Genomic DNA, 56,839 nt, shown 5'->3' with positions numbered 1-56,839 from the left:
GGTTGGCGACGTAGAGGATGGTGAACTGGGGGACAAGCATGATGACACTCCTTCTCACTGGGGAATGGCGCATCGGCGCCGACCCCGTCAGCATGAGGGTCCCGACTGTCAGTTTCTGTCAGCAATGAATCTTGGCTGCGGGATCTGCTGGGTTGCTCGCCACTCCTTGAGCAGCAACACCCGACTCTTGGGGTAGCCGCACTCCTCCATGTGCATCTGGCTGATGCGATCCACCCGGAAGTGGCGAAAGCCCTGCCGCAGTTCGCACCAGGCCACCAGGACCCGCACCCGATCGAAGTAGCCAAGAGCGAATGGCCAGACGGTGCGCTCGGAGCTCGCCTCTTTCAGATCGTGATAATGCAGGGTGACCTTGCGCTGCTGGCGAATGGCACCGCGCAGGGGGGCCTCGTCCGTGCGTGCATGGCTGCGGGATGACCCTACCAGCAGGGCGTTGGCATGGAGTTGTTGGCGGTACTCGGCAGGCAGTATGGCCTCTATCTTGGCCAGCGCACTGCTGGCTCCGATGCTCAGAGCGCTGTCGGCATGGGCCACTACCCAGCGGGAGCCCAGAACCAGGGCTTCCAGCTCCTCTTCGCTGAACATCAGCGGAGGCAGCATAAAGCCGGGACGCAGCACATAGCCGATCCCCGGTTCTCCCTCGATATGCGCACCCTGGGCTTGCAGGGTCGCGATATCTCTATAGAGGGTGCGCAGGCTGATACCAAGCTGGCTGGCCAGTTCGGTGCCTGTGATGGCGTAACGGTGGCCGCGCAGCAACTGGAGCAGGGCCAGCAGGCGTTCGGAACGGGACATTGGGTGGCTCCTCGGGATCTATGGTCAGGGTGCCATGTTTGGGCGAGCCGGGACAGGGAGAGGAGGGCTATTCACTCCCTGCCGCCACGAAAGGCGCGTCGCCATTCGCTCGGCACTACCTTGAAGCGGGCACGAAAGTGCTGCCTCAGGGAGATCGCGGTCTTCAATCCCACCAGTTCGGCGATGCGCTCCACCGAGTGGTTGCTGGTCTCCAGCAGCTCCTGGCTGCGTCTGAGCCGCTCTGCCAGCAGCCATTCCCCGACGGAGAGGCCGGTCGCCTGATGAAAGCGGCGGGTGAAGGTGCGGCGGCTCATCAAGACCCGATCGGCCAGACTATCCAGGGTATGGGGCTGCGCCAGCTGAGCGCGCAGATGATCGAGCAGCTGGTTTATCCTGGTATCCTGGGTGGAGGCGGGCACAGGTTGCTCGATGAACTGGGCCTGGCCCCCTTCCCGGTAGGGAGGGATCACCAGCCGTCGTGCCAGCTTGTTGGCGATCGCACTGCCATGACGCTGGCGTACCAGATAGAGGCAGCAGTCCAGCCCGGCGGCCGTGCCGGCCGAGGTGACCAGCCCATCGTCATCCACATAGAGGGCGTTGGTATCGAGCAATACACGGGGGAAGCGGCGGATGAAATCCTGCTCATACTCCCAGTGGGTCGATGCCCTGCGCCCCTCGAGCAGCCCCGCATAGGCGAGCACATAGGTACCGAGACAGAGCCCCACCACCTGTGCGCCTCGGGCGTGGGCCACCACCAGCGCATCGAGCAGCGGCTGGGCGGGTCGCTCGGCCGGATCGCGCCAGAAGGGAAGTATGATGATGTCCGCCTCGGCCAGCCCTGCCAGGCCGTGAGTGACCTCGATACGAAAGCCCTGGGATGAGCCGGGTTGGCTGGTGGCGTCGCCGGCGCAGAGCCTGAGCTCGAACAGTGAGTGGCCCGGCATCATGCTATCCCCGAAGATGAGGCAGGGCACCGAGCAGTGGAAGGGGCTGAAATCATCGAAGGTCACGACGGCGACTATCGGGGTGGACATGACGGCGGACTCCTCTGCTCGTGGAATGGCGATGATAATCCCTGGATGTGCAAAGTCGAAGGGCCATATCGGCCCTTCGACTCATCACAGCGAGAGGGTCTCGCCGTCGGCTGGCACCAGCACCCGCGCCGTCATGCCGTGTTCGTCGAGGAAGTCGCGCAGCTCATCCCGTGACAACACCGCATGATTGACGGCTTCCATGTGGCTGGCGATCAGGGTGGCTTGCGGCGCGGCCAGATAGACGGCTCTTACATCCTCCTTGCCCATGATGATGGAGCCGAGCCCCGGCACCCGGGCATCGCCGCAGTTCAGGATGACCACCTCGGGTCTGTGCTGTCGCAGGCTATGTTCGACCATCTCGTTCCAGACGGTATCACCCGCCAGATAGAGGCGCTTCTCGTCGGGATGGGAGAAGATCACGCCGCACACCTCTCCCAGCCGTTCACCCAGCACGGCCATGACATCGTCGCTGCCGTGCTGGCCTTCGGTCCGTTGTAGCCGGATACCGGCAAACTCTGCCGACTCGTCCAGCAGACGCACATCATGGAAGCCGCAGGCCAGGATGCTGTCGGCATCCTTCTGGTGCTGCACGAACAGCGGGAGATGTTTGGGGATCTGCTGCTGTGCGGCCAGGTCCCAGTGGTCAGGATGATCGTGGGTGACGATCACCGCATCCACATCGATGAGTTCCGCCAGGGGCAGTGGCAGCTCGACCAGGGGGTTGCGAAGGTGGCTGTTGGCCGTCCCCTCAAAGCCCGGGAGGCTGTCCTTGGCAGACAACATGGGATCGATCAGAAAGCGGATACCGGCATAGTCGATCAGCAGGGTGGCGTTACGAACCTGGGTAATGTGCATAGCATTGCATCCTTGGTGGCGGCTGAGTGTGCCACCAGTATGACGAGGGATGCGGGGAGCGATGAGTGGCCCACGGGTCGATTATCGATACTATCGGGCCAAGGGTGGGTCGAAATGGTTAGACGCAATTTTTTCAACTTTTTCCCTTGAAAGCCAAAACGCCGGCCCTATATAGGTAACGAGGCCGGAACGCTCGACAGAGGTTTCGACCTGGGGCCCGTCCATCAGGAGGGCAAACAATCCGTTATCGCTCACAAGAGGATAATACTATGCGTTCTATCGATTTCTCTCCGCTCTATCGTTCTGCCATTGGTTTCGACCGTCTGGCCAATCTCATCGAATCTGCGGCCAGCAATGGCAATGCCGGTTATCCCCCCTACAACATCGAGCAGCTGGGTGACAACGACTACCGCATCAGCATGGCGGTGGCGGGCTTTACCCAGGAAGAGCTGGAGCTGAGCTTCCAGGAAAATCTGCTGACGGTGAAGGGCAGCAAGCAGGCCGATACCGAACGCAACTATCTCTATCAGGGCATCGCCGAGCGGGGTTTCGAGCGTCGCTTCCAGTTGGCCGACTATGTGCGGGTGAAAGGGGCCGATCTGAAGAATGGCTTGCTGCACATCGAGTTGGCGCGTGAGGTGCCTGAGGCCATGAAGCCGCGCAAGATAGAGATCAATGGCTAATGCCCTTATTTGACCAAGCTTCCTGGCGCCGATGACGGGCCTGTGAAGATCCAACCTGTTGCTTATTAAAAGGATAGGATTATGCGTAACCTCGATTTTTCTCATCTCTATTCCAATGCCGTCGGCTTCGAGCGGATGGCCCGTGAGCTGGAAGGCCTGTTTGACCAGAAGACGGCGGCCTATCCCCCTTACAACATCGAGAAGCGGGAGCACGACAGCTACCGCATCACCCTGGCGGTGGCGGGCTTCGAGCGTGAAGAGCTGGAGCTGGAGACCGAGAATGGCACCCTCAAGGTGAAGGGTCGCAAGACGACTCCCGCCGGGGAGCGTCAGTTCCTCCACCAGGGTATCGCCGAGCGTGACTTCGAGCTCGCCTTCAAGCTGAGCCAGCATGTCGAGGTGCGGGATGCCCGGCTGGAGCATGGTCTGCTGACCATAGATCTGGCCCGCGAGCTGCCCGAGGCGCTCAAGCCCCGTGCCATCCCCATCGGACAAAGCGAGCAGTTGGCCCTGTCCAACTGATCCCGGAACGAAAAAAAGGCCTGCGATTGCAGGCCTTTTTTGTTGGCTGAAGGTCAGTCTGCGTAGAGGCCGTTGATCTCCTCGGCCAGGATGGCGATGCCACGGCGCACCAGATCCTCGCTCTGGGAGTAGTTGAGGCGGATGCACTCCTGGCTGTGGCGCCACTCGGGATCATCGATGCCGGGGAAGAAGTAGTGACCCGGCACGATCAACAGGTTCTTCTCCTTCAGGCGCTCATAGAGTGTCTGACTGTGGATTGGCAAATCCTCAAACCAGAGCCAGAGGAAGAGGGCGCCTTCCGGCTTGTGGATGTGGAAGCGGGGATCCGGGATGGCCTCGCGCAACAGCTGCACCGCCAGCTCGGCCTTCTGCCGGTAGAAAGGCTTCACCACCTGCTCGCTCAGGGTGATGATCTCGCCGCTCTCGATCATCGGAATGGTGAGGGCTGGCCCCAGGCTGCCCGGTGCCAGGTTGATGATGCCGCTCAGGTTGGTGATGGCCTGGATGATCTTCTCGTCGGCGATGACGATGCCGCAGCGGGTACCCGGCAGACCCAGCTTGGAGAGGCTCATGCAGAGGATGGTATTGGCATTCCAGAACGGCTTGGCCTCGCTGAAGATGATGCCGGGGAAAGGCACCCCGTAGGCGTTGTCGAGCAGCAGCGGAATACCCTTGTCGCGGGCGATCTGATCGAGATGCTCGATCTCCTCGTCGGTCAGCACGTTGCCGGTGGGGTTGGTCGGGCGGGAGACGCAGATCACCCCGATGTCGTCGCCGACCTGCAGGCTCTCGAAATCCACGTGGTACTTGAACTGGCCGTCTGGCAACTTCTCGATGGTGGGCTTGTAGGCCACGAAATGGTCATCGGCCAGCGCCGAGTCGGCATAGCCGATGTATTCGGGGGCCAGGGGGAACAGCACCTTCTTCTTGCGGCCATCGGCGAACTCACCGGCCAGCAGGTTGAACAGATAGAAGAAGGCATTCTGGCTGCCGTTGGTCAGGGCGATGTTGCGAGCCGAGATGTCCCAGCCTAGCTCTCTCTTGAGCAGGGCGGCCAGCGCCTTGGTGAACCTGTCCTTGCCTTGCGGGCCATCATAGTTGGCCATGGCTTTCACCAGCTCGCCATTGTCGAGCAGGGTCTTGGCTTCGGCTTGAAAGCGTTCCAGCATGGCAGGGATCGGGGCTGGATTGCCGCCACCCAGCATGATGGCGTCCGGATTGGTCAGCCCCTGATTGAGGTCATCCATGAGTTGAGTAATGCCGGCGTGGCGAGTGAACTTCTCGCCGAACAAGGAAAATTCCATTCGGTGACGGATCCAGATTGGGTTACGGGGATGTAGCACCATAGCTCAGTTTAAAAGCGGGTGTCGATCAAAATAACCGGACGTTCCACGTGGAACATGGACCAAAAATTAAGCGTGGTAAAAAACACCACTTATAGGTTTAAAAATGACCAGCCAGATCGGTGTATATGCTTGATTAGGTACTCAAAATATCATTAATTTAAACAAAATCATGATGTTATAAATTTGGCATGACTATTGGAATAGCTATCTGGTCATCTCAACCATACCGGAGAACACCAGATGAAAACCCTGATCGCCGTCCTGATGCTGAGCACCCTGAGCCTGAACGTCATGGCCAACGAGATCCCCAGACCCGAGCTGGATACCGTCAAACTGGGGCAGGAGATGCTGGCCCAGCAGCAGGCGGCATCTTATGCCGTGGTGCAAGAGGCCCTCGGCAATCTCAAGCCGCTGGCACTGGATACCCTGGTGGTGGGGGCGAGCTCGGCCGATGAGACTCACCCAGAGAGTTGAGATGGCGCAGCGGAGTCTGCCCCGTGTGCTGCTTGAAGAAGCCGATGAAGGCGCTGTCGCTGGAGAACTCCAGCTGCGCCGCGACCCGGCTGATGGGCACGGCCTCGGCCAGCAGCTCCATGGCGCGCAACAGGCGCCACTGCTGGCGCCAGGCCTGATAGCTCATGCCGGTATCCCGCATGAAGATACGACCAATGGTCTTGTCACTGGCACCCACCCGCTCGGCCAGCCGGTTGAGCCGAGCGGGCAGGGTGTCACCCCCTGTTATCTCCCCTAACCAGGCTGCCAGGCGCGGATCGGACGGCAGCGGCAGTTGCCAGGATTCCTGCGGTGCGTGCGCCAATTCCTCCATGAAGAGTGCCAGCGTTCGGCTCTGCTCCCGCTCGGGTTTGTCCCATGGCCAGAATGCCATCCGCTCGATGATCTCCCGCAGCAGCGGGTTGACCGCCATCACCTGCACACTGGTGGGCAGCTCTGGCAGTGGCGTGAAATAGAGGGAGCGGTAGGCCACCACCCCGCGCATCAGCACCCTGTGAGGGGTGCCCGCCGGTAGCCAGGCAGCCCGACTGGGCGGCAGCAGGCAGAGCCGATTATCCAGCTCGATGCTCATGCAGCCGGCCTGGGCAAACAGCAGCTGATGGCGTTGATGCCGGTGCAGACCCGAGTCATGCCAGCCCAGCGCGGAGGCGATGCCGATCACGCCGCCAGCCAGCCGATCCGGGTCAAAAGGGTGATCGGGAAGAATAAAGGCCATGTGTCCGATTATTGATGTTTATAGTCCTGGATATTGTAATCAGACATCTCGCATCTCTCTAGACTGGCAGCCTCTCGTTGAGGAGGTTTGTCATGAACAACAAGTTGCCGCCGCGCTGGCTGATGGTCGGACTGATGATGTTTCCCCAGATGGTGGAGACCATCTACAGCCCGGCGCTGACCCATATCGCCAGCCAGTTCCGGGTGAGTGACGGCCAGGCGTCCCAGACCCTGTCGGTCTATTTTCTGGCATTTGCGCTGGGCGTCGTCTGCTGGGGGCGGCTATGCGATCTGATCGGGCGGCGTCCGGCCATGCTGGCCGGTCTGCTGACCTATGGACTCGGCACCCTGCTGGCGCTGCTGGCAGGGCAATTTGAAACCTTGCTGCTGGCCAGGGTCATCTCGGCCTTTGGCGCCGCCGTGGGATCCGTGGTGACCCAAACCATGCTGCGCGACAGCTATCAGGGCGGTGAGCTGGCCCACGTCTTCTCGGTGATGGGGGTGGCGCTCTCCCTCAGTCCCGTGCTGGGGCTGGTGAGCGGTGGCCTGCTGGCCGAGTGGTTTGGCTATCTCGGCGTCTTCGGCGGCTTGCTGTTGCTGGCCCTGGTGCTGGGGCTGGCTGCCAGCTGGCGACTGCCGGAGACCCGCCCATCGACCATGACCCGAGTCGCGCTGTGGCCACTGGCCTGCCGAATGGTGCGGGATGCCGGACTCTGGCGCAGCGCCCTGCTGGTCGCCCTGTTCAACTGCATGCTGTTCGGCTACTACAGCCTGGCGCCATTTCTGTTTGCCGAGCAGGGCAGGCAGAGCAGCGAGTTTGGTTACTCCGGCCTGGTGTTGGCGCTGGCGACCCTGCTCGGCAGCCTGCTGAACCGCTACCTGCTGGGCAAGGGATGGTCGCCGGCGTTGCTCATCCGGCTGGCCTCTGTGCTGGCGCTGGGAGCCGGGCTCGCGGTGTGGGCGAGTCAGGTGACCCTCTGGTTCCTGCTGCCCATGATGGGAGTGGTGGTGGCCTTCGGGGTCGCGATCCCAAACGTGCTGAGTCAGGCCTTGCTGGCCTATCGGGAAGTGGCGGGCAGCGCCGGTGCCCTGTTCGGGCTGAGCTATTATCTGCTGCTCAGCCTGGGGCTGGCGGTGGCGGCGGCCGTGCAGGATCTCGGTCTCTTGCTCAGCGGCTGTGGTTTGCTGGCGCTGCTGTGCGCTTGGCGGCGTTCCACGTGAAACATCAGCTGCCGATGAAACGGTAGCCGATGCCGGATTCGGTTTCGATCAGGTTGGGTTGCTGGGGCTGTTGCCGCCCAGCTACTTACTGAAACATCAGCTGCCGATAAAACGGTAGCCGATGCCGGATTCGGTCTCGATAAGCGTCGGTTGCTGGGGGTTATCCCCCAGCTTCTTGCGCAGGCTGGCGATGACGATACGCAGGTAGTGGGTATCCTCCTTGTGGCTCGGTCCCCAGATGTCGTTGAGCAGCTGGGTCTGCATCACCAGCTTGCCGGGGTGGCACACCAGCGCCTGCAGCAGGGCGAACTCCTTGCGCGACAGGGGGATCTCCTCGTCGTGCAGGCTCACCTTGTGGCTGCTGGCGTCCAGGCTCAGGCCACAGTGCGGGAAGTGGCGGCACTCGCCACTGCTGACCCCGGCCCGTTGCCGCAACAGGACCCGGATCCGCGCCATCATCTCCTGGATGCCGAACGGCTTGCTCATGTAGTCGTTGGCCCCCGCGTCCAGCAGCCGCACCTTCTCCTGCTCCGAATCCCGCGCCGACAACACCAGCACGGGGTGCTGGTGGTGCTCGCGGATCGCCTGCAAGATCTGGATGCCATCCCCATCGGGCAGACCGAGATCCAGGATCACCAGGTCCGGGTTGAGGTGGCGATACTGCTCCAGCCCGTCGTTGACGCCGACCGCCTCGCTGACCTGATGGCCTTCGGCGATCAGGCTGATGCGCAGGAAGCGGCGGATCGCCATCTCATCATCAATGACCAGAATATGAGCCATCTGGCCTCCGGGCGAACAGGGGGGGATGGCACTGGCAAGGGAAGAGGACCGCCTCCATGGCGCCAGTACAACGAATGCAATCCATCACACCTCCGGTGAGTTGAGAGCGAGCGGCAGGGAGAGGCGCATGCAGGTGCCGTTGCCGTTGGGGCCGGAAAATGCCCAGATACGGCCGCCATGAGCCTCTATCATAGCGCGGGAAATGGCGAGGCCAAGCCCGGTGCCACGGCTGCCGCAATCGCCGACCGGCTGGGTGTAGAACAGATTGAAGATCTTGTCCCGATCCGACTCGGCGATGCCGACCCCGATGTCGATGATGTCGATGATGAGATCCGGCGTGGCCAGCATCACCTTGAACTCGATGGGGGTGCCGGCCGGTGAGTAGCGGGAGGCGTTGTCTAGGATGTTGACCAGCACCTGCTCGATCAGGGCACCGTGCACATAGAGCTGGGGGATCTGCTGATCGAAGTGGATCAGCAGCTTGTGCTGGCGCCAGGAGGATTCGAGCCGCTTGCGGGCACTCTCCACCAGATCGGCCAGATCGACCCAGTCCCGCTTCAGCTGGAAGTCCGGCGAGCCGATGCGGGTCATGTCCAGCAGGTTCTGCACATAGCCGTGCAGGCGACGGGCCTCGTCCTGCACCGAATGCAGCAGTTCGCTGCGATCCTCCGGGCTTATCCGGTCACCATATTCCAGCAGTGTGCTGCCGGCCCCCATGATGGTCGCGAGCGGCGTCTTCAGATCGTGGGAGACGGAGGAGAGCAGGGCGGCACGCATCCTGTCGGTCTCCGCCTGCAGCTGGCTGTCGGCCAGCCGTTCGTTCAGGTCGATCCGGGCCAGGGCGGCGCGGATATCGGTGAGCAGCGCCTGCAGCTGGTGCTCGGCCGAGGAGGCGAGGGGGTTGCTCAGCCGGATGCCCAGCACCAGCTCGTCGGTGAGGTGGTGATACTGGGCCTCGGCCGCGTTGAGGGTCGCGGTGTGGGCCCCGGCGCTCAGCTTCTGGGCCAGACACCAGTCGATGGCCGCCTTGTCGGTCTGGCCCGGCGGCTTCTGCTCGTCTCCCGCCCGGTACTGGTAATCCTCATCGAGGGCGAAGACGGGCTGGCCCAGGGCCCGCGAGATGGCCTGGGCGCCTTGCCGCAGCACCTCTTCCGGGCTGCTGGCGGTGGCCAGCCCCTGGCTGAGGGAGAGCAGGGCGTTGCCGAGCTGCTGGGTCTCGCGCAGGCCCACCAGCTGCTGGCGCTGGCGGGAGGCGAGCCGCCCGGCCGCCATGCCGACGATGAGCAGCACGAACAGGTTGAGCAGATCGCTGTGACTGGCCACGCTCAGGGAGAAGTGGGGGGCGGTGAACAACAGGTTGTGGGCGACGAAGCCCAGCACCGCCGCCAGGATAGCCGGCACCAGGCTGGTGGAGAGCGCCGTGGCCAGCACCCCCAGCACGAACAGCAGTGGCAGGGAGGCGGGCGGCAGCCAGTGGGAGAGACCCCAGGCGGTGGCCGAGGTGATGCCCATGATCAGCAGGGCCAGCAGGCTCTGGCGAATATCCTTGGGATCCGAGGGATGCAGTCCCAGGCTCGGTTTGCGTTTCTCGGTGTCGACCAGGGTGATCTCGAGTCCCCGCGCCTGTTTCAGCAGATGCTGCACCAGGGAGCGGCGCCAGGGCGCCTTGTGGGGTTTGCCGAGCAGCAGTTGCGACACCTGCTGCTGTTCGGCTGTCTCCAGCAGGGTATCGGCGACCGCTGGGCTGGAGAGGGTCAACACCTTGGCCCCCAGCTGGGAGGCCAGTGCCAGCGCCTGCTCCAGCTCGGCCGTGCGGCGTCCCTTGCTGTCCACGTGGACCACCAGCCAGGGCAGCTGACGGCGCTGGGCGAAGCGGTGACCGTAGCGCACCAGGGATGAGCCGTGCTGATCGCCTAGGCAGACCATCAGCTTGCCCCGCAGCGGCTGGGTGGTCTTGCCTGCCGCCTGCCACTGCAGTTGCAGATCCCCCTCCACGTGGCTGGCGGCCGTCTGCATCGCCAGCTCGCGCAGGGCGGTCAGGTTGTTGAGGGAGAAGAAGGATTGCAGGGCGGCCTTGGCCTGATGGGGCACATAGACCTTGCCCTCCTTGAGCCGGCCGAGCAGCTCCTTGGGGGGCAGGTCTATCAGTATGATGCTGTCCGCTTCCAGCAGCACCTGATCCGGCAGTGTCTCCTTGACCCTGACCCCGGTCAGTTGCCACACCAGATCGTTGAGGCTCTCCAGGTGCTGCACGTTGAGGGTGGAGTAGACGTCGATGCCGGCACCGAGCAGTTCCTCCACATCCTGCCAGCGCTTCTCGTGACGGCTGCCCGGGGCGTTGCTGTGGGCCAGCTCATCCACCACTACTATGGCGGGTTTGCGTTCGAGCAGTGCATCCAGATCCATCTCCTCCAGCCGTTGCTGGCGGTGGAGATGGATCTTGCGCGGCTGGATGGCGAGCTTGTCGAGCAGGGCCAGGGTCTCCTGGCGGCCGTGGGTTTCCACCACCCCGATCAGGATATCGACCCCTTCCCTTGCCTGTTCCCGCACCGCCTGCAGCATGGCGTAGGTCTTGCCGACGCCGGGCGCGGCGCCGAGAAAGACCTTCAGCTTGCCCTTGTGTTCCTGCTCCAGGCTCGCCAGCAAGGCGTCGGCCCGTACCTCATCACGCATCATTGTCCTTATCTAGCCAGAGATTCAGCTGGAGAATGTTGACCACCCGGGGGCCAAGGATACCAGCTTGCGCCCCGGACTGAACCCGCTCCGTCAAGGCGGCGGGATCCAGCCCACGCCGTTTGGCGATGCGCTCCACCTGGGCCTGTACGGCATCCAGCGGCAGATGAGGATCCAGGCCGGAGGCGGAGCGGGTCAGCAGGGTTGGCGAGGGGTCACCGCCCTGCACTTTGGCTTCTGCCTTGGCGAACTCGGCCCGCAGCGGTGAGCTCATGCCCAGATTGGATGCGCCACCGCCTAGGGTGGCGAAGTCGCTGGCGGAGGGGCGGGAGTGGAAGTACTCGGCTCGCTCGAATTTTTGCGCCAGCAGGGCACTGCCGATCAGCTGTTGTTTGCCGTTGGTCAGCTGGCTGCCGTTGGCCTGCCAGGGGAACATCAGCTGGGCCAGCCCGGTCACCGCCAGCGGGTAGCCGACGCCCAGCAGCAGGGTCAGGGTCAGCAGGGTTCTGATTGCTATCATGATTTTCTTGCTCCAAACAGATTGATGGGGTGCAGGCCAGGCTTGCACCCCGCTATGTCGTCGTTACACCAGCCCCAGGCCGATGATGATCAGGTCGATCAGCTTGATGCTGATTAATGGGGGGCACCAGCAGGCCATGGATGTCCTCGCTTCCACAACCTGCATCGCGTCCCCTTACACCAGACCCAGGCCCGTGATGACCAAGTCGATCAGCTTGATGCCGATGAAGGGGACCAGCAGACCACCGACGCCGTAGATCAGCAGGTTGCGGCGCAGCAGGCTGGCGGCGGATCCCTTCAGGCTGACCCCGCGCAGGGCCAGCGGCACCAGCGCCACTATGATCAGGGCGTTGAAGATGATGGCCGACAGAATGGCGCTCTGCGGGCTGCCCAGCTGCATCAGGTTCAGCGCACCCAGCTGCGGATAGGCGGCGATGAACAGGGCCGGCAGTATGGCAAAGTACTTGGCCACGTCGTTGGCGATGGAGAAGGTGGTCAACGCCCCGCGGGTCACCAGCAACTGCTTGCCCACCAGCACCACGTCCAGCAGCTTGGTGGGGTTGGAGTCCAGATCCACCAGGTTGCCCGCCTCCTTGGCGGCCTGGGTCCCTTCGTTCATGGCCAGACCCACGTCGGCCTGGGCCAGCGCCGGAGCGTCGTTGGCACCATCGCCGCACATGGCGACCAGGCGGCCATCGGCCTGCTCCTGGCGGATATAGGCCAGCTTCTTCTCGGGGGTGGCTTCGGCGATGAAGTCATCCACCCCGGCCTCGGCGGCGATGGCGGCGGCGGTCAGCGGGTTGTCTCCGGTGATCATCACTGTCCGTATCCCCATGTGGCGCAGGATCTGGAAGCGGGCCTTGATGCCGGGTTTGATGATGTCCTTGAGGAACACCACCCCCAACAACTGCTCCTGGGTGCAGACCAGCAGCGGGGTGCCGCCCTGGCGGGCGATGTGGTCGACCGCCTTCAGGACCGGCTCCGGCACCGATTTGCGCGCGAGGGAGAGGTAGTTGAGCACAGCATCCACAGCCCCCTTGCGATATTGATGACCGTTGCGATCCAGTCCGCTCAACCGGGTCTCGGCGCTGAACGGGATCAACTTGTCACTCTCCAGTTGGCTCGGCTTGGCCATGCTCTTGCCGGCCAGGGTCAGGATGGACTTGCCTTCCGGTGTATTGTCACCGAGGGAGGCCAGCATGGCCGCCTGGGCCAGCAGGGCGGGATCCACACCGGGGGCCGGGATCAGCTCGTCGGCCATGCGATTGCCGAAGGTGATGGTGCCGGTCTTGTCCAGCAGCAGGGTTCGCACGTCACCGGCGGCCTCCACTGCACGACCCGACTTGGCGATCACGTTCAGCTTCACCAGCCGGTCCATGCCGGCGATGCCGATGGCGGAGAGCAGGCCGCCTATGGTGGTCGGGATCAGGGTGATGAACAGGGCTATCAGGTAGAGCCTCGGCACCTGGGTACCGTTGTAGTCGAGGAACCAGGGCAGGGTGGCGACCACCAGCAGGAAGATCAGGGTCAGCCCCACCAGCAGGGCATCGAGTGCCATCTCGTTCGGGGTCTTCTGGCGCTTGGCCCCTTCGACCAGCGCAATCATCCGCTCCAGCGTGCTTTCCCCCGGATTGTTGCTGACCTTTACCCAGATCTCGTCGGAGACCACTGTGGTGTTGCCGGTCACGCCGCTGCGGTCGGTGCCGGACTCGCGGATGACGGGGGCGGATTCGCCGGTGATGGCGGCCTCGTTGACCGAGGCGATGCCGGCCACCACCTCACCGTCGGCCGGGATCATCTCGCCGCTGCGCACCAGCACCAGATCCCCCTTCAGCAGGCTGGTGGCCGGCACCCATTCCCCCTGTCCATCGCGAGGATCGCTGACCTTGCGGGCCCTGAGCTGGCTCATGCCCGCCTTCAGGCTGTCGGCGCGCGCCTTGCCACGGCCCTCGGCCAGGGTTTCGGCGAAGTTGGCAAACCAGAGGGTCAGCCAGAGCCAGGCGGTCAGCTGCCAGGCCAGGCTGGGGGCTACTCCCGACAGGGGTTGGCCCAGCAGGGATTCCACGGTCGCCATCACGGCGGCCAGCCAGAGGGTGAACAGTATTGGGCTGCCAAACAGTGCCTTTGGGTTGAAGCGATAGAGCGCCTCGACCATGGCTTGCACAATTTGTGAGCGCTGTTTCTTGGCCTTCACCTTGTTGGTGCGGGCTGTCATGGAGATGGACTTGCTCATTAGAAAGCTCCCTGTATCAGGCTCAGATGTTCGGCCACCGGTCCCAGTGCCAGCAGTGGCAGGAAGGAGAGGCCGCCAATCAGCAGTACTGTGATGATCAGCAAGGTAATAAACAGTGGCCCCCGGATCGGGAAGTCACCTTCACCCGTCTCCTGGCGCGGGGCGCGGGCGAGCTGGCCGGCGATGGCCAGCACAGGGATGATGTAACCGAAGCGGCCGAGCAGCATGGCCAGGCCGATGGCGATGCACTGCCAGCTATCGGCGGCGGCAAAGCCGGCGAAGGCGGAGCCGTTGTTGCCGGCAGCCGAGGCGTAGGCATAGATCAGCCGTGACAGGCCGTGGGGGCCGTCGTGACCGATGACGGTGGCGGCATCCGGCATCAGCAGGGTCACGCCACCGATCACCAATACCCCGACCGGCATCACCAGCATGCTGGCGACCACCCACTTCATCTCGGTGATGCCGAGGCGCTTGCCCAGATAGGTCGGGGTGCGACCCACCATGAGGCCACACAGGAACACGGTCAGCAGCACGAACAGCATCATGCCGTAGATACCGGCACCTACGCCGCCAAACACCACTTCACCCAGCAGCATGTTGATCATGCCGACCATGCCGCCGAGCGGGGCAAAGCTGTCGTGCATGGCGTTGACCGAGCCGTTGGAGGCGGCCGTGGTCGCCACTTCCCAGATGCTGGAGAGCACTGGGCCGAAGCGGCTCTCCTTGCCTTCCCAGTTGCCCATCTGAGTGGTGAGGTGAGCGAGGGCGGGATCCGGCTTTATCTCCTGGGAGAGGGAGAGGCAGAGCCCCAGCACCAGCATGATGGTCATGGCGATGAGGATGGCGCGACTGTGGGCCAGGTCCTTCACGTAGCGGCCCAGGGTGCAGACCATGGCGGCGGCTATGGTGAGCAGGGCGACCATCTCCAGCCAGTTGGTCAGGGCGGTCGGGTTCTCGAACGGGTGGGCCGAGTTGATGCCGAAGAAGCCGCCGCCGTTGGAGCCGAGCTGCTTGATGGCGATCTGGGACGCGGCAGGGCCGAGCGGCAGCAGCTGTTCCTGACCTTCCAGGCTGTGGAACGGCAGATAGGCCGACAGCGTCTGGGGCACGCCCTGCCACACCAGCAGCAGCGCCATGATCAGCGCCATCGGCAGCAGCACATAGAGGCAGAAGCGCACCAGATCCTGCCAGAAGTTGCCAAGGTGGGTGGTTTGCTGGCGGGCTATGCCGCGGAACAAGGCGATGGCGACGGCCGCGCCTGTCCCGGCGGAGACGAAGTTCTGGGTGGTGAGCCCCACCATCTGGCTGAAGTAGGAGAGGCTGGCCTCACCGGAATAGGCTTGCCAGTTGGTATTGGTCATGAAGCTGACCGCGGTGTTGAAGGCCATTTGCCAGCTCAGGCCGGGCAGTTGCTGCGGGTTGAGGGGCAGCAGGCCTTGCGCCATCAGGATCAGGAACAGCAGGCCGAAGCCGGCGCCGTTGAAGGCCAGCAGGCTGAGGGCGTAGGACTTCCAGTCCTGCTCCCGGCCATCGGTGCCGCAACAGGCCATAGTCGCTCGCTCGATGGGGGATAGCCAGCGACTCTGCCCCTCGAACACCTTGTACATGTAGTTGCCGAGCAGGGGTGCCGGCAGCAGCACCAGCAGCACGAAGGCCACCGGATAGATTATTTCTTGCCACATATTGGATCCCTCACTCGTGGTCACTGTGCATCAGTGCACGCATTGGATAGCCCGCGAGGCCCGGCTGCCCGCAGGCCACCGGATGGATAATTACTTGCCGCATCTTCAAGTCCCTCACTCGTGGCTGCGCGTTAACGCACGCAGCAGATAACCCAGCAGGGCGAGGACCAGCAGCAGATATAGCCAATTCATAACGACTCCGTTGAGATGATTAGCGCCGAAAACCGATGTAAAACCACATCGACCCCTTGGCTGTAATTGACGTCTCAAGGGTATGAAGAAGGGGCGTAAAGGCGCCATAAAGCGCCCGATGACGGGCGTAAAATCGGCGTAAAAAGCGGGGGTTACTGAGCGACAGGATAGAAAAAACCCGGCCTTGGCCGGGTTTTTGAGGGGCGGGATGCCGCTAGCGCATGGTCACGAACTCTTCCGCTGGTGGGATGAGAACGGCAACGCAGTGGTGGAGGCTGGCGACTGATGTGCAGCCAGCGTCCCCTTTCTTAGCGCATGGTGACAAATTCTTCCGCGCTGGTGGGATGAATGGCCACGCAGTTGTCGAAGTCCGCCTTGGTGGCACCCATCTTCATGGCCACGCCGAAGCCTTGCAGTATCTCGTCCATGGCGAAGCCGATGCCGTGCAGACCGACTACCTTCTCCTCCTGACCGACACAGACCAGCTTCATACGGGTGGGCTGGCGGTGCTGGGTCAGCGCCGAATACATGGCGGTGAACTGGCTGCGGTAGACCTTGACCTGGCCCTCGCCGTACTCGGCGATGGCCTCCGGCTCGGTCAGCCCTATGGTGCCTATGGGCGGGTGGCTGAACACCACGGTCGGCACCAGATCGTAGTTGAGGTGCTCGCTGGGCTTGTTGTTGAACAGCCGCTCCGACAGGCGACGGCCGGCGGCGACGGCGACCGGCGTGAGCTGGATGCGACCGGTGTTGTCACCCACCGCATAGAGATTGGCCACCGAGGTGTTCTGGAACTTGTCGGTCGGGATATAACCCTTGGCATCGAGCGCTATGCCGGTGGCCGCCAGGTTCAGCCTGTCGGTCGCCGGTGCCCGGCCAATGGCCCAGATCAGGCAGTCGACGGTGAGGTGGCGGCCATCTTCCAGCTGCAGGGTCAGGCTGTCATCGGCGTTCTTGATCACCGCCTTGGGGATGGCGTGGGTGTGCAGCTTGGGCCCTTCCTGCGCCATGATCTCCACCAGGGTCTCCTGGATCATGGGGTCGAAGTTGCGCAGCGGCGCCTGCTTGCGCACCACCAGGTGGGTTTCGCTGCCGAGCGCCTGCATCACGCCGGCGATCTCGACGGCGATGTAGCCGGCACCCACCACGGCCACCCGCTTGGGTTGTGCCTGCAAGGCGAAGAACCCATCGGAATCTATACCCAGTTCGGCACCGGGAATGGTGGGCACCTCGGGATGACCGCCGGTGGCGATCAGTATGTGGTCGGCGCTGTAGTGCTCGCCATCCACCTCGACCGTGTTGCTGTTGACGAAGCGCGCGAAGCCCTTGATGACGGTGATCTGGTTTTTGCCCAGCACATTCTCATAGGACTGGTGGATGCGGCTGATATAGGCCTGGCGGGATTCGACCAGCTTGGCCCAGCTGAAGTGGTTGAGGGTGGTGTCGAAGCCGTAGTCGGCGCCGTATCTCAGGGCATCGGCGATCTGGCCGGCATACCACATGGCCTTCTTGGGCACACAACCGACGTTGACGCAGGTACCCCCCAATGCCTTGGCTTCGATCAGGGCGACTCTCTTGCCATACATGGCTGCCCGGTTGGCCGAGGCGATGCCGCCGCTGCCGCCGCCGATGGCGATATAGTCAAAATGCTGTGCCATTGCGAGGTTCTCCGCTCGTTAAGAATGCAATCACAGCATGATGGGGATAAAGCGGCTGGCTCACAAGAGCCAGGTAGGGTCTATCGAGGTTTCAGCGGCGGACGCCTACACCTCGACAGCCCCTCGGCATCAGTGATGCTGGGTGGGCAGGCGGATATGGAAGTGGGCTCCCTGGCCCAGCTCGCTGGCACAGTGAATGCGACCGCGCAGCAGCTGCACCACCAGGTTGTAGATGATGTGGGTGCCGAGGCCGCTGCCCCCCTGACCCCGCTTGGAGGTGACGAAGGGATCGAAGATGCGCGGCAGTATCTCGGGCGGGATGCCGCGGCCATTGTCGCTGTAGTCTATGGTCAGCTCGTCTTCCCGCTGCTCCACCCTGATGGTGATCTTCTTCGGCCTGTCCCAGTCATCGAAACCGTGGTGGATGGAGTTGAGGATGAGATTGGAATAGATCTGGGTGAAGCTGCCGGGGAAGGAGTAGATGGTCAGCTTGGGATCGCACTGGATGTCGACCTCGCACTGGGCCTTCTTCAGCTTGTGGCCAAGGGAGACCACCACCTGATGCAGGTTGTCGGCCAGGCTGAAGTTGTAGCGCGCCTCGGACGACTGGTCGACCGCCACCTGCTTGAAGCTGGCGATGAGCTCGGAGGCGCGTCTCAGGTTGCCCTGCAGCAGCTGCATGGATTCATCCAGGTTGACCGTGAACTCGGTCAGGTAGGAGCGCGAGAGCTGCTTGGCCTCGATGTGCTGCTTGAAGTCGGCCACCCGCTCCTGTAGGTAGGAGGAGGCGGTGACGCTGATGCCGATGGGGGTGTTGATCTCGTGGGCGACCCCCGCGACCAGCGACCCCAGCGAGGCCATTTTCTCCGATTCCACCAGGGTCTGCTGGGCCCGCTTCAGTTCGTCGTAGGCCTTGCCCAGCTGATCGTTGGCATCGCTCAGGCTGCGGGTGCGCTCGACCACCTTGCCCTCCAGCTGTTCGTTGAGGGAGATGATCTCCCGCTCCACCTTCTTGAGGCGGGTGATGTCATAACCGAAGCCAATCAAATACTTGAGGTTCGGGCCTTCGTAGAAGGGGGCGAAGGTCCACTGCAGGACGAGTTCGTGGTCCTGCTGATCGTGCATGACGATCTCCCGGTCTTCGAGGGAGCCCTGGTTGGCCAGGATCTCTGCCAGTTCCGCCCGCTGCTCCTTGCTGACGAACAGATCCAGCCAGTTGTGCTGCAGTATCTCCTGATGGTGATAGCCGGTGAGCAGGATGGCCGCCGGATTGATGCTGGCGATGTTGAGATCCGGCTCCATGCAGCAGATGACCATGTTGGCCGAGTTGATCAGGGTGGCGGAGAAGTCCCGCTCCTGCTGCAGCTGCTCGACCGCCTGATGGCGGGCCGTGAACTCATCGTTCAGGCGGGTGCGCATCTGGTTGAGGGTGGCGGCGAGGGAGTCGAATTCGTCGGGGTTCTTGCGGGGCAGGCTGCGCCCTTCCAGGGTCAGCTCCACCGCCAGCCGATCCAGGCTCAGTTTCTGGGCGTAGCTGACGATGCGGTTGATATGACGGATCACCAGGTAGTAGATGATGATCAGGATGCAGAAAGAGACGACCAGGGTCTTGATGGTCTGGCTGACCATGATCAGCACGGATTTCTCGATCAGGCGCTGGTAGATCTGCTCCAGCGAGGCGGCGACGAACAGCTTGCCGACCACTTCCCCCTGATAGGTGAGGCTGAACTCGCGGGAGATGTCGTATTGGTCCTTCTCCACCCCCTGGGTCAGCAGCGGCACCTCGGAGTTGCCCAGCATCTCCTTGACCATCACGAACTGCATGTTGGGCAGGTTCATGATGCCTTCGATCTGGACCTTGACCTGCTCCTCATCCAGGTTCCACAGGCTGGCGGAGATGGGTTGCAGGAAGGAGGCTTCGATCTGGTCGATGCTGTCCTCGATGACGGTCACATCCTTGTTGTAGTCCCAGGCGAGCTGCAACACCGTGATGATGAAGGCCAGCGCTGTGCTGCAGATCAGAATGTAGGAGAGCAGGCGGTAGGAGAGCCCGTTGCGGCCGACGGCCTTGGAGAAGATCCCTGACATGGCATCCTTGCGGTCCGGAGAAAGTGCCGTTTAGTTTAACTGCTTCATAGACTTATGTCGTGCGTCATCAAACGGATAAAAATAAGGCCCCTCGCGGGGCCTTATGCATGCTGGCTGAGCCTTAATGACTCCCTTTCGCCTTGGACGGAATGGATTCATCAAATTCCGGCAGCGGTTTGTGTTCGGAGGCCAGATAGGTGTAGATCACCGGCAGCACGAACAGGGTGAACAGGGTGCCGATGGCCAGACCGGCCACTATCACTATGCCGATGCTGAAGCGCTGGGCGGCGCCGGCGCCGGCGGCGTAGAGCAGCGGGATGAGGCCCGCAATCATGGCCGCGGTGGTCATCAGGATCGGGCGCAGTCGCACCTTGGCGGCCTGCATCACGGCCTGTGTCCGGTTCATGCCGTGCAGCAGCTGTTCTTCCTTCGCCACCTCACAGATCAGGATGCCGTGCTTGGTAATCAAGCCAACGAGCGTGATGAGACCGACCTGTGAGTAGATGTTCATGGTGGCCAGTCCCCAGGCCAGCGCGATCAGGGCGCCGCTGATGGCGAGCGGGACCGAGACCATGATCACCAGGGGGTCACGCACGGATTCGAACTGGATCGCCAGCACCAGGAAGATGATGGCAAGGGCCAGGGCGAAGGTGGCGTAGAGCGCGTTGCCTTCGGTCACGAACTGGCGAGCCTCCCCCATGAAGTCGTAGCGATAGCCTTGCGGCAGCTTCTCTTCGGCGGTGGTCTTGAACCAGTTGATCGCATCACCCATGGCCACACCCGGTGCCGGTACGGCGCCTATGGTGGCCGAGTTCAGCTGGTTGAAGTGGGGCAGGGCACGGGGCTCACCCACCACTTCGATGCTGATCAGGCTGCCGAGCGGGATCGACTTGCCATCGGCGGCACGCACGTAGTAACCCTTCATGGATTCAGGGTTCAGGCGGAACTTGCGCTCAACCTGCGGGATCACCTCGTAGGAGCGGCCATCCAGATCGATGCGGTTGACGTAGCCATCCGCCATCATGGTACCCATGGTGGTGCCTATGTCCTGCATGGTGATGCCGTAGGCACCGGCCTTGTCCTTGTCGATCTTGATCTTCATGGTGGCCGAGTCGTAGTTCAGATCGAGATCCGAATAGACGAACTGGCCGTTGGCGTGGGTAGCCGCCAGCATCTCACCCGCGATCAGGAACAGGCTCTCGAAGCTGTTCGGGGTGGTGATGACGAACTGGATGGGCAGACCGCTCGAGGCACCCGGCAGCTCGGGGAACTGGAAGGTGGTGATGGCCATCCCTGGGATGTCCTTCACCAGACCGGCGACCCTATCCAGCACCTCTTTCTGGCTTGCCTCACGCTGGCTCCAGGGCACCATGGAGGCGATGCCGAAGGCCTGGTTGGCGTTGAACACCCCGGAGAAGACCTGGGAGTAGGCAATTTCCGGCTGGTCATCCAGGATCTTGTTCACGTCCTGCATGGTGTTCTCGATGTAGTCCAGGTTGGCATTGGACGGCGCCGTCCCCAGCACGGCCATAACGCCCTTATCCTCGGACGGGGCCAGCTCGCTCGGGATGAACTTGAACAGCAGCGGCAGGCTGCCGAACACGATGACGGCGAACAGTATGACCACGATGCGGTGCTGCATGACCGCATGCAGCATGCGATCGTAGCGGTCCGTCATCCGATCCAGCAGGTGATGCACAGTGCTCTCGAACTTGTTCGGTGTCTCGTTGGCCTTGAGCATCTTGGAGCACATCATGGGCGACAGGGTCAGGGCTATGATGCCGGAGACGAACACCGCCCCCGCCAGGGTGAGCGCGAACTCCTTGAACAGGGAGCCGGTGATGCCCCCCATCAGGGCGATAGGCGCGTACACCGCGGCCAGGGTCACCGTCATGGCGATGACCGGCACGGCGATCTCCCGGGTACCGATGATGGCGGCCCTGAACGGTTCTTCCCCCTCCTTGATGTGGCGGTCGACGTTCTCCAGCACCACTATGGCGTCATCCACCACCAGACCGATCGCCAGCACCATGGCCAGCAAGGTCATCAGGTTTATCGAGAAGCCGAACAGATCCATCATCATCACCACGCCGATCAGGCTCAGCGGGATGGTGATGATGGGGATGATGACGGCCCGGAACGAGCCGAGGAACAGGGTGATCACCACCAGTACGATGGCGGCCGCCTCCAGTATGGTCTTGATTACCTCGTGGATGGACTCGTTGATGGCGATGGTGGAGTCATACAGGATGTTGACCTGCATGGTGCTCGGCATGTTGCTCTTCAGGCTCGGCAGCATCTCCAGCACATCGTGGGCGATGTTGATGGGGTTGGCGGTCGGCGCTGCGTTGATGGCAAGTACCACGGCCTCGCGGCCGTTGGCGCTGGCGCGATAGATGTCGTGACTCTTCTCCAGCGACACCTTGGCGATGTCGGAGAGACGGATCACCTTGCTGTCGCGGGTCGCCACCACCAGACGCTTGAGCTCGTCGGTGCCGCTGACCTGGGTCTCGGCGTTGCCGTTGAACAGGGTGAAATAACCGGTCGCCTGACCGGTGGCCGACTGATAGTTGTTGCTGTTGAGCACCGTCATCACGTCGCTGGAGGTCAGGTCGAAGGCCGCCATCTTGGCCGGATCCAGCCATACCCGCAGGGCAAACTCGACCCCGCCATAGAGATCGATCTTGGAGACACCGCCGACGGTGAACAGCTGGGGCTTGATGACCCGTTCCAGGTAGTCGGTGATCTGGCTGGAGTTCAGCTCAGGGCTGGTGAAGCCCATGTAGAGCACCGCCGTGGTGGAGCCGGTGGAGGAGGTGACCGAGGGGTCTTCCGCCTCTTTCGGCAGCTGGGAACGTACCGAGTTGACCTTGGCCAGGATGTCGGACAAGGCGGCGTTGGGGTCGGTGTTCAGCTTCATGTAAGCCGTCACGGTGGAGCTGCCCAGCTGGCTGGAGGAGGTCATGAAGTCGATGTTGTCGGCTTGCGCGACCGCCTGCTCCAGCGGCTGGGTGATGAAGCCCTGGATCAGATCGGCACTGGCACCGTAGTAGCTGGTGCTGACCGTGATCACGGTGTTGATCACCTCAGGATATTCCCGCACCTGCATCTTGAAGATGGCCTGGAAGCCCAGCAGGGCTATCAGGAAGCTGAGCGAGATCGCCAGCACGGGCCTTTTTATAAATGTGTCAGTAAATCGCATCGCAGATCTCCGCGCTTACAGCATCGGGGTTTGTGCCGGAACGGCAAGGGCATCGTTGTCGACCACGCGCACCTTGGTATCGTTGCTCAGGCGAACCTGACCCGACAGCACGATTTCGTCGCCAGCCTTGATGCCTGACAACACATGGACGTCATTGCCGCGACGCTCACCCGCCTTGATCACCACCTGCTTGGCGCGTTTCGCACCGTCTGCTGCGTGAATGACATAGACGTTCTCGCCATACAGGGTGAAGGAGATGGCGGATTGCGGGATCACTATCTGATCTTTCACCGTGGGCAGGATGATGCTGGCACGGGCGAACATGCCGGAGCGAAGCTGACCCTCGTTGTTCGGGATGTCTGCCTGCACCTGGATCAGGCCGCTCTGGTAGTTGACCGCCGGCTCGATGGCGGTGATCTGACCGTCAAACTGGGCCTGGGGATAGGCATCCACGTTGATCTTGATGACCTGGCCAAGGGAAATCTTGGAGATGTCGGTCTGGGGCACGGTGAAGCGCAGACGCATCACGCTGGTGTCTTCCAGTCGCACTATCTCGGAACCTGGCTCCAGATACTGACCGAGGAAGACGTTGCGCAGACCCACGACACCACCGAAGGGGGCTCGGAGCTCACGACGGGTGATGGTGGCCTTCAGGCTCTCGATGTCGGCTTCCAGCGAGCGGTAGCTGGCCTCGGCATCGTCCAGTTGATCCCGGGAGATGGAGTTCTTCTGGTACAGGTTCTGGTAGCGCTCGAACTTGGCCCGGGCCGCCGGCAGCTTGGCTTGTGAAGATTGCAGATTGGCTTTCTCCACGCCGGAGTCCAGGCTCAGCAGCAGCTGATCCGCCTTGACCTGGGCGCCGGATTCGAAGCTGATCTTGTCGATGGTGCCCGCCAGCTCGCTGGAGAGGGTGACCCCCTGATAAGGCTCGATGAAACCGATCGCTTCTATGGTGGGTATCCAATCCTGCGCCTTGGTCACCGTGGCGGTCACCGGGAATTCTGGCTCGGGTCGGTTGGCCATGAACTCGGCAATCTTCTTCTGTTTGAACATATTGAAACCGATGACACTGCCAAACAGGGCGAGTGCTATCAGCAACATGATGGCCATCCACTTTTTCATGAACAGGCTCCTGTGATGGAAAAATTAGGGTTTAAAATGGCATTCCAGCTGGCCTTGACCACTGTCTCCAGCTGTTCCTGCGTCAATACAAAGGGATGGAACTGGCGTTGTAGAGCCATGTTTGCCACACAGTCCAGGCTCAGCACCTGCAGCGCCCGGACGGGTAAATCGATAAACAATCCTTGTTGGCGTCCCTGTTCGAAGAAGCGCTCAAGTGGCGCCCACGTCGCCATTATGACCGGATTCCGTTCCAGTTCAGCCCCCAATGGAGAACTTTCGTACTGTAATTTGCATTTGAGTGCATTGGGTTCATTGGCAAAAATGGCATTGATGTTGAGCCACAGGCGCCGATACTGCCGATATGACACCTCCTCAATCTGCACCCCCTCCATGATCCGGGGATGACACTTGAGGATGGTGTGCTGATATAGCTGGCGGATCAGGTCATCCTTGTCACTGAAGTAACGGTAGATAGTGCCTGCTGCCACCCTGGCTTTCTTGGCGACCACGGCGATGGACAGGCCATAGAAGCCCTGCTCGCCGAGCACCTCGTAGGCCGCATCGAAGATGCGCTCTTTCTTATTCATGACCCTGTGACTATATCGGCTGAATGAACGTTCATTCATTCTAGGTAGGGAAGAAGCCAAGTCAAGTGACTGAACCCGTTTCCCCCCCACAAAGGGTACAGAACCGTAACAGAGGGATGTCATTTCGGTCCCAGACGGCGAGAAGTGGCATAAAACTGTACGAAGTGATTGAAAAACAAGCGCTTGATTCATCGCAATAAAAAAAGAGTAGACAAGGTGGGCGCCATCATTAATAATCCGCCCCGTTCGACAGCGTAGCGCCCGTAGCTCAGCTGGATAGAGCGCTGCCCTCCGGAGGCAGAGGTCACAGGTTCGAATCCTGTCGGGCGCACCATCATAAGTGTGCCGGTTAAACGGGCGTTGTTGTGGAACGAAAACAGCTGTGGTGGCTGTAGCTCAGTTGGTAGAGTCCCGGATTGTGATTCCGGTTGTCGTGGGTTCGAGCCCCATCAGCCACCCCATTTTACAGCTTGTCAGGTATGCGAAGGTGGCGGAATTGGTAGACGCGCTAGCTTCAGGTGTTAGTGCCCCCCGGGTGTGAGGGTTCGAGTCCCTCTCTTCGCACCATACTTGCTGTATGACGAGGATGACCGTCTGGTCGTCTTTGTGTTTTAAGAAGTACCCCATCGGTGATTAGCGCAGCCCGGTAGCGCATCTGGTTTGGGACCAGAGGGTCAAAGGTTCGAATCCTTTATCACCGACCACATTATGAAAACCCCGCTTCGGCGGGGTTTTTGCTTTTCAGCCTTGCCTGCCAGCGTCCTGTCACGTCTTATTACACTTCTGTTGGCGTCTGCTCGTCTCGAGTCCGTTATGCTGGGCGCCAGAGCCACGAGACAGTGGACATCCTCGAACACATCCAGGCACAGGCGATATGCACCACCATACCTTTACCCTTCACTCCTGCGTGCTCGCCCTGGCGGCTCTGCTGCTCGGCGGTTGTGCGTTGCAACCCAAGCCGAAGGATCTCCTGATGGCTGCCGCGCCCAAGTCGTCCATGGCGGCAGCGCCGGCCACGATCGTGACCAGCGGCGGATTCTGCGTGACCCTGAGCGAGCAGGGGACGCTGCTGACCCAGCCCTGTGATCAGAGCCCAAGCCAGCAGTTCAGCTGGGATGTGGGGGCCCTGCAGCTGGCCCAGCGTTGTCTGGTTGCCAACGGCGCTGATGAGCTCGCCATGGCGGACTGCCAGGATGGCAGCCGTCAATGGCAGTGGCAGGACGATCGGCTGTTCAATCGGCAGGCCTCCCTGTGTCTGGATGTGGCCGGCAGCCGCCACAAGCCCGCGGTGCCGCTGCGGCTGGCCGAGTGTTTTGGTGGTGCCAATCAGAGCTTCGAATGGAAGCGAGCCGGCAGCATGCTGGATCTCCTGAGCCTGGAAAATCTCGCCTGGTAAGATCGGTCACCGGTTTGTGAAGGCGCCGCTCAGTATGACGGCGACGGCTTGGGGCTGACTCTGGATGTCGTGCAGAGGCACCAGACGGCAGATATCCTCATGACCCACCCTCCAGCTCGTCCAGCCGGCTTATCAGCAGGGCCTGGATGCCTTGGCGCAGTGTTTAGATCAAAGGAGTGCGACCACCGTTTCAGGCGATGAGTGCCTGCCGTTGAAACGATGGCCTTATGGTCATGGCGACCTGAGGGATCGCCAGGAGAGGGCTATCAGGCGGTGCCGACGGTACTGAGGGCGAACAGCTGCTCCAGGTAGACGGCAACGCCATCTTCATCGGCAGTCAGGGTCTGCTCGTGGTCCGGCAGGGCCAGCTTGAGGCGATCGTGGGCGTTGCCCATCACCACACCGCGCCCCACCATGCTCAGCATCTCGAAGTCATTCATGCCATCCCCGAAGGCGATCGCCTGGGACATCTCCAGCCCGTTCTGCTCCAGCACGGCGCGCACGGCGTTACCCTTGTGCACCCCGGCGTGCATCACTTCCAGGCAATCCGGCAGGGAGAAGGTGACGTTGAGTCGATCACCATAATGCTGGTTGAGCTTGGCCTCGATCTGCAGCAGCTGCTCGTGCTCGCCGATGTAGAACACCTTGTTGATCTTGTCCGTCGGGTGAGTGCTGAAGTCGACCAGGCGGTAGGCGAAGCCGGACTCTTCATGGAACTGCAGCATCTTGGGCATCTCTTCTTCCACCAGCCACTCGTCGCCGTAGTAGACGTTGAGGTGGATGTCAGGGTCCCGCTCCAGCGCGATCAACTCGGCCGCGACTGTGCTCGGCAGCGTCTGGTTGAAGATGAGTCGATCCTGCTTGTCATGGACCACGGCGCCGTTGGAGGTGATGAGGTAGATGTCCAGCCCCAGCGCGTCGCGGATGCTGCGCACATCCACATGGTGACGGCCGGTGGCCACCACGAACTTGATCCCCTGATCGACCAGACGGTGCAGGGTGTCACGGGTGCGGGGGGAGATCTGGTGCTGCTTGTTGAGCAGGGTGCCATCGAGATCGGATACAACTACCTTGAACATCATTACCTCGGCATCAATTGAACGCCGGGGCAGTGTACCCCAGCGTTTTGCGTCGCCCCATTTATTTAGGGATCCAAAAAATAACCAGACTTAGGGTCTGTTGGCGTTTCGGCGCAAACCGCGTTGCTGTGACAAATGACACCAGGCTAGGCGCGGGACGCTGGCAATGGCCATTCCCTTGGCAAGTCCTGCAACAACGCATGGCGTCATTTGCCGTGCAACCCGCAGGAACGGGTCAATTTTTTGCGCGTAACGTCGTTACTCGACGACTCATTTGGGCGACCAAACTTCGCATCTCACGCCTAGCTACGCGCAAAAACTGACGCCGTCGCGGTCGTGACGAAATGTCAACAGACCCTAGAAGCGGGCGAAGAAGTCCAGGGTCGCGGTCAGTGCGGGCAGGCGCTGGGCGTCGGCCTCGATAAACAGCTCGTGCCAGCCCCCTTCGATGCGCAGCGGCTTGCCCCCTTCACACTGGAGTCGGGCACAGAAACTGTCCTGGGCCAGGTTGTCGACTATGCCGTCTTCCCCCGCCTGGATCAGCAGCAGCGGCGTCTTGATCCTGTCTGCCTCCGCGATGGCGGCATCCCCGGCCTTGATGCCCTCGCGGATCCAGTGCGCCGTCACCCCGCCCAGCTTGATCTGCGGACGCTGCTCATAGAGCTGGCGGAACGCCTGGTAGCGGGGCTCGCTGTGGCTCAGGCCGTTGTCGGTAAATTCATGAGAGACATAGCCGGCCTGGCCCGGGCCATAGGGGGGCTCGCCCCACCAGCTGCCGACGGTATCCATGGTGGCCGCCAGCCCCTGGGCCAGCCACTTGGGCAGGCCGCCGAGGTTGATGCCCAGCATGGGGGAGGAGAGCACGGCCGCCTTGATGTCATCCGGCCAGCGTTCCAGATAGCGCGCCGAGATGGCGCCCCCCATGGAGTGGGCCAGCAGGAACAGCTTGGCGGGCTGGTCCGCGACTATGACCTCGTCGTGGAACTGCTTCAGATCCAGCACATAGTCGTCGAAGTCGGCGACATAGCCCTTCTCCGGATCGGCCAGCATGCGGCCGGACAGCCCCTGGCCGCGGTGATCGATGAGGTAGAGGCTGTAGCCCTGACGCCACAGATCCCAGGCCAGCTCCTGATACTTGAGGTAGCTCTCGACCCGGCCGTTGACGATGAGGATGGCTCTGTCCACCTTGGCCTGGCGCAGGGCGGCGTAGCGGATGGGGATCCCGTCCTTGCCCTTGAACTCCCCTTCGACCGCATGGTCGCGCCAGAAGTCGGGCAGGGTCTGCTGATACAGGGCCGGGACCTCGGCTTCCGTGGTGAGGTGATAGGGGTTGTTCACGGCGAGGGCTCCGGCAGAAAACAGGGTCAGGGCCAGCAGCGGCAGGCAGTTAACTTTCATCGGATGGATACTCCATGTCCATAGGGTCTTCCTGTTGTGCGGCCCAGCCCTTGCGGGTCAGCTGCATCCGTTGCCACCAGGCCTCGTCCGCCAGGATCTCGCCCGCCGGGCCGAGCTGGGGGTAGGGCATCTCTTTTTCTTTGCAGAGCTGGGCATAGATGGGATAGCCCCCCTCGAACAAGATGCTGTTCTGCTCCTCCAGGCTGAGCGGGCAACCGCGCTGGTAGCAGCCGGCCAGCTCGCGCTGGCGCTGGGCCTCGTACAGGATGGCGGCGGCGGCCACCGAGACGTTGAGGGACTGCACCATGCCCACCATGGGGATGACGATATGGTGATCGGCCAGCGCCAGCGCCTCCTCCCCTATGCCGTGCTTCTCCTGGCCGACCAGGATAGCGGTGGGTCTGGTGTAGTCGATGGCACGAAAGTCCACCGAGCTGTCCGAGAGGTGGGTCGCCAGGATCTGCATGCCGGCGGCCTTCAGCTCGCCGACGGCGGTGCCTATGTCCGGGTGCAACTGCACATCCACCCAGTTTTGGCTGCCACGGGCGGTGCCCTTGCGGGGATGAATGGAGGTCTTGGGCCAGACCGCATGTACCCTGTGGATGCCGATGGCATCGGCGGTGCGCACTATGGCGGCCAGGTTGTGAGGCTTGTGGACCTCTTCCATGCAGACGGTCAGATCGAGCTGGCGCATGGCCAACATGTCGGAGATCCGTTTAAAGCGTTCGGGAGTCATGGGTTGTCTCTATAAAAGCAGCAGGCGGCTTGCGCCGCCTGTGTTCAGTTCTTCTGTCGGCTCACCCTGAGCACGTTGGGCATCACGCGGATCTTGCGCATGATGTTGGCCAGATGAATGCGGCTCTTGGTGGTGATGAGCAGGGTGACCAGATAGACCCGGCCATCCTTCTCTTCGGTGCTGATGGCGTGGATGTTGGCACCGGTGGCGGCAATCACGTTGGCCAGCTCCGCCAGCGCACCCTGATGGTTGATGATCTCGATGCTGATACCGGTGCGGAATTCCTGCTCCTGCTCCTGGTCCACTTCCCACTGTACCGGCAGGTACTTGTCCGGTTCGCGGCTGTAGCCCTTGATGTTGCGGCAGGACTCCTGGTGGATCACCAGCCCCTTGCCCGGACTGAGGTGAGCGATGATGGCATCCCCCGGGATCGGGCGGCAGCAGTTGGCGAAGGTGACCAGCATGCCGTCGGCCCCCTTGATCGGCATCTTCTTGCTGCTGGACTTCGGCTGTTCTTCCGGCGGCAGCTCATCCCCCAGCATGCGGCGCGCCACCATGACGCTCATGGCGTTGCCGAGACCGACGTCGGCCAGCAGGCCCTGCAGGTTCTCGTGCTTGGTGTCGGCCAGCACCTGCTTGATGCGCGGCTCCGGGATGTCTTCGATGTTCTTGACGCCGAGCGCATGGTTGAGCAGGCGGCGACCCAGCACCACCGACTCTTCGGTGCGCAGGTTCTTGAGGAACTGGCGGATCTTGGAGCGCGCCTTGGTGGTCACCACGAAGTTGAGCCAGGCCGCATTGGGACGAGCGCCCGGCGCCGTGATGATCTCCACCGTCTGACCCGAGTGCAGCGGGCTGCTCAGCGGATAGGGGTGTCTGTCGACCCGGGCGCCGACGCAGGCATGGCCGATGTCGGTGTGCACCGTGTAGGCGAAGTCCACCGGGGTGGCGCCGGCGGGCAGCTCCATGATGCGGCCCTCCGGGGTGAAGACATAGATCTCGTCCGGGAACAGGTCGGTCTTGACCCCTTCGATGAACTCGAACGAGCTGCCGGCGCTCTGCTGCAACTCCAGCAGGCTCTGCATCCAGCGCTGGGCGCGGATCTGGGCCGTGGTGCCCGAGCTGTCGCCATCCTGCTTGTAGGCCCAGTGGGCGGCGACGCCCTTATCGGCCATCTGATCCATGAACTCGGTGCGGATCTGCACCTCGACCGGCACCCCGTGCGGCCCCACCAGGGAGGTGTGCAGCGACTGGTAGCCGTTGGTCTTGGGGATGGAGATGTAATCCTTGAAGCGGCCGGGGCGCGGCTTGTAGAGGCTGTGCATCTGCCCCAGCACCCGGTAACAGGTATCTATGTCCTTCACCCTGACGCGAAAGGCGTAGATATCCATTACCTCATGAAATTGCAGCTCTTTTTTCTCCATCTTGTTGTAGATGGAGAACAGATTCTTCTCGCGGCCGCTGACCTGGGCGTCGATGCCGGCCTCGCGCAGGCGACCCTCAATCTCGCTCTGGATGGAGTCGATGATCTCGCGGCGATTGCCACGGGCGCGGCGCACCGATTCCCGCAGCACCCGGGAGCGCATGGGGTAGAGCGCCTCGAAGCCGAGCTCTTCCAGCTCGTTCTTCATGGTGTGGATGCCGAGCCGGTTGGCGATGGGGGCGAAGATCTCCAGCGTCTCGCGGGCGATGCGGCGGCGCTTGTCCGGGCGCAGTGAGCCCAGCGTGCGCATGTTGTGGGTGCGGTCGGCCAGTTTGATCAGGATGACCCGGATATCCTGGGTCATGGCCATCATCATCTTGCGGAAGTTCTCGGCCTGGGCTTCCTTGCGATCGCGGAACTTCAGCTTGTCGAGCTTGGAGACGCCCGAGACCAGCTCGGCGACGGCCTTGCCGAACAGCTCGGCCAGGTCGTCCTTGGTGACAGGGGTATCTTCGATGACGTCGTGCAGCACGGCCGCCATCAGGGTTTCATGATCGAGACGCATGTCGCCCAGGATACGGGCCACGGCAACCGGGTGGGTGATGTAGGGCTCGCCGCTGGAACGCATCTGTCCCTGGTGGGCATCACGGGCCACCACATAGGCTTGCCTGAGCTTCTCAACCTGCTCGGATGGCAGGTAGGAACTGGCTATTTCTTTAAGGTTTTCAAATAAATACAAGACAGTCCCCGCAGCGGTGAAACGGCAATCCGTGGAATTGAGGGTATGCCTCTGAGTTTGCGAGGTTTTCGAGCGGTTGTAAATGGGAAGAAGTCGGCACCCGGGCGGGTGCCAACCGGAAGAATTACTTAACCGCGGCCTTCGGCGATGGCAGCAACGGCAGCCAGCTCGGCGGCTTCCTGCTCTTGCTGCTCGTAGCGGTCCTGGGTGTCCATCACTTGATTGTTCACCAGACCCAGCTCGATCTCGCGCAGGGCGATCACGGTCGGCTTGTCGTTCTCTTCGTCGACCAGGGGATCTTTACCTTGTACCGCGATTTGACGGGCGCGGCGCGCGGCGACCAGCACCAGGTCAAAACGGTTACCTACCTGTTTTACAGCATCTTCTACAGTAACGCGTGCCATGCAGGACTCCAGTGTTTAGGCTTTCTATGGTTAGAAAAGCGGTGTTTAAAAATGACGCAAAAGTTTACTTGTTTTCGGCCTATTCTGCCAGTAACTGTTGCAGCAAGTTTTGTTGGGCCCGCTGTTGCTGGTGCATTTCCAGCCGCTGGCACTCGATGATGGCCCTGAGCTGGAACAGTGCCTGCTCAAAGTCGTCGTTGATAATGACATAGTCATATTCGTCATAGTGCACCATTTCGGCAATGGCTTTCGCCATCCGGCCGGCAATCACCTCGGCGCTGTCCTGGCCGCGCCCGATCAGACGCTGCTCCAGCTCCTGGCGGCTGGGGGGCAGGATGAAGATGGATTTGGTCGGCATCAGCTCGCGGATCTGGCGGGCACCCTGCCAGTCGATGTCGAGGAAGACGTCTATGCCCCGGGCCAGACAGGCTTCGATGGCGGCGCGGGAGGTGCCGTAGTAGTTGCCGAACACCTCGGCCCACTCCAGGAAGTCGCCGCGGGCGATCAGCTCCTTGAAGGTTTCCACCTGCACGAAGTGGTAGTGCACCCCGTTCTCTTCGCCGGGACGCATGGCGCGGGTGGTGTGGGAGACCGACAGCTGCATCTTGCCAGCATCGTTATGTTTGGTCAGCAAGGCATTGATCAGGCTGGATTTACCGGCCCCGCTCGGGGAAGAGATGATGTAGAGAGTGCCTTGTTGCGCCATGTCTGTACCTTTAAGCGATGACAGTGTTTTGGTTGTAGCAGAGACCGCCGTCTTGTGCCCAGAAGGGAGACAGTCGCTCGCAAAACACGGAAAAATCAGAATCAGGGGGATGTAAAGGCGGCAAATGTTAGCAGATGGCGGCGGATAAAAAAACGGCCGGAATCATATTCCAGCCGATCAAAGTATTCGTAGCTTGCTGCGGGAGCGTTACCCACAGCCCGCATTCTGCCTCGCCCGGGAGGGGAGGGCCATCAGATTATCCCAGCCTCATGGCTCGGAATTTCCGAGTTCCCCTCAGCCGGGCAGCTGGCGATCCGCGCAGAGTCGATCGAAGGTGGCGATGACCCGCTCGCTCGTTATCTTGCTCATGGCGTCCGGATCCTTGAGGCGGGTGCGCCAGCTCAGCTCGGCCAGGGGCTTGCCGGTCTCCTGCTCGATCAGCTCCTGGTAGACGCTGACCGCATAGTCGCGGCACAGATAGGGGCCGGTGCGCGCCGGATTGTGATGGGCATAGAGGCCGATGACCGGGGTGCCGACCAGGGTGGCCATGTGGGTGGGGCCTGTGTCCGGCGCCAGCACCAGACTGGCTTCGGCGATCAGCGCCAGCAGTTGCTTGAGGTTGGTCTGCCCCACCAGATCGACCGGCTGGCTCTGGCTCAGTCGCTGGATGTCGGCGGCCAGATCCCGCTCCAGTTTGGCGGGGCCGCCGCAGAGATAGACCTGAAAGCCCTTGCTGGCGGCGTGATCCGCGAGGGCGGCATAGCCTTCGGCGGTCCAGTTCTTGAACGCCTTGCTGGCGGCGGCGCAGATCAGCAGGGTCGGCTTGCCGCCAATCTTCTCCCTAGCCCAGGCTTGATGCTCGGCGCTGATGGGCAGTTGCCAGTCCGGGGTCAGATCCCGGATGCCGAGCTCTGCGGCGAAGGCGAGGAAGCCGTCGAGCGCGTGGGGGGAGGCGGGGGAAGGCACCCTGTGGTTGGTGAACAGCCACTGACCGTCGTTGGCGCGTTCCTTATCGAAGCCGAGCTTTATCTTAGCCTTGATGCCGAGGGTGGCGATGCTGGCCCGCAGGGCGGCCTGTAGGTGGAGCAGGGCATCGAACTCGCGTCCCTTGAGGGTCTGCCACAGCGCGCGATAACCGCGCCATCCCTGGCTCTTGTCGAAGGCGATGACCTCCACCCCGGGCAGATCGGAGAAGAGCGTCGCCTCGATTTTTCCGGTGATCCAGGTGATGCGGGTCTCGGGCCATGCCCGCTGAATGACGCGCACCAGCGCCAGTGCGTGGCAGCAATCCCCGATGGCGGAGAGCCGCAGGATGCAGATGGAAGAGGGCGGCGTTTGGAACAACGGCATGATGTGGCGCAATGGTGGCAAAATGGATGGATGGCATTATGCAAACTCCCTTGTGGATTGTAAAATTGCGCCCATCTACCGATCGGAATTCTCATGATGTTGACACAGACCGTCCATAACCAGATCTGCTGGTATGCCGAAGGGGCCTTTCGTGACCCTTCCCCTGCGTTGTTCGACCCGGCCTGGTGGCAGACGCATCGCCAGGTGGTGGGCTCCTCCATCGGTCGCGGGGTGACCTGGTTTGTGAAGGATGAGTCCAGCCATCTGGTGCTGCGCCACTACTACCGCGGAGGCCTGGTGGGCAAGGTGGTGCGGGATCGCTTCTGGTTCGAAGGGGTGGAGACGAGCCGCGCCATGGCCGAATACCGCCTGCTGGCCCAGCTGAGTGAGCAGGGTCTGCCGGTGCCGCGTCCGTTTGCGGCTCGCATGGCCAAGCAGGGTCCCTTCTATCGCGCCGATATCCTGATCGAGCGCATCCGTGGTGCCAAGGATCTGGTGGCGCTGCTCAAGCAGGGCGCCATCGCCGGCGAGGTGTGGCACAGGGTGGGCCGGACGGTGCGCCAGCTGCACGATGCCGGCGTCTACCACGCCGATCTCAACAGCCACAACCTGCTGCTCGATAAGGATGGCAAGGTGTGGGTGATCGATTTCGACAAGGGCGCCATCCGCTCCCCCGGCAGCTGGCAGCAGGCGAACCTGGAGCGGCTGCTGCGCTCCTTCAACAAAGAGTCCCAACTGCACACCAGCTTCCACTTCGTGCCGGAGAACTGGCAGGCGCTGATGGCGGGTTATCAGGGGCACGCTGGTTAAGCCCCAATGGCATACAGGCTTTCACCTAGTGTGGGGGCCTTGGCAGGCGTTGATGGCGGGCCATCAGGGAAAAGCGGGCCCAGCCTGTTGCTCGGCACTGGCGCCAATGCTACTTATTGAGCTGCGATTCAAATCCGGTGTCGAGGCGTGTGATGGAAAGGAATGAGACTCCCTGGGTAGAGGCCGTGGCCCGGCTTGAGGTGGCCCTGGTGACGGAGGCCATGGCACTGCTGGAGGCCGGGATCTGGACCTGGTCGGTCGAGCAGGGGTTGAGGCGCGATCCCTCCTGCCTGCAACTGCTGGGGCTGGGTGAGTGCGGGCTGGACGATCTCGGCTGGTTGGCACGGGTACACCCGGACGATGCCGCCCGGCTGGAGGAGGCCATCCGCGCCTGTCAGGGGGGCCACAGCAACGGGCTGCGGCTCGAGTACCGCATCCTGCACCATCAGGGCCATTATGTCCGGCTGGAGGAGCGGGTGCGCCGCGACGAGCAGGGTCATCTGCTGGGGGTGGTGCGTCACCTCGATCCGGCGGCACCCCCGCTGGGCGATCGCCACGATACGGATCCGCTCACCGGCCTGGAGAGCCGCGGTCACTTCGAGCTGCTGCTGGATGAGCGGCTGGCCGGCGAGAGTGGCAACTTCTGCCTGCTGCAGTTCACCGTGGATCACCGCAGCAAGATATTGCAGCTGTTTGGCGAGGCGGCTTGCGACGCCATGCTGGCGAAACTGGCCCGCATAGTGCGTCACGAGCTGCGACGGGAAGATCCCTTCGCCCGCTGGGACGAGGATGGCTTCATCCTGATGCTGTCACAGACCGATCGCCTGAGCGGCCTGGAGATCGCCGAGCGGCTGCGGATGGAGATTGCCGACGCCAGCCTGCTGCCGGAGCGGCCGGTGACCGTCAGCATCGGGCTGGTGCAGAGCCAGCCCGCCGAGCAGATCGATCACCTGCTGGCCCGGCTGGCCTCCTGCCACGGCCAGGCCAGACGGGAACACAACACAGTTATAGGTTGATTTTTAGTCAGCGTTCACTCACCCGCTGACGCCGGTGGGCCCAAAGAGGGCCTGTGTCAACGGGCCTGACGGTCGGCTGATCGCCAATTCGCGCTACGCGCCGGCTGACGCTGGCAGACCCAGAGGGAGGCCAGCATCAGCAGGCCACCCAGGCTGAGCCTGATCAGGTCGGTATCCTTGCCCCAGAGCACCAGATTGACCAGCAAGCCGGCCGGGATCAGGGCGTTGTTCATGATGGCCAGCACGCCGCTGCTGACCAGGGTGGCGCCCTTGTTCCACAGGAAGTAACCCAGCCCGGATGCCCCCACCCCCAGCCAGAGCAGTATGCCCCATTGCAGGTTGGTGCTCGGGTATTGGGGCTGACCCAGCATCAGCCAGGCGGGCAGGGCGACGGCCAGGGCGCCGAGGTAGAAGCAGCCGAACACCGCCAGCTGGGGTGGTTGCTGTGCCTCCCGTGCCAGCAGCACCTTGTAACCCACCTGCCCAAGGGCGAAGCAGAGGTTGGCCCCCTGCACCACCAGGAACCCCAGTACATAGTTCTCGGTCAGACCATCGAAGCGGATGACGGCCGCCCCCAGCACGGCCAGCAGGGCCCCCCACAGATAGGTGGGCTTGAATCTGGACTCCAGCATGTCGTGGAGCAGGGTGACGTAGATGGGGGTGAAGATGGTGAACACCAGCACTTCCGGCACCGTCAGCAGCAGGAAGGAGTGGTAATAGAACAGGTACATGATGCCGAGCTGGATGGCGCCGAGCGTCATCAGCTTGATGACCAGCGCGGGACGCAGCCAGCGCCGGCGCAGGAAGGGCAGGAACACCAGGCTGGCGAGGGCGATGCGGGTCAGCACGGAGAAGTAGGCATCCACCTGGCCAGCGAGGTAGACCCCGATCAGGCTGAAGGAGAAGGACCAGAGCAGGGTGACCCCTATCAAGTAGTTCATGTGATTGAATTGTCGTCAGTTGTCAATTTTGGAGGGCGCTATGATGGCCGAGTTGGAAGCCGCGATCCAGCGTTTATGGGAACAGTTGCCACAGATCGGAGCTTTTGCCTTCGAGGCGAGTAACGGGGCCGGTTCAGCGACCGACTGGAACGGCCGTGGCGAGGGAGAGGTGCGGGTGACCGATCATCAGGGAGGCTGGCTGTTTACGGAGCAGGGACGCTACACCACACCCCACGGCCGGGTGCTCACCATGCACAACAGCTTCTGGTGGCAGCGCGGCGAGCGGGGAATCTCTCTCTCCCACCTGCGCCATGAGGCCCCCGTCCTGCTGTTCGAGCTGTTGCCCCAGCCGGACGGGCGCTGGCTCACCGCCGAGCCGCACCTCTGCGGTCAGGACCACTACAGCGCCGAGCTGACGCAGACCACGAGCGGCTTTCTGCTGGGCTGGGAGATCAGGGGCCCACGCAAGAACGAGCGGCTCAGCTACCGTTACTGGCCGGAGGGCGGGAAACTGGCATAAAAAAACCGGCGCAGAGCGCCGGTAGCGGGGACGAATCGGAGGTTTTTTAAAACGGTCCCAAAAAACAGGAGAGATACACTCTCGTCACACATTCAGAAACGGGTATTCAGGCACTCAGGGCATAGCTCAGCATGGCCTGCAGCTTGCTGTCGAAGAACCAGGGCAGGGTCAGCATCAGCAGGCCGAGCACGCCGGCCAGCCGGTGGCGATACTGCCAGCCGGCAATCAGCACCAGACCGCCACACAGGGTGGTCAGGATGCCTGACATGGGGTCGCCTCCCGCTGGGTGCGGCGCTGTTGGGCCCACTGGTTGAGGGCCACTGAACCCAGGATCAGCGCCAGCGCCACACCGGTGGTGGACTGGATCTGCTCGCCGAGGAACAGGGCACCCAGCATGACGCCGAACAGCGGCACCAGGTAGTTGCTGAAGGAGGCGAAGGTCGGGCCCGCCTTCTGGATCAACGCCATGTAGAGGAAGTAGACCAGGCCGGTACAGAACACGCCCAGCACGGCGACGGCGCCGATGGCATGCTGGCTCGGCAGGGTGAGGGCGCTCAGATCGGTCACGAAGGGCGCGGCCAGCAGCAACTGCACGGCGGAGGAGATCAGGATGTTGCGAGCCACCACCACGGGGTGGTCCTTGGCGAAGCGCTTGATCATCAGCAGGCCGATGGCGAAGCAGCTGGCGCCGAACAGTATGCCGATGGAGCCGAGCAGGCCGGCATTCATGCCGTTGGCCAGTTTCGGCCAGAACAGCACCAGCACGCCGACGAAGCCGATGGCCACGGAGATCAGGCCGCCCTTGGTGATTCTTTCACCAGAAATAAACAGGGGCGCAGCCAGAATGGTCACAAAGGGGATACAACCCATGACCACGGCGGCGATGGCGCTATCCACATACTGCTGGCCCCAGGCCACCATGATGAAGGGGATGGTAGCGTCGAGCAGGGCGATCATCATGTAGGTGCGCCACGGCGTGTGCTCGCTCTTGAGGCGCATGAACAGGCAGAGCAGACCCAGGGTCAGGCTGCCGCACACGGCACGTCCGGCGGCCACCATGATGGGGGGCAGTTCGGCGACGGCCTGATGCATGAAAATGAACTGGGAGCCCCACAACAGGCCGATCGCCAGCAACAACAGATAGCTACGCATTTTAATCTCCGATGTAATTTGCCCGCGCATTCTATGCAATCTGCTACTATGCCAAAAATGAATTGTAGTCATTCAACTATGGCCAATATCGATGGAACTCCCCCTCTCCCGCCTCGATCTCAATCTGCTCACCGTGTTCGACATGCTGATGCAGGAGCACAACGTCACCCGTGCCGCCGAGCGGCTGCACCTCTCCCAGTCCACCGTCAGCCATGCGCTGGGGCGGTTGCGCCAGGCGCTGGATGATCCGCTGTTCGTCATGAGCCGGCGGGAGATGATGCCCACCGAGCGCGCCAAGGCGCTGGCCGGGCCGGTGCGTCAGGCGCTGGCCATGCTGGAGCAGGGCCTGCGCCAGGCGAAGGGGTTCGATCCCGCCACGGCGCAGCGGGTCTTTCGCATCGCTACCCCGGGATCGGTGGAGCACGGCCTGGTGCCGGTGCTGGTGGAGCGCATGGTGCAGCAGGCTCCCTCCTGCCGGTTGGAGGTGTGCGAGCTGGCAGACAGCGACTATGAGCGGGAGCTGGAGAAGGGGGAGCTGGATCTGGTGATCGGCTTTGCCGACGCCAATCATCTCTCCCCCCGGTTGTGGCGCGAATCCTGGTTCAACAATCCCCTGGTCTGCCTGTCACCGCTCGGCAGCGCGCTGCCGGATGCGCTGGGGCCCGCCGAGCTGGTGAGCCGCCCCCACATCCACACCTCCAGCTGGGGCCACAGCCAGGCCATGGTGGATCTCTGGCTGGCCAGGTTCGGGGTGGCGCGGGAACTGGGGGTGAGGCTGCCGAGCTTTATGGCGGTGCCGCAGCTGATGGCGACCGGTCGCTACCTGGTGGTGGTGCCCGAGATGATAGGGCGCCACTTCTGCCGCCACTATCCGCTGCGGCTGCACCAGCTGGAGCCCGCCATCCCCATCGTCTACCTGATGGCGGGCCACCCCCTCAGCGCCCACGACGAGGCGATCGGCTGGTTCAAGGGCCTGCTGCATCGGCTCGCCTTCGAGCGCTATGGCGAGGCCGCGCTGGGCACCCCGGCTCAGCGCAACCCGGCGAAGTAATCCAGCCCCATGGCCCCCTTCACCTCCGCCAGCACCTCGTCGGTGAGGACGCGGGCCTGCTGGGTCCCCCGATGCAGCAACGCCAGCAGCTGCCCCTTGTCGGCGCTGGCCGCCTGGCGCCGCGCCCGCATGGGGGCGAGCAGACTCTGCAGGCAGTCGTCCAGCACCTGTTTGCAACGCATGTCACCCAGCCCGCCGCGCCGGTAGTGCGCCTTCATCTCGGCCACCAGCGCCTTGTCGGGGTGGAAGGCGTCCAGATAGGCGAACACCGTATTGCCTTCCACCTGACCCGGATCGCTCAGCCTGAGGTGGTTGGGGTCGGTATACATGGCATAAACCGCTCGCTTGATCTCGTCCGCCGACATGCCGAGCTCTATGGTGTTGCCGAGGGATTTGGACATCTTGGCCTTGCCGTCGATGCCGGGCAGGCGGCCGGTGTCGCTCAGTATGGGCTGGCACTCGGTCAGCACCTCTTTGCCCACCAGGCCGTTGAAGCGGCGCACTATCTCGTTGGTCTGCTCCAGCATGGGCAGCTGATCCTCGCCCACCGGCACATGGGTGGCGCGAAACGCCGTGATGTCGGCGGCCTGGCTGACCGGGTGGGTTAGAAAACCCGCTGGCAGGCTACGTTCGAACCCTTTTTGCTGGATCTCCGCCTTGACGGTGGGGTTGCGCTCCAGTCGGGCGACGCTGACCAGGTTGAGGTAGTAGCAGGTGAGTTCGGCGAGGGCGGGCAGGGCGCTCTGCAGGCAGAAGGTGGTCTTGGCGGGATCGAGGCCGACGGCCAGGTAGTCGGCCATCACCTCCAGCACGTTGTCGGTGACCTTGGTCGGGTTGTGGCCGTTGTCGGTCAGCGCCTGCAGATCGGCGATCATCACGAATTGACGGTAGTGGTGCTGGGCCTCCACGCGCTGGCGCAGGGAGCCGACGTAGTGGCCTATGTGCAGTCTGCCGGTGGGACGGTCGCCGGTCAGTATGATGGGGTTGTGCATGTCACTCTCTCCAGTGGGGTGGGCTGGGAGGCGACAAAGGGATAAAAACAATGACCGCCTCTCGGCGGTCACGGTGTTTTCTTTGGGAAATCTTACATAGAAAAGCAGTGCCGCCTGTTTATGGGCAGCACCACCAGTAGTTGTGATTGAACGAGGTCATATTCATGGCTAATCAAGCTACGCTCGTTTGCTCACTTCTGCAAGGGCACGACCAGTAGATCGCAGGGCACAGTGTTCATCAGCTGACGGGCGCTGGAGGTGAGCAGGCTCCAGAAGCTCTGGCGATGGCCGCACACCAGCAGGTCTATCTGGTAATCCTTGACCGCCTGGTTGACCCGTTCGCTCAGATCGCCGCAGATCACCAGCTTCTTCTCGATGGGATAGTCCACCGAGGCGAGGAAGGCCTCCAGCTTCTCCTTCGCCTCGGCGATCACCTGATCCTGCACGTTGTCGATGTCGATATCGATCATCTCGGTGTAGAGATCCTTGAGGTCCACGTCGACGTGGATCACCGACAACTTGGCGCCGTTGGAGCGGGCCCGGTCGACCGCCTTCTCGATCACCTTGCGGTTATCTTCCGACAGGTCGATCGCGGCCAGTACGTGTTTGTAATAGGTTCCACTCATGGGAGTTCTCCTCACTGATCCTGAGTTAACTATACCAATGTCTGATGAAACTAAAACGGCGGCGTCGCCACAGTTTCGGGATTTGAATGGATTTGTCGTACGCCTATGTTGCCGTCCTTTATGAAAAGTCGCGCATATATTGAGCAGGAATTTGAAGCCGGTCACAGCCGGCGAAGAGGGAGGGGAATAGGATGTGCCCGTGCTTCGCAATGAACACAAAACAATAAAAAGCATCTGAATACCGCTTTGGGGAGCCTGGTGCTCCCTCTTGTTTTTCTGCGCCCTTCTGTGCCCAATCCCCCCTGACATCAAGGTAATCTGCCGTCTCATGGCTATGCTGTAGCCAGTTCCCTCGGAGATCCACTCATGATCATTCAACCCCAGATCCAGGGCTGCGTCGCCCGCAATTGCCACCCCATCGGTTGTCGCGCCGCCGTCGCGCAGCAGATCGCCAGCGTCAAGGCGGCTGGCCCCTTCAACGGGCCCAAGCGGGTGCTGGTGCTGGGGGCCTCGTCCGGTTTCGGGCTGGCCTCCCGCATCGCGCTGGCCTTCGGTGCCGGCGCCGACACCATAGGCGTCTCGTTCGAGCGGGGGCCGTCCGACAAGGGGATCGGCAGCGCGGGCTGGTACAACAATATCTGGTTTCGCCAGGCGGCGGAGCAGGAGGGGCGCATCGCCGTCAACCTGATCGGGGATGCCTTCTCGGACGCCATGCGCCAGCAGGCCATCGCCAGCATCCGCCAGCAGCTGGGACAGGTGGATCTGGTGGTCTATTCGCTGGCGAGCGGCATCCGGCTGCTGGCCGATGGCACCCAGGTGCGCTCCGTGCTCAAGACCACGGGCCAGCCATTCAGTGGCTGGGGACTGGATCTGGAGCACGACAGTCTGGTGCAGCAATCCCTGGCGCCCGCCACCCCGGAGGAGATCCGCGATACCGTCACCGTGATGGGGGGCGAGGACTGGCAGCTCTGGCTGCAGGCGCTGCAGCAGGCCGATTGCCTCGCCCCCGGCGTCCAGACGGTGGCCTACTCCTACATAGGTCCGGAGTCCACCTATCCCCTCTACCGGGATGGCACCATCGGCTACGCCAAGGAGCACCTGCACGCCACCGCCGAGGCCATCAACCTGCAGCTGGCCCAGCTCGGCGGCCACGCCTGGGTGTCGGTGTGCAAGGCGCTGGTGACCAAGGCGAGCGCCTATATTCCGGTGCTGCCGGTCTACCTCGGTCTGCTGATGGGGGTGATGAAGGAGCGCGGAGTGCACGAGGGTTGCATCGAGCAGATGCAGCGGCTGTTCGCCAGCAAGATGTACGGGCCGCGGGGGGTGGTAGCCGATGGCAACCGGCTGATCCGGATGGATGACCACGAGCTGGATCCGGCCATTCAGGCGGCGGTCTCTGCGCTCTGGTCCAAGGTGACGCCGGATAACTTCCATGTCCTTGGGGACTTTGCCGGGCTGCGGCGAGACTTCATGCAGCTCAATGGCTTCGAGCTGGCCGAGGTCGACTACGGGGCGCCGGTCAACGAGTCTGCGCTGACCGAGCTGACGCCCTGAGTCTGCCCACGGCACCTTCCCGTTTGCCGGCCTGACCGCCGTCAGCGTCAGGCGACGCTGCTGGTCAGCGCGGACGGCTGGTCGGGGGAGGGGGCCAGTATGCTCTGGTTGCGGCCCTGGCGCTTGGCCTGATACATGGCCATGTCGGCCCTGTGGATCAGCTGATGCAGGCTGTCATCGGCGGGGGAGCGCTCCGCCACCCCTATGCTGATGGTCATACGCGGGGCATCGAGCTGCTCTATCCTGTGCCGCAGCCGCTCGGCATGGTGCCGGCAGGTGGCGCCGTCCTGCGACATGGCCACCAGAAACTCCTCACCTCCCCAGCGCCCGATCTGTTGCAGATCAGGCGCCCAGTGTTTCAGCTCCTGTGCCAGCCGCTGGATCGCCAGATCACCGGTCTGGTGGCCGTGGCGATCGTTGATCTGCTTGAAGTGATCTATGTCGATGATGAACAGGGTCAGCGGCTCGTTCAGTTGCCACTGCTGCGATAACCGCTCCAGCAGGGCGCGTCGATTTGGCAGCCCGGTCAGTTGATCGAAGGTGGCGAGCCGGTAGAGATGGCGTGAGTTGCGATGCAACCGGTGGGTGGTCAACCCGAGCAGGATCAGGGCGCCGGCCAGCAGCGCGACCAGCAGCAGCTGGTAGTTGCGGGCGCTCTGTTGATACAGCAGTTGCTGGCGCCTGCGCTCGTTCTCCTGTTGTAGCGCCCGGTTGCTGGCCTCGCTGCGCGCCAGCTCCATCTCGGCCTGGAACGCGCTGGCATGCTGGCTCAGGGTCTGGTTGAAGTGCTGTTTGTAGTCGTGCATGTATTCGCACATCACCCTATAGGCCTCGGGATAGCGTCCCAGATCGGCCAGCAGCCTGGCCTGCAGCGCCCTGCCGTCTATGGTGACCGGGCTGGCCTGGGCCGTCAGCAGTTGCAATGCCAGCTGCTTCTCCCCACGGCCCTGCAGCGTCCTGGCCCGGGTCTCGGTCAGGCGGGAGCCCGCCTGCGGGTAGCCGAGCCGCTGATAGATGGCCTGCGCCTCGTCCAGGCTGCGCCAGGCGGCGTGCCATTTTTCCTGCGCATTGAGGGCCATGGCCTGATAGCCGAGCACTATGGCGCGATAGTCCGGCGCCAGATCCGGGGTTGCCAGCAGGTCGTCGAGCAACTGGCTCGCCTGGATGGGGCGATCCATGTCGATATAGAGCCGCGCCATGTTGGCCCTGATGATGGCCTGGCTGTTGGGCTCGTTCAGTTGCACCATCTGCTGCAGCGCGTCCCGGTAATAGCCTTCGGCCTCCTGATAGAGGCTGAGGTCGGCATAGAGGTTGCCTAGGGTCATCATCAGCCGGGCGAATTGCAGCCCGGCAAGGGGGCTGGCGGGGATCTGCTGCTTGAGCCGGAAGGCGGTCTTGAGTTCGGCGATGGCCTCTTTCAGGCGCTGGGTGCGATAGAGGGCGAGTCCGTTCAGGGCATGCCACTCCGACTCCTGGGCCGGATGACCCCTGACACTGGACTGGAGTTGGGTCAGCAGGCGGAGGGCCTGCTGCGGCGCCTCTGTGTCCAGGATGAGCGCCACCTGTTGCAACCGGAAGTCCAGCAGGCGCAGCGTCTCCTGGCGGGCGGTGGCCAGCCCGCGGGCGCGGGCGTTGTCGAGCAGGGCCTCGGGGTAGTACCCGAGGGCCGCCTTGGCCAGGGATCTCGCGTGAAACAGCTCCATGTCTGGCCGCGGCTTGGCATTGAGGCGCTGCAGATAGCCGGCGGGATCGCGCGCCGCCTGCAATTCAGCCTCTTCCAACAGGGGAGCGGCCTGCAGCTGGGTCATCCAGAGCAGTGCCAGTGCCATCACCAATCTCATTGCATCTTCTTCCTGACCGTTGGCGCCATCATAGAGGCTGGGTCCGGGTACACCATCTTTCTTTGCTTATCCATGCCTGTATGGGGGTCAGGATGAGAGGGACTATGGTCACAACTGCGATACCCGACCCATGCGGATGGTTGATTCGTGGTACAACAGTGGCGACAATTGTGACCAAATCACCGTGGAGAATCATCATGTTGGCCCAAGCCATGATCGAGAAGTTGAACGAGCAGATAAATCTTGAATTCTATTCCTCCAATCTCTACCTGCAGATGAGCGCCTGGTGTGAGGACAAGGGCTTCGAAGGGGCGGCAAACTTCCTGCGCCAGCACGCCGTCGAGGAGCGCCAGCACATGGAGCGCCTGTTCACCTACGTGAGCGAGACAGGTGCCATGCCGATACTGGGCGCGATCGAAGCGCCTCCCCACGAGTTCAACTCGCTCGGCGACATCTTCCGCACCACCCTGGAGCACGAATACCACATCACCAAGTGCATCAACGGCCTGGCCCACGTGGCCTTCACCACCCAGGACTACTCCACCTTCAACTTCCTGCAGTGGTATGTGGCCGAGCAGCACGAGGAAGAGAAGCTGTTCAAGAGCATCGTCGACCGCCTGTCACTGGTGGGCGAGGATGGCAAGGGCCTCTACTTCATCGACAAGGAGCTGTCCGAGCTGGCCAAGGGTGCACCCGCCAGCGTCATGGACGGCAACGCCTGATAGTCGTGGACACTTAGTGTTCAGCCAGTACAATAACGGCCCTTTTACGGGCCGTTTTCTATTGGTTCTGGCATGAGATTTCTGCCGGGCTGCCATGACGGCGCTTTTGTTGTGAGCCGTTTTCTATTGGTCTTGGCCGGAAACCACAGTCGTTTCCGCCGGATACCATGACGGTTCTTTCTGTTATGGGCCCTTTTGGCCGCCGAGCGAATAAGGCAGTGATGATGCAAGTGGATGTGGTGGTGATCGGGGCCGGTGCGGCCGGTTTGATGTGTGCGGCCCAGGCGGGATATCGGGGTCGCTCTGTGCTGTTGCTCGACAACGCCAAGAAGCCGGGTCGCAAGATTCTGATCAGCGGCGGTGGCCGCTGCAACTTCACCAACCATCAGGCTGGCCCCCACGCCTTCCTCTCGGGTAACCCGCACTTCTGCAAGTCGGCGCTGGCGCGCTACACCCAGCAGGATTTCATCGAGCTGGTGGACAGGCACGGGGTGAATTACCACGAACGTACCCTGGGGCAGCTCTTCTGTCTCGAGAGCGCGAAAGAGATAGTCGATGCGCTGCTCACCGAGTGCGACTGGGCCGGGGTGACCCTGCAGTGCCAGACCGAGATCCTGAGCGTCAGCAAGAACGATGACGGCTTCCTGCTCGAGACCAGCAAGGGCGAGATCGGTTGCCAATCCCTGGTGGTGGCGACCGGTGGCCTCTCCATGCCGAAACTCGGCGCCACCCCCTACGGCTTCAAGCTGGCGGAGCAGTTCGGCCTCAATGTGCTGCCCACCCGCGCCGGTCTGGTGCCCTTCACCCTGCACCAGGCCGAGAAGGAGGCGTTTGCCGACTTGGCCGGGGTCAGCCTGCCGGTGGCGGTGACCGCCGAGGATGGCACCTGTTTCAAGGAGGCCATGCTGTTCACCCACCGCGGCCTCTCCGGCCCGACCATACTGCAGATCTCCTCCTTCTGGCTGGCGGGGGAGAAGATCCACATCAACCTGCTGCCTGAGCTGGATATCCCGGCGGCCCTCAAGGCCTGGGCGCTGGCCCACCCGGCCCAGGAGCTGAAGACGGTGCTCGGGCGCGAGCTGCCCAAGCGCTTCGTCGACAAGCTGGTGGAGCTGGGGCAACTCAGCAACAAACCGATGCGCCAGTACAACGAGCGGGAGCTGGAGGCCATCGCCGCCCTGCTGGGGGACTGGCAGATCCTGCCGAACGGCACCGAAGGCTATCGCACCGCCGAGGTGACGCTAGGAGGGGTGGATACCAACGAGCTCTCCTCCAAGACCATGGAGGCGCGCAAGGTGGCCGGTCTCTACTTCGTCGGTGAGGTGGTGGACGTGACCGGCTGGCTCGGTGGCTACAACTTCCAGTGGGCCTGGTCCTCCGGCTGGGTGGCCGGTCAGTACTGCTGACGAACGCGCTGGGCTGACTTAGCCAGAACAGGCCATCGAGCCGCATCACGAGCGGCTTGATGGCTCGCGCCAGCGCGGCTAGAAGGTGCCGTTTTTACACTGATGTCATCTTCGAAGCGGCCTGCTCCCCCCTGCCACGATTTGGCCCTCGAGCGCCATCCCGCACAGCAGACTCCTTCTCCTGCACCCATGATGAGTCGCATCTATCTTTCCGTTCGCGCTAGCCAGAGCGGACGCCAGCGGGCCGATCAGCCCTTCCTGATCGTCGGCAGCAACACCGTCAGCAGCCCGATCAGCGGCAGGTAGGCGCACAGCTGATACACGGTTTCGATGCTGGTCGCGTCGGCCAGCTGGCCCAGCAGGGCGGCGCCTATGCCACCCATGCCGAAGGCGAAGCCGAAGAACAGGCCGGATATGGTGCCGACCTTGCCGGGGACCAGCTCCTGGGCATAGACCAGGATGGCGGAGAAGGCGGAGGCCAGGATCAGGCCGATGATCACCGAGAGCACCGAGGTCCAGAACAGGTCGACATGGGGCAGCAGCAGGGTGAAGGGGGCGACGCCGAGGATGGAGATCCAGATCACCCGCTTGCGGCCGATGCGGTCACCGACAGGCCCGCCGAGCACTGTGCCCGCCGCGACGGCGAAGAGGAAGGCAAACAGATGGAACTGCGCGCTGTCCAGGGAGAGGCTGAACTTGTCCATCAGGTAGAAGGTGTAATAGCTGCTCAGGCTGGTCATGTAGAAGAACTTGGAGAACATCAGCAGGCCGAGGATGGCCAGCGACCAGCCGATCTGGCGGCGGCTCAGGCCGTTGCCGGCATGGGCCTTCATCCGCTTGTGGAAGTTGGCGGCATGATGACTGGACCAGCGCCCGACGAAGCTGAGCACCACCACGCCGATCAGCGCGAACAGCGAGAACCAGGCCGCGCTGCCCTGTCCCTGCGGCACTATGATCAGCGCGGCGAGCAGCGGGCCTATGGCCGACCCCAGGTTGCCGCCGATCTGGAACAGCGATTGGGCCAGTCCGGGCTGGCTGCCGGCCGCCATGCGGGCGACCCGCGAGGATTCCGGGTGGAACACAGACGAGCCCATGCCGATCAGCATCGCCGACAGCAACACGGCGCCAAAGCTGTCCGCCTGGGACAGCGAGAGCAGGCCGAGCAGCGTGAAGCCCATGCCGAGCGGCAGCGAATAGGGCATGGGCCTGCGATCGGTGTAGAGGCCGATCAGCGGTTGCAACAGCGAGCCCGTGAACTGGTAGGTGAGGGTGATGAGGCCTATCTGGGCGAACGACAGGTTGAGTCCGAGCTTCAACAGCGGATAGATGGCCAGCAGCACCGACTGCATCATGTCGTTCAACAGGTGCGAGAAGCTGATCGCGGCAATCACCGGGTAAGTGGTGGTATTCAGGGCGTCGGCCGAGGGCTGCGCGGTGAGAGGGGCATCGGTGCTGAGGGTCTTTTCCATGAGGTAGTGTTTCTGCTGTCCTGGGTATCGCTCTAACATGCCCGATCCTGGCCCGTCTGGACATAGTAAAAATGAATGGAATGAACGCCCACCTCCACTTTGTCGGCGAGGGGGCGACAGCCTGGCTCGCGCCCATGGTGCGGCTGCCGGGCCTATGACCGATCATCACCCTGTTGTGGCGCACTTGTGCTTTGCTGGCGGAGGCTTAGTATGGGACGGTCGTACTTTAATCATCTGGGAAGGACCCCTGTTGACCGGGCCCCTTCGCGCATCGGGGGAGTATATGTTTGAAAGTCTTGGGGTTATCAACGTCTGGACCTATCTGATCGGGCTGTTCTTCATCATCATAGCGCCGGGCCCCAACTCCATTTATGTGCTGCGCACCGGCGCCACCCGTGGCATAGGCCCAGGTTATCGGGCGGCCCTCGGGGTCTTCGTCGGCGACGCCATCCTCATCTTCTGTGCCTATCTGGGGGTGGCCTCCCTCATTCGCACCACCCCGCTGCTGTTTACCCTGGTGCGCTATCTCGGCGCCATCTACCTGCTCTATCTGGGGATCAGGATCCTCCATGCGAACTTCGTCGCCAAACAGGGCGCGGTACACGGCGAGTCGGTACAGGGGGAAAACTATTTCGGCAAGGCGCTGACCCTGAGCCTCACCAACCCCAAGGCGATCCTGTTCTACGTCTCCTTCTTCGTGCAGTTCATCGACTTCAACTACGCCCACACCTGGCTCTCCTACCTGGTACTGGCCGGCATGCTGGAGGCCATGAGCTTCGTCTATCTGACCCTGTTGATCTTCGGCGGCACCCTGATGGCGCGCTTCTTCGCTCGCAAGGTGCGCCTCGCCAGGCTGGGCAACGGTCTGATCGGCCTCTTCTTCATGGGCTTCGCCGCTCGCCTGGCGACCATCTCCTCCTGATCCCGCCCAGCGGCCGCGCTCATCGTGCAAGATGAGCGCGGCCGGTCATTCTGCTTCCCTATGCTCCCTTGGGCGCCCGCCTGAGGTAAACTAGTGCGCCCCAGAGGGGAGGCCGGGGCGGGATGCCGCTCACCGGCCTGATAATGTCCCCGGCCCGAACGGCGTCAGCCGCCCGGGGGCTGATACATTTTATAGTGCGCCCCTCGTGGCCATTGGTCGGAGGGCCCATGCTCGAAAATCAGATGATGTTGTTGGCGGTGTTTGAACGGGCGGCCCTGATGCTGATGACCCTGTTCTTCCTGACCCGCACCCGCCCGTTCCAGCGCCTGTTCCAGAAGCGGGATCACACCCCGGCCGAGCTGGTGCTGGTCGCGGCCATCTTCGGCCTGTTCGCGGTGTTCAGCACCTACACCGGCATCCAGGTGGAGGGGGCGCTCATCAACGTGCGGATCATCGCCATCATCTCGGGCGGCATCCTGTTCGGCCCCTGGGTCGGCATCCCGGCCGGGGTCATCTCCGGCCTGCACCGTTACCTCATCGACATGGATGGCCACACCTCCATTCCTTGCCTCATCGCCAGCATCATCGCCGGCCTGCTGGCCACCTGGATCCACCTCAACTGCCGCAAGTCCCGGCTCTGGCTGTACGGCATACTGGCGGGCATGTTGTGCGAGGGGCTGACCATGCTGCTGATCTGGCTGCTGACCGAGCCCCATGAGGTGGGGGTGGAGATCGTCAGCCACATCGCCTACCCGATGATCGCCGGGGCGCTCTGCATCGGCCTCATCATCAAGCTGGTGCAGGATCTGGATGACGAGAAGGAGTTGATCGCCGCCAAGCAGGCCAAGCTGGCCCTCGACATCGCCAACAAGACGCTGCCCTTCTTCCAGAAGGTCGATCGCCACTCCCTCGGCCAGGTGTGTGGCGTCATCTGTAACGAGATCCATGCCGATGCGGTGGCCATCACCGACACCCGCGACGTGCTGGCCTATGTGGGGGTGGGCAAGGATTACTACGAGCTGGATGAGCACCACGCCATCAGTGACATGACCCAGCGGGCCGTGCTGCTGGATCAGATCATCATCAACAACGATCTGCGCCAGTATCACCTGTCCGACTTCCACTCGGTCATCATCATCCCGCTGCGGGAGAATGGCGCCGTCAGCGGCACCCTCAAGATCTATTACCGCCGCACCCACCGCATCACCAGCTCGTTGCGGGAGATGGCGGTGGGCCTCTCCCAGCTCATATCCACCCAGATGGAGGTGTCGCGCATCGAGCAGCTCAAAGAGATGACCCGCAAGGCGGAGTTCACCGCGCTGCAGAGCAAGATCAATCCCCACTTCCTGTTCAACGCCCTCAATGCCATCTCGTCGCTGATCCGCATCCGCCCCCAGCAGGCACGCCAGCTCATCGCCAACCTGGCGGACTACCTGCGCTACAACCTCAACAAGGGGGACGAGCTGATCGACATCCAGGAGGAGCTGCAGCAGGTGCGCGACTACGTGGCCATCGAGCAGGCCCGCTTCGGCGACAAGCTGGAGGTGGTGTTCGAGGTGGACGATGTGCACATCCAGGTGCCTTGCCTGCTGCTGCAGCCGTTGGTGGAGAACGCCATCCTGCACGGCATCCAGCCCCGTAGCGCCCCGGGCCGGGTCACCATAGAGGTGAGGCAGCTGGCAGGCGGCATCCGGGTGGCGGTGCGCGACACCGGTTATGGCATCAGCCAGGCGGTGATCGACGGGGTGGCCGCCGGCCGGGTGGAGAGCCGCAGCATAGGCCTGATGAACGTGCATCAGCGCGTCAAACTCTTGTACGGGGACGGGTTGCAGCTCAGGCGGCTGGAACCCGGCACCGAAGTCTGTTTCTATCTGCCGGATCCGGAGGCAATGCCATGCTGAGCGCCATCATAGTGAAAGACGAGTACTTGGCTCGAGAGGCGCCGGCCTGCCTGTCTCGTCATCCGGAGGCGCTGCCATGTTGAGAGCCATTATCGTTGAAGATGAATACCTGGCCCGAGAGGAGCTGATCTACCTGGTGAACCAGCACAGCCAGATAGAGATAGTGGCGAGCTTCGAGGATGGGCTGGAGGCGTTCAAATACCTGCAGGATCACGAGGTGGATGTGGTGTTTCTGGATATCCAGATCCCCTCCATCGACGGCCTGCTGCTGGCCAAGAACCTGCACAAGTCGAGCCACCCGCCCCACATAGTGTTCGTCACCGCCTACAAGGAGTTTGCGGTGGAGGCGTTCGAGCTGGAGGCGTTCGACTATATCCTCAAGCCTTACAACGAGCCGCGCATCATCAACCTGCTGCAAAAACTCGAGCACGCCGGCAAGCTGAAACCGAGCCAGGCCGCCGAGGCGGGCGAGGGGAGTGGCAGCCAGAACCGCACCGTCAATCTGGTGAAGGGGGAACGCATCATAGTCACCCCCTGCGAGCAGATCTACTACGCGGAGGCGGACGAGAAGCTGACCTATGTCTACACCCGCACCGATCGTTACGTGATGGCCATGACCATCAGCGAGTTTGTCGGTCGGCTGCCGGCCGAGGGCTTCTTTCGCTGCCACCGATCCTACTGCGTCAACATCAACAAGATCCGCGAGATAGTGCCCTGGTTCAACAGCACCTACCTCATCCGGCTCCATGATCTGCCGTTCGAGGTGCCGGTCAGCCGCAGCAACATCAAGGCGTTCCGTCAGCTGATGCGGCTTTAATTGTCATTCATTCCCGCCGATCTGCATTTCATGCCTTAATCCGTCGGCACTGGGTGCGTCTTGCCTATAGTGGGCTCAATTTCCCGAGTCCACCGCCCGAGACACACCATGACCAAAGAGATGAACCGCACCCGGTACCTGACCCTGATAGGTACCATCATCACCCAGTTCGCCCTGGGGTCCGTCTATACCTGGAGCCTGTTCAACGCCCAGCTCTCCGACAAGCTGGATGAGCCGGTCAGCCAGGTGGCCTTCGCCTTCGGTCTGCTCAGCCTGTCGCTGGCGGTCGCCTCCTCCCTGGCGGGCAAGCTGCAGGAGCGGTTCGGGGTGCGCAACGTCACCCTCGGCGCCGGCGTGCTGCTCGGCATCGGCTTCTTCCTCACCGCCCATGCTAGCAACCTGGCCATGCTCTATCTCTGCGCCGGCATCCTGGTTGGCTTCGCCGACGGCACCGGCTACCTGATGACGCTCTCCAACTGCGTGAAGTGGTTCCCGGAGCGCAAGGGGCTGATCTCCGCCTGCTCCATCGGCGCCTATGGCCTCGGCAGCCTCGGCTTCAAATACATCAACCTGCTGCTGCTCTCCAGCTCGGGTCTGGAGGCGACCTTCCAGCTGTGGGGCCTGATCGCCATGTCCATGGTGCTGGTGGGCGGCATGCTGATGAAGGATGCCCCTCAACAGGCCGCGTCCTCCCAGCAGACCGAGAGCCGTGACTTCACCCTGGCCGAGGCCATGCGCAAGCCGCAGTACTGGATGCTGGCGCTGATGTTCCTCACCGCCTGCATGAGCGGTCTCTATGTCATCGGGGTGGCCAAGGACATCGGTGAGAACATGGTGGGTCTGTCCACCGCGGTGGCGGCCAATGCGGTGGCGGTGATCGCCATGGCCAACCTGGGCGGCCGGCTGGTGCTGGGGATACTGTCTGACAAGATGTCCCGCATCCGGGTCATCACCATAGCCCAGCTGATCACCCTGTGCGGTATGGGGCTGCTGCTGTTCGTGCCGCTCAACGCCAACCTGTTCTTCGTGGCGGTGGCCTGCGTGGCCTTCAGCTTCGGCGGCACCATCACCGTCTACCCCTCCCTGGTGAGCGACTTCTTCGGGCTCAACAACCTGACCAAGAACTACGGCGTCATCTACCTGGGCTTCGGGCTGGGCAGCATCATCGGCTCCATAGTGGCGTCCCTGTTTGGCGGCTTCATGGCGACTTTCAACCTGATCCTGGTATTGCTGGTGGTGGCCCTGGTGCTCTCCCTCACCATCCGCCTGCCGGCGCCCAAGGCCAGCTACGCCGACTGAGCCTGAAGCTATTGATAAATCTAACAAACCGGTGCCCATGGGCGCCGGTTTTTGTTTTTGCGAGCAAAAGACGTATGGATGGCTAAATCGCTATACTCTTACGTCCCCCTTTCCTATAATCCCCCCGCTTTGGCGCATCATGCTTAATAGGGAATCCGGTGAGAATCCGGAGCTGGCGCGCAGCGGTAAGGGGGAACGAAGCGACATCAGGGCACTGCCGTCAGGTGGGAAGCCGTCGCCGTAGGCCATCAGCCCCCCAGCCCGAAGACCTGCCAAAGTTCGTATTTCGAGCCGAGAGAAACCGGTCACGGAGTAGATGCTTACGCGAACTTAAGGATCTGTAATGTCCAAGAAACTATTGGTGGCTGCCCTGTTGCCAACGGCGGCCTTCGCCCAGACTTCCCTGCCTGCCAATGAGACCATGGTGGTGACCGCCAACCGGGTGGAGCAACCCATCAGCTCGGTGCTGGCGCCCATTGTGGTGATCGATCGCGCCGAGATCGACGCCCGCCAGGTGCAGAGCCTGCCGGATCTGCTGAAGACCCTGCCGGGGGTGCAGATCACCACCCTGGGTGGACGGGGGCACATGAGCAGCCTGTTCATCCGCGGTACCAACTCCAACCATTCGCTGGTGCTGGTCAATGGTCGCCCCATCGCCGCCATGGTGGCCGGTACGCCAGACCTCAGCCAGATCCCGCTCGGCAACATCGAACGCGTCGAGTATATCCGCGGCCCGCGAGCGGCGGTCTACGGCGCGGATGCCATAGGTGGCGTCATCAACCTCATCACCAAGACCTCCGCCAAGAATGGCAGCGAGACCCACCTGAAGGGGGGGGTTGGCAGCAACGGCTATGGCCAGGGTCAGCTGCGTACCGTGCAGGCACTCGGCCAGCAGACCGACATGAATATGATGATCGGTTATGAGCGCGCCGATGGTTTCGACGTGGTGGCCGGTGCCCAGCAGCCGGATCGGGACGGCTTCGACAGCCTGAACGGCCAGCTCGGGCTGAACCATGCCTTCAACGATGCCTGGAGCGCCGACTTCAACGCCCAGGGCTACGACAACCAGACCGAGATGGATGATCCCTATCAGGCGGCGGATCAGAGCCGGGTGCAGGCCTTTCAGTATGATGGTGCGCTCAAGTATCAGGCCGACCACTTCAATAGCCGGCTCGAGGCCAGTTATGGTGAGAACAAGCTGAAGAGCTGGCTGGAGAGCCAGGGGGAGTCGAGTGCCGAGCCCATTCATACCGGCCTGACCCGCTTCTCCTGGATCAACAGCTGGAGCGGCATCGAGGGGCTGCTGCTGACCGGGGGAGCCGATTGGCAGCAGGAGCAGCTGAAATCCGACTCGCGCAGCTACGGCAAGTCGTTCGATGCACCGGATCGCGACAACACCGGGCTGTTTGCCGTCGGCAGCTATCGCTGGCAGGCACTGCAGTTCGAGCTGTCCGGCCGTACCGATGACAACGAGCAGTATGGTCGTCACAACACCTGGTCTGCCGCCAGCGGTCTGGACATAGATGACAACCACAATGTCCGACTGAGCTACGGCACCGGCTTCAAGGCGCCGACCTTCCTCGACCTCTATTACCCAGGTTACGAGAACCCGGATCTGAAGCCGGAAGAGAGCAAGAACCTGGAGCTGGACTTCTCCGGCCGCTACACCGCCTGGGACTGGTCCGTGAACCTGTATCGCAACCAGATCCAGAACCTGATCGCCTGCCAGAGCGCCTTCTCCACCTGCAAGCCGGACAACACGGATGCGGAGATCCGTGGCGTGGAACTGGCGCTGGGTCTGGAGACCGGTCCGCTTCATCATGACCTGAGCTTCGATTACACCAAGACCGAAGACAAGAATGACGGCGACCAGCCGCTGCTGCGCCGCGCCAAGCAGAAGGCCAGCTGGCTGACCCAGGTACAGCTGGGCCCGGTCGATCTGTCGACCGAGCTGCTCTATGTGGGCAAGCGGGATGACAAGGACTTCAGCAGCTTCCCGGCAGAGCGGGTGGTGTTGAGCTCCTATACCCTGGTCAACCTGGGCGCCAGCTACGGGGTGACCCCTGCGCTCACCCTGGGCGGCCGCATCGACAACCTGTTCGATCGCGACTATGTCCCGGCTTATGGCTATGCCTCACCGGGCACCGAGTTCAAGCTGACGGCCGACTACCGTCTCTGATCCACCGCTCTGCTTATATAGAGAGGAAAAAGCGAGGCCCCGCCATGTGCGGGGCCTTTTCTATTGGCCGCCGGCGGGAGTATGATCGCCGCCTCGCATCCAAGGGGGAGCTCAGGTGGCCAATATTCTAGTGTTCGATTCAGGCATGGGCGGTTTGACCGTCTATCGCGAGATCCGTCGCACCTTGCCGGCGCACAACTATTTCTACTGTTTCGACAATGCCAACTTCCCCTATGGCGAACTGAGCGAGCCGGATCTGATCGCGGCCTGTGGTCGCCTGATCATGCAGATGGTGGCCGAGCAGGCCATCGATCTGGTGGTGATCGCTTGCAACACCGCCAGCACCATAGCCCTGCCATCCTTGCGCGCAGCTCTGACTATTCCGGTGGTGGGCGTGGTACCGGCCATCAAGCCGGCGGCCGCCCTGACCCGCAATGGTTGCATCGGGCTGCTGGCCACCCCGGGTACCGTCAGTCGTGCCTACACCCATCAACTCATTGCCCAGTTTGCGCCGGACAAACGGGTGCTGCTCAAGGGAGCGACCGAGCTGGTGATCGAGGCCGAACACAAGCTGGCCGGTCGGCCGGTCAATATGGCGCTGTTGCGAGAGGTGTTGGCGGACTGGATAGAAGGGGAGCCGAAGCCGGATACGCTGGTGCTGGGCTGCACCCACTTCCCGCTGCTCGATGACGAGATCCGGCAACTGATGCCAGATTGCCAGCTGGTGGATTCGGGCAGCGCGGTGGCGAGGCGAGTGGCTCATCTGCTGGCAACCACCACTTCCGCCACATCTGCCAGCGCGCAGGCCAGAGCCTATTGCACCCGGCTGGACAGTGAGGCCCAAAAACTGACAGCCCCCTTGCAAGCATGGGGGCTGTCATCACTCGAAGAGGTAGAGTACTGAGTTATCAGGCGTCGACGTCGCTGCCTTCCCGCTCATCCCTGTCCCGCTTGTCGTTGGCTTCGCGAACCTTGAGGGTGCGTTGCTGATACTCCTTGTCATTGAGCGCGGTGATCGCCTTGGCCGCATCGGCGGCCGGCATCTCCACAAAGCCAAAGCCCCTGCGCTTGCCAGTGGCCTTGTCCTTCATCAGACGGACGGAAATGACCTGGCCCTGCTCGGCAAACAGTTCACGCACGGCGATCTCGTTGGCACGGTAGGGCAGGTTGCCTACATATAAGGTACAAGTCTCTTGGCCGGCGGTCTGCTCGACCGCAGCGGCTGGGGTCCGGTTAAGGAACAGCGGTACGACGAAACCGCCAATGGCCAGACCCACGGCAAAAATCACTTCGGCTTTCAAAGAAAACTGCAGGGCCTGGGCTACCAGATAACCGACCAGCGCCAACACCAGAGCGAGAACGGCCGCCTGCACGTAAACGGGAAACTTGGATAAATTCATCTTTAAAGACCTTTTGTAAATGAAAGCAAAAAAGGTGCAACACTCTATTCACCTCCATGGTAACCAGCTTTCCAGCCAGGCGCTACCACGGACCACTCGGGACACATTATCCGCTTCAGTATGGCATTCCTTAATGTAGGAAGACCTACTTAAATAACGAAAAAACAGCGCTGAAATCATCTGCTTGTGGATAACACTGTATATATACACTGGGTAAGCTGTTTCTAATTGGATAATTTGAAGTTTCCGTGACTTTCTTCAAAAAATGGCTTGTCATCGCGGCCTGGCTCCCTATAATGCGCCCCTACCAGCACGGCAGAACACGCCGGACTGATGAGCCAGCTTCCTCGTGAAGTGGGCGCCGAAAGAAAAGCGAAAACAAGCGCTTGACTTTCGAAGTGAGGAGCGTAATATGCGCCTCCTCAGCGCGATAAGCGTGACGCTCTTTAACAATTTGAATCAAGCAATCTGTGTGGGCACTCACAGCATCGAGCATCAAAAACAATTTTTGATTTTCAATGTCTGGTGAAGTGACCAAAACGACTTGTTAGCA

General features: G+C 62.2%; 49 protein-coding genes, 4 tRNA genes and 1 riboswitch (1 of these 54 cut by a window edge). Of the genes, 22 read left to right on the top strand and 31 right to left on the bottom strand.

Annotation, left to right across the window (positions count from 1 at the left end):
- From KW825_RS17800 to KW825_RS17785, 4 genes are all read right to left on the bottom strand, one after another.
- Positions 1-40, bottom strand: partial view of a VOC family protein gene (locus KW825_RS17800; RefSeq protein ID WP_218329947.1) — the 5' end (the start) only. The gene continues 341 nt to the left of window position 1, outside the view; only the first 40 of its 381 coding nucleotides appear in the window; its start codon is at positions 38-40; its stop codon lies off the left edge, out of view.
- A 68-nt stretch (positions 41-108) separates the two neighbouring features.
- Positions 109-813 (bottom strand): YafY family protein, encoded by a 705-nt coding sequence (locus KW825_RS17795; protein WP_218329946.1) that lies wholly within the window; start codon positions 811-813, stop codon positions 109-111.
- 71 nt (positions 814-884) lie between these two features.
- Positions 885-1,847, bottom strand: coding sequence for a GlxA family transcriptional regulator (locus KW825_RS17790; RefSeq protein ID WP_218329945.1), 963 nt, complete (start codon positions 1,845-1,847; stop codon positions 885-887).
- 84 nt (positions 1,848-1,931) lie between these two features.
- The gene (locus KW825_RS17785) at positions 1,932-2,702 is read right to left on the bottom strand and encodes an MBL fold metallo-hydrolase (RefSeq protein ID WP_218292561.1); all 771 of its coding nucleotides are present in this window, start codon (positions 2,700-2,702) and stop codon (positions 1,932-1,934) included.
- 269 nt (positions 2,703-2,971) lie between these two features.
- Between KW825_RS17785 and KW825_RS17780 the strand changes: the two genes are divergently transcribed.
- Both KW825_RS17780 and KW825_RS17775 read left to right on the top strand, forming a co-directional pair.
- Positions 2,972-3,385 (top strand): Hsp20 family protein, encoded by a 414-nt coding sequence (locus KW825_RS17780; protein WP_042651562.1) that lies wholly within the window; start codon positions 2,972-2,974, stop codon positions 3,383-3,385.
- Between the two features lie 81 nt (positions 3,386-3,466).
- Positions 3,467-3,907, top strand: coding sequence for an Hsp20 family protein (locus tag KW825_RS17775; protein ID WP_042651561.1), 441 nt, complete (start codon positions 3,467-3,469; stop codon positions 3,905-3,907).
- A gap of 53 nt (positions 3,908-3,960) precedes the next feature.
- Here the strand turns inward: KW825_RS17775 and KW825_RS17770 are convergent, their stop codons facing one another.
- A complete protein-coding gene (locus KW825_RS17770; protein ID WP_218292563.1) occupies positions 3,961-5,211 on the bottom strand; it encodes a valine--pyruvate transaminase in 1,251 nt (416 codons plus the stop codon).
- Positions 5,212-5,493: 282 nt separating this feature from the next.
- On the opposite strand from KW825_RS17770, the gene KW825_RS17765 reads away from it, so the two are divergent.
- A complete protein-coding gene (locus KW825_RS17765; protein WP_218329944.1) occupies positions 5,494-5,727 on the top strand; it encodes a hypothetical protein in 234 nt (77 codons plus the stop codon).
- On the opposite strand, the gene KW825_RS17760 is transcribed toward KW825_RS17765, so the two are convergent.
- Positions 5,657-6,481 carry a helix-turn-helix domain-containing protein gene (locus KW825_RS17760; protein ID WP_218329943.1) on the bottom strand — a complete coding sequence of 275 codons (825 nt, stop codon included), beginning with the start codon at positions 6,479-6,481 and terminating at the stop codon, positions 5,657-5,659. The two genes, KW825_RS17765 and KW825_RS17760, sit on opposite strands and share 71 nt — an antisense overlap.
- Positions 6,482-6,573: 92 nt before the next feature.
- Between KW825_RS17760 and KW825_RS17755 the strand changes: the two genes are divergently transcribed.
- Positions 6,574-7,701, top strand: coding sequence for a Bcr/CflA family efflux MFS transporter (locus KW825_RS17755; protein WP_218329942.1), 1,128 nt, complete (start codon positions 6,574-6,576; stop codon positions 7,699-7,701).
- Between the two features lie 96 nt (positions 7,702-7,797).
- Here KW825_RS17755 and KW825_RS17750 read toward each other — a convergent pair whose 3' ends face one another.
- From KW825_RS17750 to KW825_RS17705, 10 genes are all read right to left on the bottom strand, one after another.
- The gene (locus KW825_RS17750; protein ID WP_218292567.1) at positions 7,798-8,481 is read right to left on the bottom strand and encodes a response regulator; all 684 of its coding nucleotides are present in this window, start codon (positions 8,479-8,481) and stop codon (positions 7,798-7,800) included.
- Positions 8,482-8,565: 84 nt separating this feature from the next.
- Complete coding sequence (locus KW825_RS17745; protein ID WP_218329941.1) at positions 8,566-11,154, bottom strand: sensor histidine kinase KdpD; 2,589 nt, start codon at positions 11,152-11,154, stop codon at positions 8,566-8,568.
- Positions 11,147-11,674, bottom strand: coding sequence for a potassium-transporting ATPase subunit C (locus tag KW825_RS17740; protein WP_218329940.1), 528 nt, complete (start codon positions 11,672-11,674; stop codon positions 11,147-11,149). The genes KW825_RS17745 and KW825_RS17740 overlap by 8 nt, the downstream gene beginning before the upstream one ends.
- A gap of 174 nt (positions 11,675-11,848) precedes the next feature.
- Positions 11,849-13,906 carry a potassium-transporting ATPase subunit KdpB gene (gene kdpB / locus KW825_RS17735; RefSeq protein WP_218329939.1) on the bottom strand — a complete coding sequence of 686 codons (2,058 nt, stop codon included), beginning with the start codon at positions 13,904-13,906 and terminating at the stop codon, positions 11,849-11,851.
- Positions 13,906-15,588 (bottom strand): potassium-transporting ATPase subunit KdpA, encoded by a 1,683-nt coding sequence (gene kdpA / locus KW825_RS17730; RefSeq protein WP_218329938.1) that lies wholly within the window; start codon positions 15,586-15,588, stop codon positions 13,906-13,908. Before kdpA ends, kdpB begins: the two co-directional genes overlap by 1 nt.
- Before the next feature lie 500 nt (positions 15,589-16,088).
- The gene (gene gorA, locus KW825_RS17725; protein ID WP_218329937.1) at positions 16,089-17,438 is read right to left on the bottom strand and encodes a glutathione-disulfide reductase; all 1,350 of its coding nucleotides are present in this window, start codon (positions 17,436-17,438) and stop codon (positions 16,089-16,091) included.
- A 129-nt stretch (positions 17,439-17,567) separates the two neighbouring features.
- Entirely contained in the window at positions 17,568-19,526 is a 1,959-nt protein-coding gene (locus KW825_RS17720) for an ATP-binding protein (protein ID WP_218329936.1), read from the bottom strand.
- Positions 19,527-19,647: 121 nt separating this feature from the next.
- Positions 19,648-22,728 (bottom strand): multidrug efflux RND transporter permease subunit, encoded by a 3,081-nt coding sequence (locus tag KW825_RS17715; RefSeq protein ID WP_218329935.1) that lies wholly within the window; start codon positions 22,726-22,728, stop codon positions 19,648-19,650.
- A gap of 15 nt (positions 22,729-22,743) precedes the next feature.
- The gene (locus tag KW825_RS17710; protein WP_218292574.1) at positions 22,744-23,850 is read right to left on the bottom strand and encodes an efflux RND transporter periplasmic adaptor subunit; all 1,107 of its coding nucleotides are present in this window, start codon (positions 23,848-23,850) and stop codon (positions 22,744-22,746) included.
- Entirely contained in the window at positions 23,847-24,437 is a 591-nt protein-coding gene (locus KW825_RS17705; protein ID WP_042651548.1) for a TetR/AcrR family transcriptional regulator, read from the bottom strand. Before KW825_RS17705 ends, KW825_RS17710 begins: the two co-directional genes overlap by 4 nt.
- Before the next feature lie 257 nt (positions 24,438-24,694).
- Between KW825_RS17705 and KW825_RS17700 the strand changes: the two genes are divergently transcribed.
- The 5 genes from KW825_RS17700 to KW825_RS17680 all read left to right on the top strand — a co-directional run bounded on the left by KW825_RS17700 (position 24,695) and on the right by KW825_RS17680 (position 25,833).
- A tRNA-Arg gene (locus KW825_RS17700) sits at positions 24,695-24,771 on the top strand.
- A gap of 51 nt (positions 24,772-24,822) precedes the next feature.
- Positions 24,823-24,898: transfer RNA gene (locus tag KW825_RS17695), tRNA-His, on the top strand.
- Positions 24,899-24,918: 20 nt separating this feature from the next.
- Positions 24,919-25,004 (top strand) — tRNA-Leu (locus KW825_RS17690).
- Positions 25,005-25,064: 60 nt separating this feature from the next.
- Positions 25,065-25,141: transfer RNA gene (locus KW825_RS17685), tRNA-Pro, on the top strand.
- Between the two features lie 170 nt (positions 25,142-25,311).
- A complete protein-coding gene (locus KW825_RS17680; RefSeq protein ID WP_218329934.1) occupies positions 25,312-25,833 on the top strand; it encodes an RICIN domain-containing protein in 522 nt (173 codons plus the stop codon).
- Between the two features lie 266 nt (positions 25,834-26,099).
- On the opposite strand, the gene KW825_RS17675 is transcribed toward KW825_RS17680, so the two are convergent.
- From KW825_RS17675 to KW825_RS17645, 7 genes are all read right to left on the bottom strand, one after another.
- On the bottom strand, positions 26,100-26,912 hold the full coding sequence (locus KW825_RS17675) for a Cof-type HAD-IIB family hydrolase (protein WP_218292576.1): 813 nt from the start codon (positions 26,910-26,912) through the stop codon (positions 26,100-26,102).
- A gap of 357 nt (positions 26,913-27,269) precedes the next feature.
- Positions 27,270-28,310 carry an alpha/beta fold hydrolase gene (locus KW825_RS17670; protein ID WP_042651546.1) on the bottom strand — a complete coding sequence of 347 codons (1,041 nt, stop codon included), beginning with the start codon at positions 28,308-28,310 and terminating at the stop codon, positions 27,270-27,272.
- Positions 28,300-29,046, bottom strand: a complete 747-nt coding sequence (gene trmH / locus KW825_RS17665; protein WP_218292578.1) for a tRNA (guanosine(18)-2'-O)-methyltransferase TrmH — start codon at positions 29,044-29,046, stop codon at positions 28,300-28,302. The genes KW825_RS17670 and trmH overlap by 11 nt, the downstream gene beginning before the upstream one ends.
- Before the next feature lie 44 nt (positions 29,047-29,090).
- Positions 29,091-31,208, bottom strand: a complete 2,118-nt coding sequence (gene spoT, locus KW825_RS17660) for a bifunctional GTP diphosphokinase/guanosine-3',5'-bis pyrophosphate 3'-pyrophosphohydrolase (RefSeq protein WP_042651544.1) — start codon at positions 31,206-31,208, stop codon at positions 29,091-29,093.
- Between the two features lie 128 nt (positions 31,209-31,336).
- Positions 31,337-31,612, bottom strand: a complete 276-nt coding sequence (rpoZ, locus tag KW825_RS17655; protein ID WP_005307060.1) for a DNA-directed RNA polymerase subunit omega — start codon at positions 31,610-31,612, stop codon at positions 31,337-31,339.
- 79 nt (positions 31,613-31,691) lie between these two features.
- Positions 31,692-32,318 carry a guanylate kinase gene (gmk, locus tag KW825_RS17650; RefSeq protein WP_218329933.1) on the bottom strand — a complete coding sequence of 209 codons (627 nt, stop codon included), beginning with the start codon at positions 32,316-32,318 and terminating at the stop codon, positions 31,692-31,694.
- Positions 32,319-32,612: 294 nt separating this feature from the next.
- On the bottom strand, positions 32,613-33,668 hold the full coding sequence (locus KW825_RS17645; RefSeq protein WP_218329932.1) for a glycosyltransferase family 9 protein: 1,056 nt from the start codon (positions 33,666-33,668) through the stop codon (positions 32,613-32,615).
- 96 nt (positions 33,669-33,764) lie between these two features.
- Here KW825_RS17645 and KW825_RS17640 point away from each other — a divergent pair, with 96 nt between their 5' ends.
- Together KW825_RS17640 and KW825_RS17635 are read left to right on the top strand one after the other, a co-directional pair.
- Entirely contained in the window at positions 33,765-34,478 is a 714-nt protein-coding gene (locus KW825_RS17640) for a 3-deoxy-D-manno-octulosonic acid kinase (protein ID WP_218329967.1), read from the top strand.
- A gap of 152 nt (positions 34,479-34,630) precedes the next feature.
- On the top strand, positions 34,631-35,494 hold the full coding sequence (locus KW825_RS17635; RefSeq protein WP_218329931.1) for a sensor domain-containing diguanylate cyclase: 864 nt from the start codon (positions 34,631-34,633) through the stop codon (positions 35,492-35,494).
- A 56-nt stretch (positions 35,495-35,550) separates the two neighbouring features.
- Here the strand turns inward: KW825_RS17635 and KW825_RS17630 are convergent, their stop codons facing one another.
- The gene (locus KW825_RS17630) at positions 35,551-36,435 is read right to left on the bottom strand and encodes a carboxylate/amino acid/amine transporter (protein ID WP_218329930.1); all 885 of its coding nucleotides are present in this window, start codon (positions 36,433-36,435) and stop codon (positions 35,551-35,553) included.
- Between the two features lie 43 nt (positions 36,436-36,478).
- On the opposite strand from KW825_RS17630, the gene KW825_RS17625 reads away from it, so the two are divergent.
- Positions 36,479-36,955, top strand: coding sequence for a DUF6314 family protein (locus KW825_RS17625; RefSeq protein ID WP_218329966.1), 477 nt, complete (start codon positions 36,479-36,481; stop codon positions 36,953-36,955).
- 106 nt (positions 36,956-37,061) lie between these two features.
- Here KW825_RS17625 and KW825_RS17620 read toward each other — a convergent pair whose 3' ends face one another.
- The gene (locus KW825_RS17620) at positions 37,062-37,223 is read right to left on the bottom strand and encodes a hypothetical protein (RefSeq protein ID WP_082030184.1); all 162 of its coding nucleotides are present in this window, start codon (positions 37,221-37,223) and stop codon (positions 37,062-37,064) included.
- A complete protein-coding gene (locus tag KW825_RS17615; protein ID WP_218329929.1) occupies positions 37,208-38,107 on the bottom strand; it encodes a DMT family transporter in 900 nt (299 codons plus the stop codon). Before KW825_RS17615 ends, KW825_RS17620 begins: the two co-directional genes overlap by 16 nt.
- A gap of 91 nt (positions 38,108-38,198) precedes the next feature.
- On the opposite strand from KW825_RS17615, the gene KW825_RS17610 reads away from it, so the two are divergent.
- Positions 38,199-39,158, top strand: coding sequence for a LysR family transcriptional regulator (locus tag KW825_RS17610; RefSeq protein ID WP_042651539.1), 960 nt, complete (start codon positions 38,199-38,201; stop codon positions 39,156-39,158).
- Here the strand turns inward: KW825_RS17610 and trpS are convergent.
- Both trpS and KW825_RS17600 read right to left on the bottom strand, forming a co-directional pair.
- A complete protein-coding gene (gene trpS, locus KW825_RS17605; protein ID WP_218329928.1) occupies positions 39,137-40,150 on the bottom strand; it encodes a tryptophan--tRNA ligase in 1,014 nt (337 codons plus the stop codon). The two genes, KW825_RS17610 and trpS, sit on opposite strands and share 22 nt — an antisense overlap.
- Positions 40,151-40,341: 191 nt before the next feature.
- Positions 40,342-40,776, bottom strand: a complete 435-nt coding sequence (locus KW825_RS17600) for a universal stress protein (RefSeq protein WP_042651537.1) — start codon at positions 40,774-40,776, stop codon at positions 40,342-40,344.
- A gap of 366 nt (positions 40,777-41,142) precedes the next feature.
- On the opposite strand from KW825_RS17600, the gene fabV reads away from it, so the two are divergent.
- Positions 41,143-42,330: an enoyl-ACP reductase FabV gene (gene fabV, locus KW825_RS17595; protein ID WP_218329927.1), complete on the top strand. Its 1,188-nt coding sequence runs from the start codon at positions 41,143-41,145 to the stop codon at positions 42,328-42,330.
- A gap of 47 nt (positions 42,331-42,377) precedes the next feature.
- On the opposite strand, the gene KW825_RS17590 is transcribed toward fabV, so the two are convergent.
- Positions 42,378-44,159, bottom strand: a complete 1,782-nt coding sequence (locus KW825_RS17590) for a GGDEF domain-containing protein (protein ID WP_218329965.1) — start codon at positions 44,157-44,159, stop codon at positions 42,378-42,380.
- Positions 44,160-44,368: 209 nt separating this feature from the next.
- Here KW825_RS17590 and ftnA point away from each other — a divergent pair, with 209 nt between their 5' ends.
- The gene (gene ftnA, locus KW825_RS17585; protein WP_042651533.1) at positions 44,369-44,893 is read left to right on the top strand and encodes a non-heme ferritin; all 525 of its coding nucleotides are present in this window, start codon (positions 44,369-44,371) and stop codon (positions 44,891-44,893) included.
- A 221-nt stretch (positions 44,894-45,114) separates the two neighbouring features.
- A complete protein-coding gene (locus KW825_RS17580; RefSeq protein WP_218329926.1) occupies positions 45,115-46,299 on the top strand; it encodes an NAD(P)/FAD-dependent oxidoreductase in 1,185 nt (394 codons plus the stop codon).
- Positions 46,300-46,547: 248 nt separating this feature from the next.
- Here KW825_RS17580 and KW825_RS17575 read toward each other — a convergent pair whose 3' ends face one another.
- Positions 46,548-47,768 (bottom strand): MFS transporter, encoded by a 1,221-nt coding sequence (locus KW825_RS17575; RefSeq protein WP_218329925.1) that lies wholly within the window; start codon positions 47,766-47,768, stop codon positions 46,548-46,550.
- 283 nt (positions 47,769-48,051) lie between these two features.
- Here KW825_RS17575 and leuE point away from each other — a divergent pair, with 283 nt between their 5' ends.
- The 6 genes from leuE (at position 48,052) to murI (ending at position 55,790) form a co-directional block, all read left to right on the top strand.
- Positions 48,052-48,690 (top strand): leucine efflux protein LeuE, encoded by a 639-nt coding sequence (leuE, locus tag KW825_RS17570; RefSeq protein WP_042651530.1) that lies wholly within the window; start codon positions 48,052-48,054, stop codon positions 48,688-48,690.
- 227 nt (positions 48,691-48,917) lie between these two features.
- Positions 48,918-50,591 (top strand): sensor histidine kinase, encoded by a 1,674-nt coding sequence (locus KW825_RS17565; RefSeq protein ID WP_218329924.1) that lies wholly within the window; start codon positions 48,918-48,920, stop codon positions 50,589-50,591.
- 76 nt (positions 50,592-50,667) lie between these two features.
- Positions 50,668-51,408, top strand: coding sequence for a LytTR family DNA-binding domain-containing protein (locus KW825_RS17560; protein ID WP_042651528.1), 741 nt, complete (start codon positions 50,668-50,670; stop codon positions 51,406-51,408).
- A gap of 108 nt (positions 51,409-51,516) precedes the next feature.
- Entirely contained in the window at positions 51,517-52,707 is a 1,191-nt protein-coding gene (locus KW825_RS17555; protein ID WP_042651527.1) for an MFS transporter, read from the top strand.
- Positions 52,708-52,820: 113 nt separating this feature from the next.
- A riboswitch (cobalamin riboswitch) is annotated at positions 52,821-52,999 on the top strand.
- 51 nt (positions 53,000-53,050) lie between these two features.
- A complete protein-coding gene (locus tag KW825_RS17550) occupies positions 53,051-54,886 on the top strand; it encodes a TonB-dependent receptor domain-containing protein (protein WP_042651526.1) in 1,836 nt (611 codons plus the stop codon).
- Positions 54,887-55,001: 115 nt separating this feature from the next.
- Entirely contained in the window at positions 55,002-55,790 is a 789-nt protein-coding gene (gene murI, locus KW825_RS17545) for a glutamate racemase (RefSeq protein WP_218329923.1), read from the top strand.
- Between the two features lie 4 nt (positions 55,791-55,794).
- On the opposite strand, the gene KW825_RS17540 is transcribed toward murI, so the two are convergent.
- A complete protein-coding gene (locus KW825_RS17540; RefSeq protein WP_042651524.1) occupies positions 55,795-56,286 on the bottom strand; it encodes an RNA-binding protein in 492 nt (163 codons plus the stop codon).
- Positions 56,287-56,839: the final 553 nt, after the last annotated feature.

It is taken from the genome of Aeromonas sp. sif2433 (assembly GCF_019218705.1).
GTDB classification, from domain to species: domain Bacteria; phylum Pseudomonadota; class Gammaproteobacteria; order Enterobacterales; family Aeromonadaceae; genus Aeromonas; species Aeromonas encheleia.
This window is presented reverse-complemented; position numbering and strand designations above follow the sequence as displayed.

Coding starts and splice junctions, on each gene's coding strand:
- KW825_RS17565 (WP_218329924.1), top strand. CDS start 48,918: ATGCTCGAAAATCAGATGATGTTGTTGGCGGTGTTTGAACGGGCGGCC.
- KW825_RS17785 (WP_218292561.1), bottom strand. CDS start 2,702: ATGCACATTACCCAGGTTCGTAACGCCACCCTGCTGATCGACTATGCC.
- ftnA (WP_042651533.1), top strand. CDS start 44,369: ATGTTGGCCCAAGCCATGATCGAGAAGTTGAACGAGCAGATAAATCTT.
- KW825_RS17750 (WP_218292567.1), bottom strand. CDS start 8,481: ATGGCTCATATTCTGGTCATTGATGATGAGATGGCGATCCGCCGCTTC.
- KW825_RS17675 (WP_218292576.1), bottom strand. CDS start 26,912: ATGTTCAAGGTAGTTGTATCCGATCTCGATGGCACCCTGCTCAACAAG.
- KW825_RS17705 (WP_042651548.1), bottom strand. CDS start 24,437: ATGAATAAGAAAGAGCGCATCTTCGATGCGGCCTACGAGGTGCTCGGC.
- KW825_RS17590 (WP_218329965.1), bottom strand. CDS start 44,159: ATGGCACTGGCACTGCTCTGGATGACCCAGCTGCAGGCCGCTCCCCTG.
- KW825_RS17580 (WP_218329926.1), top strand. CDS start 45,115: ATGATGCAAGTGGATGTGGTGGTGATCGGGGCCGGTGCGGCCGGTTTG.
- KW825_RS17710 (WP_218292574.1), bottom strand. CDS start 23,850: ATGAAAAAGTGGATGGCCATCATGTTGCTGATAGCACTCGCCCTGTTT.
- KW825_RS17615 (WP_218329929.1), bottom strand. CDS start 38,107: ATGCGTAGCTATCTGTTGTTGCTGGCGATCGGCCTGTTGTGGGGCTCC.
- leuE (WP_042651530.1), top strand. CDS start 48,052: ATGTTTGAAAGTCTTGGGGTTATCAACGTCTGGACCTATCTGATCGGG.
- KW825_RS17720 (WP_218329936.1), bottom strand. CDS start 19,526: ATGTCAGGGATCTTCTCCAAGGCCGTCGGCCGCAACGGGCTCTCCTAC.
- KW825_RS17550 (WP_042651526.1), top strand. CDS start 53,051: ATGTCCAAGAAACTATTGGTGGCTGCCCTGTTGCCAACGGCGGCCTTC.
- KW825_RS17780 (WP_042651562.1), top strand. CDS start 2,972: ATGCGTTCTATCGATTTCTCTCCGCTCTATCGTTCTGCCATTGGTTTC.
- trpS (WP_218329928.1), bottom strand. CDS start 40,150: ATGCACAACCCCATCATACTGACCGGCGACCGTCCCACCGGCAGACTG.
- KW825_RS17795 (WP_218329946.1), bottom strand. CDS start 813: ATGTCCCGTTCCGAACGCCTGCTGGCCCTGCTCCAGTTGCTGCGCGGC.
- gmk (WP_218329933.1), bottom strand. CDS start 32,318: ATGGCGCAACAAGGCACTCTCTACATCATCTCTTCCCCGAGCGGGGCC.
- KW825_RS17680 (WP_218329934.1), top strand. CDS start 25,312: ATGCACCACCATACCTTTACCCTTCACTCCTGCGTGCTCGCCCTGGCG.
- kdpA (WP_218329938.1), bottom strand. CDS start 15,588: ATGTGGCAAGAAATAATCTATCCGGTGGCCTTCGTGCTGCTGGTGCTG.
- KW825_RS17635 (WP_218329931.1), top strand. CDS start 34,631: ATGGAAAGGAATGAGACTCCCTGGGTAGAGGCCGTGGCCCGGCTTGAG.
- KW825_RS17740 (WP_218329940.1), bottom strand. CDS start 11,674: ATGATAGCAATCAGAACCCTGCTGACCCTGACCCTGCTGCTGGGCGTC.
- KW825_RS17775 (WP_042651561.1), top strand. CDS start 3,467: ATGCGTAACCTCGATTTTTCTCATCTCTATTCCAATGCCGTCGGCTTC.
- rpoZ (WP_005307060.1), bottom strand. CDS start 31,612: ATGGCACGCGTTACTGTAGAAGATGCTGTAAAACAGGTAGGTAACCGT.
- KW825_RS17575 (WP_218329925.1), bottom strand. CDS start 47,768: ATGGAAAAGACCCTCAGCACCGATGCCCCTCTCACCGCGCAGCCCTCG.
- KW825_RS17745 (WP_218329941.1), bottom strand. CDS start 11,154: ATGCGTGATGAGGTACGGGCCGACGCCTTGCTGGCGAGCCTGGAGCAG.
- KW825_RS17625 (WP_218329966.1), top strand. CDS start 36,479: ATGGCCGAGTTGGAAGCCGCGATCCAGCGTTTATGGGAACAGTTGCCA.
- KW825_RS17540 (WP_042651524.1), bottom strand. CDS start 56,286: ATGAATTTATCCAAGTTTCCCGTTTACGTGCAGGCGGCCGTTCTCGCT.
- KW825_RS17555 (WP_042651527.1), top strand. CDS start 51,517: ATGACCAAAGAGATGAACCGCACCCGGTACCTGACCCTGATAGGTACC.
- KW825_RS17640 (WP_218329967.1), top strand. CDS start 33,765: ATGTTGACACAGACCGTCCATAACCAGATCTGCTGGTATGCCGAAGGG.
- KW825_RS17670 (WP_042651546.1), bottom strand. CDS start 28,310: ATGAAAGTTAACTGCCTGCCGCTGCTGGCCCTGACCCTGTTTTCTGCC.
- KW825_RS17765 (WP_218329944.1), top strand. CDS start 5,494: ATGAAAACCCTGATCGCCGTCCTGATGCTGAGCACCCTGAGCCTGAAC.
- KW825_RS17630 (WP_218329930.1), bottom strand. CDS start 36,435: ATGAACTACTTGATAGGGGTCACCCTGCTCTGGTCCTTCTCCTTCAGC.
- fabV (WP_218329927.1), top strand. CDS start 41,143: ATGATCATTCAACCCCAGATCCAGGGCTGCGTCGCCCGCAATTGCCAC.
- KW825_RS17620 (WP_082030184.1), bottom strand. CDS start 37,223: ATGTCAGGCATCCTGACCACCCTGTGTGGCGGTCTGGTGCTGATTGCC.
- kdpB (WP_218329939.1), bottom strand. CDS start 13,906: ATGAGCAAGTCCATCTCCATGACAGCCCGCACCAACAAGGTGAAGGCC.
- KW825_RS17755 (WP_218329942.1), top strand. CDS start 6,574: ATGAACAACAAGTTGCCGCCGCGCTGGCTGATGGTCGGACTGATGATG.
- KW825_RS17760 (WP_218329943.1), bottom strand. CDS start 6,481: ATGGCCTTTATTCTTCCCGATCACCCTTTTGACCCGGATCGGCTGGCT.
- KW825_RS17645 (WP_218329932.1), bottom strand. CDS start 33,668: ATGCCGTTGTTCCAAACGCCGCCCTCTTCCATCTGCATCCTGCGGCTC.
- KW825_RS17770 (WP_218292563.1), bottom strand. CDS start 5,211: ATGGAATTTTCCTTGTTCGGCGAGAAGTTCACTCGCCACGCCGGCATT.
- KW825_RS17560 (WP_042651528.1), top strand. CDS start 50,668: ATGTTGAGAGCCATTATCGTTGAAGATGAATACCTGGCCCGAGAGGAG.
- trmH (WP_218292578.1), bottom strand. CDS start 29,046: ATGACTCCCGAACGCTTTAAACGGATCTCCGACATGTTGGCCATGCGC.
- KW825_RS17715 (WP_218329935.1), bottom strand. CDS start 22,728: ATGCGATTTACTGACACATTTATAAAAAGGCCCGTGCTGGCGATCTCG.
- KW825_RS17600 (WP_042651537.1), bottom strand. CDS start 40,776: ATGAGTGGAACCTATTACAAACACGTACTGGCCGCGATCGACCTGTCG.
- KW825_RS17610 (WP_042651539.1), top strand. CDS start 38,199: ATGGAACTCCCCCTCTCCCGCCTCGATCTCAATCTGCTCACCGTGTTC.
- KW825_RS17790 (WP_218329945.1), bottom strand. CDS start 1,847: ATGTCCACCCCGATAGTCGCCGTCGTGACCTTCGATGATTTCAGCCCC.
- gorA (WP_218329937.1), bottom strand. CDS start 17,438: ATGGCACAGCATTTTGACTATATCGCCATCGGCGGCGGCAGCGGCGGC.